This window comes from Streptomyces inhibens (assembly GCF_003389455.1).
GTDB lineage: Bacteria > Actinomycetota > Actinomycetes > Streptomycetales > Streptomycetaceae > Streptomyces > Streptomyces inhibens.
Window position 1 is genome coordinate 1 of sequence record NZ_QUAC01000005.1, and the last position, 46,900, is coordinate 46,900.

Genomic DNA, 46,900 nt, shown 5'->3' on the forward strand with positions numbered 1-46,900 from the left:
CCCGCCCCGGCCCCTCCCCCCACGGCACGGTCCAGTTCCACGACGTCGGCTTCCGCTACCCCACTGCGGACGCCACGGACGGCTCGGCCCATACGCCCAAACCGGCCCTGGCCCGGATGTCCTTCACCGCCCGCCCCGGTGAGCTGCTGATCGTCACCGGGCCCAGCGGCGCGGGCAAGTCCACCGTCTCCAAACTGCTGCTGCGCTTCTACGACCCGGATTCCGGGACCGTGACGCTGGACGGTGTACCGCTGCACCAACTCCCGCTGAACCGGCTGCGCGAGCGGGTGACCCTCCTGCCGCAGGAGACCCTCATCCTGCACGACACCATCCGCGAGAACATCGCCTGCGGACGCCCCGGCGCGAGCGACCACGAGATCGTCGAGGCCGCGCGGGCCGCCGACGCGGACACGTTCATCAACGCGCTGCCCGACGGGTACGAGACCGAGATCGACCCCAACTCGGCGCGTCTGTCGGGCGGCCAGCTCCAGCGCCTGGCGATCGCCCGGGCCATGCTGCGCGATGCGCCGGTCCTCGTCCTGGACGAGCCGACCACCGGGCTGGACGCGCTCGCCGCGCGCCGTATCGTCAAGCCGCTGCGCAGGCTGATGCGCGGCCGCACCACCATCATGATCACGCACGATCTCAATCTCGCGCCCGACGCCGACCGCATCCTCGTCCTGGACGGCGGCCGGATCGTGGAGACCGGGCGGCACGAGGAGCTGCTGACCCGCGTGGGCGGGGCGTACTCCCGGCTGCACCGTTCGCAGAACAACGCGGTCATGGACACCGGCGAGCTACGGCTGCCGCTGTCCGACGACGGACGCCCGCTCTTCCGCGACGAGGTGTGGCTGCCCGGGGGCGACCCCCGATGGTGAACGTGGAGTCGCCGGGCGGACGGCCGGATCCGGTGCAGGAGCCGGTGCAGGAGCCGATGCCGCCACCGGACCTTCCCCGCATCCTCCTCGTCGACGACGACCCCGCCGTGCTGCGGTCGTTCGAGATGCTGCTGAGCAGACGCGGTTTCACGATCCTGTGTGCGGCGGACGGTACGGAGGCGCTCGACGCGGTGCAGCGGCTGAACCCGGCCGCGATCGTGCTGGACATCGAGATGCGCGGTCTCGACGGGCTGACCATCTGCCGCCGGATCCGGGCCGCCGGCGACCGGGTGCCAATCCTGACGCTGTCCGTACGCCGCTCCATCGGGGACCGGATGTGCAGGTGTGGACCGGGGACGAACTGCCGTCCGCCAACGTGCTGGAGGCGCACCTCGTGCAGCTGCGCAGGAAGTCGGAGGCGGGCGGCGGGCCGCGGCTGATCCGTACGGTGCGGGGCGTCGGCCATGTGCTGGGCGCGCGGGCGTGAGGCGTGGTCGGGAAGTGAGGCCGCGGCCGGGAGGACGCGGGTGTGAGGTGCCATGAGATGTCAATCCGGGCGAACATCAGCAGTCGGATAACTGACCGGAAATCGTCCTTCGAAGTCGGTGGGCAGCGCGGTCTCGCGGTGAGAGGACCTCCCCCGCGGCGTCCCCCGTTCCTGCGAGACCAGCGCGCACCAGGATTAACGCGAAGTTGCTCGCGTTAATCTTTCTCGGACAATACTTGGCGTGAACCCGCACTGCAATACGGAGCCGTCGTGACGACAGCGCACCATGCCCCGGGAGGGTCCCGGCCCGGTGGGCGGACCGCCCGTACCCGCGAGGCCGTATTGACCGCCGTCTTCAAGGAGTTGGGGCGCGGCGGCTTCGCCGCGCTCACCATGGAGAAGGTCGCTCAGCGCTCGGGAATTCATGTGGCGACGCTCTACCGGCGCTGGCGCTGCATCGAGGGGCTGGTCTGCGAGCTGCTGACCGATCTGAGCTCCGATGTGCCGCTGCCGGACACCGGCACGCTGCCCGGGGATCTGCGTGCGCTGGCCCGCTCGATAAGCGCGTTCTACGGGGATGCGCGGATGCGCCGGCTGATCGAGGCGGTGGTCTCCGCCGCGGCCCGCGACCCGCAGGCGGCCACGGTGCTGCGGTCCTTCTTCGGCGAACGGATGGTGCTGGCCGGCCGGATGGTGCAGCGGGCCGTCGTACGCGGCGAGCTGTCCGCGGACACCGACCCGGAGCAGGTGGTGTCGGCCCTCGGCGCGCCCTTCTACTACCGGATCCTGATCGCCCGTCGCCCCGTCGACCAGGACCTCGCCGAGTCCACCGCCATCGCCGTCTGGGCGGCGGCCCGCGCGGGCGCGTACGCGAGCAAGGGCAACAGCAGCAACAACTCCGGCAACAGCAAGACAAACTGACGCAGCAACAACAAAGGCGCCCAGCAAAAGCCCCAGCAAAAGCCCAGCAACATCGCCAACCAAGACCGACGGCGCTGACTAGCCTCAACACCCATGCGGATTCTCATTCTTGGCGGTACGTCATTCGTGGGCCGCGCCATCGTGGAGGACGCTCTGCGCACCGGCGCCGAGGTGACCTTGTTCGGCCGGGGGAAGACCGGGGCCGGCCTGTTCCCCGGGCTGACCCGGCTGATCGGCGACCGGGACACCGGCGACTACGCGGCGCTGCGCGACGGCAGTTGGGACGCGGTCGTGGACGTCAGCGGCTACGTTCCGCGCCATGTCGGACAGGCGATGGACGCGCTGGGCGACCGGGTCGAGCGGTACCTGTTCATCTCCAGCCACGCGGTGTACGCGCGCACGGGGGTGGCGCCCGGCTCAACGGAGGACACCCCGCGCCGTCCGCCCGTACGGGACACCGAGGAGCTCTACGACGAGACCTACGGCCGGCTCAAGGTGGCCTGTGAGGACGATGTGCTGGCCCGGTACGGCGCGCGGGCGACGATCGTGCGGCCGGGGAAGGTGGCCGGGCCGTACGACCCCTCGGACACGTTCACGTACTGGGCCCGCCGGGCCGCGCGCGGCGGACGGGTGGCGCTGCCCGCCGACCCGGGGCAGCCGGTGCAGATCATCGACTCGCGCGACCTGGCCCGTCTGGTGGTGCAACTGCTCGCCGACGACCGCCCGGGAGCGTTCCACGCGGTGGGGCCGGCCGAGCCGGTCACGCTCGGCGGGCTGATCGAAACCTGTGCGCGGGTGGCGGGCAGCCAGGTCGAGATCGTACGGGTGTCCGCCGAGGGAGCGCCGCCGATGTTCCCGCTGGTCCGGCCGGACTGGCCGACGCAGCAGCGCAACCCGGCGCGGGCCCGGGCGGCGGGCCTGCCCGCGACCCCGCTGGAGGTGACCGCCGCCGACGTCCTGGCCTGGGACCGCGAGCGCGGTGAGCCGCCGCTGGAGTGCGGCTACTCCCCTGAGGAGGAGCGGGCGTTGCTCGTGCGGGAGGACGGCGCGGCCGTCGACGGCTGACGGGCCCGGCCGGCCCCGGAGGAGTCCGCCGGCACCTACCCCGGAGGAGTCCGCCGGCACCTACCCCGAGGAGCTCGCCGGCACCCACCCCGGAGGAGCTCACCGGCATTCACCGGCGAACCCCTCCGAGCGTCATGCGCCTACTTGCCGAGCAGCCCCGCCATCCACGCCTCGATCTCGTCCGACCGTCGCGGCAGCCCGTCCGACAGGTTCCGGTTGCCGTCCTCCGTCACGAGGATGTCGTCCTCGATCCGGACGCCGATACCGCGGTACTCCTCGGGCACCGTCAGATCGTCCGCCTGGAAGTACAGGCCGGGCTCGACGGTGAGCACCACGCCGGGCTCCAGCGTGCCGTTGACGTACGCCTCGGTGCGGGCCGCGGCGCAGTCGTGGACGTCGAGGCCGAGCATGTGGCCGGTGCCGTGCAGGGTCCAGCGGCGCTGGAGCCCCAGCTCCAGCACCCGCTCGACCGGGCCGTCGAGCAGGCCCCACTCGACCAGCTTCTCGGCGAGCACCCGCTGCGACGCGTCGTGGAAGTCACGGAAGGCCGCACCGGGCTTCACCGCCGCGATGCCCGCCTCCTGGGACTCGTACACCGCGTCGTAGATCTTGCGCTGGAAGTCGGTGTAGCGGCCGTTGATCGGCAGGGTGCGGGTGACGTCCGCGGTGTAGAGGGTGGTGGTCTCCACGCCGGCGTCCAGCAGCAGCAGGTCGCCGGAGCGGACCTCGCCGTTGTTGCGGACCCAGTGCAGGGTGGTGGCGTGCGGGCCGGCGGCGCAGATCGAGCCGTAGCCGACGTCATTGCCCTCGACGCGGGCGCGCAGGAAGAACGTTCCTTCGATGTAGCGCTCGCTGGTCGCCTCGGCCTTGTCCAGGACCTTCACGACGTCCTCGAAGCCGCGCACCGTGGAGTCGACGGCCTTCTGCAGCTCGCCGATCTCGAACGCGTCCTTGACCACGCGGGCCTCGGACAGATAGACCCGCAGCTCTTCGTCGCGCTCGGCGGTGACCTTGTCGGTCAGCGCGGCCTCGATGTCGGCGTCGTGCCCGCGGACGACCCGGACCGGGCCGGTGGCCTCCTTGAGCGCGGCGGCCAGCTCGCGGACGTCCTTGCAGGGGACGCCGAGCAGCGCCTCGGACTCGCTGAGGCTGTGGCGCCGGCCGACCCACAGCTCGCCCATGCCGTTCAGCCAGAACTCGCCGTTCTCGCGGTTGGAGCGGGGCAGCCGGTAGATCGTCGCCTCGTGTGAGTCGCCCTTCGGCTCCAGGACGAGGACGCTGTCGTCGGTCTGGTCGCCGGTGAGGTAGACGTACTCCGTCGAGGCGCGGAAGTCGTACTCGGTGTCGTTCGAGCGGGTCTTGAGATTGCCCGCCGGGATCACCAGGCGCTCACCGGGGAAGCGCGCGGACAGTGCGGCGCGGCGCCGGGCGGCGTTCGGGGCCTGCTCGATCGGCTGCAGGTCGCGCAGCTCGGTGTCGGCCCAGCCGCTCTTCATGTTCTCCGCGAGCTCATCAGAGACGCCCGGGTAAAGGCCGTTCTTGCGCTGCTTGATCGGCTGCTCGTCCTCGTCCGGGGTCTCCGGCGTGAGCTCGTCGGTCACAATGCCTCCTTTTAAGACTGAACCGCGACTGAACCGCTTTCCATCGTATGTGCGGATCGAAAGCGGTCCAGGGGCAGGAAGGTGTGACCTCTCAGGCACTCCGGCCATAGGACGCAATATGGCCACCGGAGCTTGGGTGCGCGGCGCGCCGTAAGGCTTGAACTACGCACTGTCCCCCGAAGCGAGCGCCGTTCCCCGAAGCGAGCACTGCTCCCCGAAGCGAGCACTGCTCCCCGAAGCGAGCGCTGCTCCTCGAAATGCGCGCTGTTCCCGAAATACGCGCTACCCGCGCTACCCCTCGAAGTACGCCGCGAGCAGCACCACGTCCTCCTCCGACGACGGATCGTCCAGCCCCTGCGGCAGCATCGTGCGCACGATGTGGTCCACGACCGCCTCCGGATCATGGCGGGCGGCCCTGGGTACGCCGGCCGCGGCGGAGTGCAGCCGGGCGAAGGCGCGGTCCATGGGCTCGCCGGTGCGGTGCAGCAGCCCGTCGCTGTAGAGCAGCAGGGTCTCGCCGCCGGCCGGTTCGATCTCCACGCTCGGCGCTTCCCAGCAGGCGAGCATGCCCAGCGGCGCGGACAGCGAGGTCTCCACGAACTCGGTCCGCAGCTCCCCGAGGATCAGCGGCGGGCAGTGGCCGGCCCCGGCGAGCACCAGCTTGCGCGGCATGGCGGCGCTCCCCCAGCTACTGCTGGAGGCACCCCCACCCATGCCCTCCAGGGACGGGGGCGCGCCGGGCGCGCCGGGCGGCGGCTCGGTGAAGGCGAACAGCGCGGTGGCGCTGCGGGCGGGCTCGGTCAGCCGCATCAGCAGTTCGAGGTCCGAGAGGACCGCGACCGGATCCTCGCCCTCCATGACCGCGTATGCGCGCAGGGACGCCCGCAGCCGCCCCATGGCGGCCACCGCGCTCGGCCCGGAGCCGGTCACCGAACCGACGGCCAGGCCCAGCGCGCCGTCCGGCAGCGGCAGTGCGTCGTACCAGTCGCCGCCGCCGCGCGGGCCGGTGCTGTGCCGCACCGCGAGGCGTACGCCGGGGACCCGTGGCAGCCGGCGGGGCAACAGCTCCTCGCGGAGGATGCGGCCGGCTTGTTGGCTGCGGTGGAGTTCCAGGAGGCGGGCGAGGTGTTCGGCGGCGTGCGCCCGGTAGAGGCCGACGAGGTGGCGCTGGCGTTCGGTGGGTTCGGCCGGTTCGTCGTAGAGCCAGACCGCGGCGCCGGTTCTGCCGATGGGTTCGGCGGTGAGCGGAACGGCGTAACTGGCGGCGTATCCGAGGCGGGCGGCGACCTCGCGCAGGCGGGGGTCGAGGCTCTTCTCACCGGGGATGTCGGGCTCGGTGATCTCGGTACGCGCGTCGATCCGGGGGTCGCATCGGGGGTCGCTTCGGCGGCCGGGGACAAGGCCCTCGCCAGGGGCGCCGCGACGGGTCTCGTCGAGCGGGCCGGTGCGGGTGTCGTCGCCGGTGACGCCCGGCTCCGGGAGGCCGTCCAGTATCCGCGCGTACGACAGGGCGCGGCGCGGGATGGTCTCGATGTGGCCGATTTCGGCGTGGCCGAGACCGAGGCCGACGGTGGTCTCCGGGCCGAGTCCGTCGGCCGGTGCGAGGACGACCAGACCGCGGCGCGCGCCGACCAGTGAGGCGCCGGCGCGCAGCAGCTCGTGCAGGGCGTCCTGCAATGTGCGGGTGCGCGCGAGCTGTTCGGTCAGGTCGTGCAGGGTGCTGAGGTCGGAGATCCAGCCGGCCAGCCGGTCCTGGACCGCGGCGAGTTGGTCGACGACGGAGACCTCGGGGGAGGGGCCGGGCACGGTGCCGGCCGCGGGGTCCATGGCGTCCTGAGGGGCGCCGGACGAGGGGTCGGAGGGGGTGTCGGTGGTGGCGTCCGCGGGGGTCTTTGCCACGCGCGGGTCGGCATTGTGTGTGGGGGCGGGAAGAGCTGGTTCGATTCCAGCCACTTTCGGTACATGGGGGGCGGTCATGGCCGACGGCTATCGTCGCGCCGGGCATTGCCCCAGGTCAGGCCGCTTTTTGGTAGGGAGTGCGGCATTTTGTTGAGTGATGTTGTGCGGTGCGTTTGGCCGCGCAAATTCCTCAATAGCATCGCAAACCCCCATGTCATGCTGCTCCGCTATCAATGCCTCCACATGTACACGCACCAGCGATGTGATGTCCAGCACTGTCCCTATGGGGTTTGTGGTGTCAACAAGGTCTGTAGATTGGCCTGAAAATAGCCCCCTGAGCGTCAATTTGCGGTCGACTGGCGGCGATCAGCAGCGCGTCATCACCACATGGCGGGTACGTACTCGGAAAGGCGCGGGGCCAGTTGGGGCCGCACCGGAACTCTCCGGCGGGCACCGGCGTCTAATACGGCGACGACCGCGACGCACTCCCAAATGGCGGGGACTGCACTACGGAAGCGCAAGCGCCATGCGCGCGCCACCCCCCGCCACGTTCCACGCTCGGCGTACGACGTGATGCGCTGCCTTGTACATGCGGTGACCAAAGATCCACGTGGCGTGATCGATGAGTGATCGACCCAGGTCGCACGACCGGGCCGCAAGAACGCCACACGACGGCATGAAGCGGTGCGGCGCGAAACGATTGTGTACCGGCAAGTAGTGCCATGTAGTGCGATGGACATAGCCCTCGGCGTTAACGGAAAGGAACGAGCGCTCATGCGCGAGATCCTCGGAAGGCGACGCAAGCTCCTGTTCCGGCGCGGCGGAAGGTCGGCGCTGCTCGGTGCGGCGCTCCACTGCGCCACCGAGTGGCAGTGGCCAGTACTTCCCGGTGTGGGACTCAGGTCCGCCGGCCGGCAGCCGGCCGGCGCCCGGCTCGGCCTGGCCGAACGGCCCGCCCGCCGGTGCAGCTGCCCCGACCCCGACTGTGTGGTGCCCGGCGCGCACCCCTTCGACCCCGGCCTGCTGGCGGCCACGACCGATGCCCGGATGGTGCGTTGGTGGTGGACCAACCGCCCGGACGCCCCCATCGTGCTGGCCACCGGCGGCCGCGCGCCCTGCGCGGTGAGCCTGCCCGCCGTCGCCGGCGCCCGCGCCCTGGCGGCCCTGGACCACTTCGGCGTACGCCTCGGCCCCGTGGTGGCCACGCCCACCCGCTGGTCGCTGCTCGTATCGCCGTACGACCTCCCGGAGTTGGGCGAGCTGCTGCACTCCCAGGACTGGGTGCCCAGCTCGCTGCGGTTCCACGGGGAGGGCGGCTATGTGGTGCTCCCGCCGTCCCAGATCGGCGCCGGCAAGGTGCGCTGGGAGCGGCCTCCGGCAGCCCCCAAGCTCTCAACTTCTACCCCAACTTTGTTCGAGCGGGGGGACCCCCATGCGCAGGGGGGACCCCCACCTTCGGCCGCGCCGTGGCTGCCGAAGGTGGCCACGATCGTCGACGCGCTCGTCATGGCGAGCACCGGCACCCCGGACGGCGGCAGCCGGCTCGCGTATTGACGCGCGGACCGGCTCCTGCGGGGGGTCGCCCCAACGACCCGCGGGCGGTTCACCCGTACGGGTGCGACCGGCCGGGCCAGTACGGGAAACGGGTGTCCGGGCGCCGACGGGCACCCTTGTCGGCCGATAGGTTCGTCTCACCGTCAAGCCGTCGTCGCGTCGTCGTCGGCATCTCAATCGCAGGTGGGGCCCATGCAGCGTGCGCAGAAATTCCGCATGATCGGGCTCGCCGGTGCGGCGGTGCTCGCCGTCGCCGTGCCGCTGGGCGCCGCGATCGCCGGCCCGGCGGATACCCTCCCCGCCGTCGGCGGGGGTGCCCGCGCTTCGGGTGCGGGGTCCGGGAGGGCGGTCACGGCCGAAAAGAGCTCCAAGCTCACCAACGGCGTCGGCCCGCAAAGGCACGCCAATTCGGGCAAGAGCCCCAATGGCTCCAACAGCCCTAACAGCCCCAGCCGCCCCGCAAGCACCACCAAGCGCCAGAAACTCACCAGCCCCCTCGGTGAACTCGATCTGCCGTTCCTCTCCGGGCGCACCTCCCGCTGCGGGCCCGAACTCGCCTCTCCGCAGGGGATCGAGGCCCAGACCTGTGTGCTCGCCGAGGGTGGCCGGACGTGGGCGCGTACGTACTACCGCAACCTCACCGGCGGCCCGCTGCGGGCCGTACTGGCGCTGCTGCGGCCGGACGGCAGGACCGTCCAGGTGCACTGTGAGGTGCCGGCGGCCGACGAGCCGGGCGTGTGCGAGACACCGGCCGCCGCGACCGTGCGCACGAGCCGGCAGGCGTACGGGGCGGTGGCGGAGATCTCCGATGCGCGGGGGGAGCGGCTGCTGCTGCGCTCCGGCAGCAACTCGGCGCCGGAAGGCAGTGGTTCGGACCACTGACGGCGCGGGCCGCCCACGAGGATCGCGCGGGACGGCGTCCGTGCGGATTCCGGGGCGAGCGCCCGGCTCCGGACATGGAAGCGCCCGGTCGCTGGCGACGGGGGATGCACCAGCGACCGGGCTTTTAGAACCGTAACAAGAGATCGGCAGTTCGCAAATTCGATCGTGGATTTCCGGACGCCTATTTACCGGCAGGTACGGCGAGTTGTGACGGGCGTCACGCCTGGGACCTCCGGGGGTGTACGGTCCGCACGGCCGAGGCCGTCACTGTCAGCTCAGGGTGACCTGACGGTTGGTGAGCCCGCCGCGCGCCCGGCGCTCCTCGGTGGTCAGCGGGGCGTCCGTCGCGAGGGCCTTCGTCAGCCGCTCGGCGAACGCCGCGGCCGGCTCGGCGACCGCTTCGGCGTCCATCGACGAGGGCAGGTCCCAGACCGGCACGACCAGCCCGTGGGCGCGGAACGAGCCGACCAGGCGGGTGCCTTCGCCGAGCGAGGAGGTGCCCGCGGCGTGCAGCCGGGCGAGCGCGTCCAGCAGCTGCTCCTCGGGGTACGAGGTGACCCAGCGCAGATGGTTCTTCTCCGGGGCCTGGCACCAGTAGGCGCCCTCCAGGCCGGGGATCCGGGCGGTCGGGATGGCCGCCGCGTTGGCCCGCTCCAGGGAGGCGGCGACCTCTCCGGTGGCGTTCTCGGCGTTCTCCACCCAGAACTCGAAGCCGGTGTGGACGGTCGGCTCAAAAGGTGCCTCCAGGTCGAGCAGATCCTGGAGCCGGGGGCCGTCGGCGGCGGGCCGTCCGGCGGCGACCGGGGTGCCGGGCTCCGCGACCAGCGCGCGCTGCAGGGTGTCGGCGAGGTCGCGGCTGATGTCGCCGGAGGCGGTGTCGTTCTGCAGACCGAGCAGCACCGTGCCGTTGTCGCGGCGCAGCGCGGGCCAGGCCATCGGCAGCACGGTCGCCAGCTTCACGGCCGGGACGCCCTCGGGCAGCCCGCCCTTCAGCGTCAACTCGGCGGTGGCGGCGGGTACCAGCTCCCTCAGCGCCACCCAGTCGCACTCACCGGGCAGGCCCTCGAAGGGGCGCTGCACGAGTTCGGTGGCGGCGTGCGCCGCGCGCCGGCCGTGACACGCTTTGTACCGGCGGCCGGAGCCGCACGGGCAGGGCTCGCGAGCGCCGACGACCGGCACCTCGCCGTCCTTGATCTGCGGTGCTGCGGCCTGGGGCTGGGGGCGGCGCTTCTTGGCCATGAGGACGGTGTCTCCTGGTCGATCCTGGGCGTACGGACGCGTTTCGGCGCGAGCCTAGAGGATTGCGTACCAGGGCGCGCCCGGCCGGCCATGAGGCCGTGTCGGGCGCGTGGCGGGGCCACGTCCGGCCCGCTGCGGCACGGCCAGGCGGCGCGTGCCGCAGCGTCAGGTCGTCGTCGCTGCGCCGGATCCCGTCACGTCGGATCGTCGCCGCTACGTCGGGACCGCTACGTCAGATCGTCGAGATCCACGAAGGCGGGGCCCAGCGTCGGACCCGGCCGGCCGTTGGCCCGTCCCGCGCCCGTCGCGAGCGAGGGCGGCAGATCCGGCGTCAGATCCACGCGCGTAGCGAATGCGCCTTGGAGCGAGAGGGCCGCCCAGACCGTCACTTCACCGGTGGCGGTGTCGCGTACGCCCCAGTCCTTGGCGAGCGACCGGATGATCGCCAGCCCGCGACCGCCGTGCGCCGTGACCGAGGGAGTGGCCGGAAGTGGCCGGGTCGGGCCTCCGCCGTCCGTGACCGCGACGGTCAGCCGGCCCTGTGCGTCGATACGCCAGGAGGCCCGGACGGATGCCGACGGGGTGCCCCGTGACGCATCCTTCGCGGCGTCCTTCGATGCCGCTCTTACGGAACCCGGTGATCCGTTTTCGTATATCGGACGCGCATGTCGACACGAATTGCTCAATAGCTCCGAAAGGATAAGGACCGCATCATCGATGACTGTGTCCTGAACTCCACTTGCCAACAGCTCTTCACGCATGCGCCGCCTGGCCATGCCCACACCCGCTGGACCATGGGGTACGGCCATGATCGACGACGTCGGCACCTCTTGTGCCACCACCAACGCCACCCCCGAGACCTCCTTTGCCCCACGCCACGGGATGAATGCCCCAATGGACTGGACCGGAAACCGGCCAAGCGACACGCAGTGACGCACTGGACACAATCGAATACCCGTCGAATGCGCCGGTGCACACCCTGTGATGAGCTCTAGCCAAGGCCGAGTTGGCTTCGTACCTGCTTGGGGCGATTTGTAATCACCGCGTCCACGCCCAATTCCTGGCACAGTTCGACATCGGCGGGCTCATTGACCGTCCATACGTGGACCTGGTGGCCCGCGCGATGCGCCTTGGCGACGTACTCGGGGTGCGAGCGGAGGATCCGCATCCCGGGGCCCGCGATCCCGATGCCGGGCGGCAGCCGGCCGTCGCGGTGCCGCAGGCTGAGGAACTGCATCAGATAGACGCCGGGGATGTCGGGCGCCGCGGCGTGTACGCGATGCAGCGAGCGCGCCGAGAAGCTCATGACCCGGACCGGAGATGTCCAATCGGCACGCATGGCCGGTTTTGTATACCCGAACCGGCCCAGCAACTCGACCAGCCGCTCCTCCACCTGTCCGGCCCAGCGCGTCGGATGTTTGGTCTCGATGGCCAGCTCGACCCGGCGGTCCGCGTCGGCGACCAGCTCCAGCAGCCGCTCCAGCGTGAGTACGGAGGTCCGCTCGGGGTCCTCGTGCTGCCGGTCCGGCGCCTCGTTCGCGAAGCCCTCTTCCTTCCAGGACCCGAAATCGAGCGTGGCGAGATCGGCCAGCTCAAGGGCGGAGACCGCGCCGCGCCCGTTGGACGTGCGATTCACCCGCCGGTCGTGGACGCAGACCAGATGGCCGTCCGCGGTCAGCCGGACATCGCACTCCAGGGCGTCCGCGCCGTCCTCGATCGCCTTGCGGTAGGCGGCCAGGGTGTGCTCCGGCGCGTCGTCGGAGGCACCTCGATGGGCTACGACGGAAATTGCGGGACGACCCGGGCGGGCGTCCTGGGCGCGGCGTGCATAGGTCACCGCGTTATCGTGCCATCCACCGTCGCCGGGTCACCCACCCGTCCCCCGGGGCGGGTAACAGGGGATGCGTCGGTTTTGTCCGACATAAAGGATGAGGGCACAGTCACAGCCTCGGCTTACGGCGCTCTGACGCGTGGTGGGAAAGGCTGGGACACAGGCTCTTCCGTATCGCCCGGCCCGTATGGCGCGGACCGGACACACGGACCGGGGCTCGCGGCCGGTGCGGATCCGCTGGGTAGGACCCGTGGACCGGACCCGCGAACCCGGACCGGCGGACCGGGACTCGCCCGTATCGCCCGGATCCTTAATCCTGGAGTACCGGGTGCCCGATCCCCCGCACACCGAGAACCGCAAGACCTGCAAGACCCGCAAGACCTGCAAAAACTGCAAGACCCGGAAGACACGGCCCGCCCCCGGCATCGGACACACCGGGGGCATGCGGGTGACCTGCCCGCCCGGGCCGTGGGCGCCGACCATCGTGAAGCTGAGGAGAGAGCTGTGAGCACCGAGAACGAGGGAGCCGCCGTCCCGTCGGAGGCCAAGCCGCCGACCGGACAGTGGCCGGACAGCGCCCCCGCGTCCGCCTCCGGCGCACAGACTCCCGACGCCCCGCCGGCGCCGGCCGCTCCCCCGCCGCCGGAATTCGCGCCGACCGCAGCGCCGGGCCCCGCCGGCGCGACCGAACAGACCACCCGGATCCCCGCCTACCCGGAGGCCGGACACGGTTCGTCCGCCGGCGGCTGGGGCCAGCCCCCGTACGGTGGCGGCGACCCCTGGGGCGCGTCCGCCGTCCCCGCGCCCAAGCGGCGCAACGGCGGCCTGATCGCGGCCGTCCTGGTGGCCGCGCTGGTCGCCGGCGGTGTCGGCGGCGGCATCGGCTTCTGGGCCGCGGGCCAGAGCGACAGCGCCTCGACGACGGTCTCCGCTACCGGCGACGCCGGCGCGCTGAACCGCAAGCCCACCTCGGTCTCCGGGATAGCGCAGAAGGCGCTGCCCAGCGTCGTGACGATCGAGGCGCAGGGTGCCGGCGGCGACGGCGGCACGGGCACCGGCTTCATCTACGACAAGCAGGGCCACATCCTCACCAACAACCACGTCGTGGCCAGCGCCGCCGACGGCGGCAAGCTCACCGCGACGTTCTCCAACGGCAAGAAGTACGACGCCGAGGTCGTCGGCCACGCCCAGGGCTACGACGTCGCCGTCATCAAGCTCAAGAACGCCTCCGGCGCCTCGCTCAACCCGCTCCCGCTCGGCAAGTCCTCCAACGTGCAGGTCGGCGACGCCACGATCGCGATCGGCGCGCCCTTCGGCCTGTCCGGCACGGTCACCACCGGCATCATCAGCGCCAAGGACCGCCCGGTGGCCTCCAGCGACGGCGGCGGCACCAGTGCCTCGTACATGAGCGCCCTCCAGACGGACGCCTCGATAAACCCCGGCAACTCCGGCGGCCCACTGATGGACGCCGGCGGCAATGTCATCGGCATCAATTCCGCCATCCAGTCGGCCGGCAACGGCGGCCTGGGCGGCGAGTCCGGCCAGTCCGGCAGCATCGGCCTGGGCTTCGCGATCCCCATCGACCAGGCCAAGCGGGTGGCCGAGGACCTGATCAAGACCGGTAAGCCGGTCTACCCCCAGATCGGCGTCCAGGTCGGCATGCGGGACACCGGCGACGGCGCGACCATCGCCCAGACCGGCAACAACGGCTCCGAAGCGGTCACCGCGAACGGCCCGGCCGACAAGGCGGGCCTCAAGCCCGGCGACACCATCACCAAGCTCGACGACACGGTCATCGACAGCGGCCCCACCCTCATCAGCGAGATCTGGCAGCACAAGCCCGGCGACCAGGTCACCCTCACCTACAAGCGCGGCGGCAAGGAGCACACCACCCAGGTCACCCTGGGCCAGCGCACAGGCGACAAGTGACGCGCTAGTCTGATCCCCGCGACACCTACGCCACAGGCGCGCGGTGCCGCGGGGAGGCTTGCCCGAGCGGCCTAAGGGAACAGTCTTGAAAACTGTCGTGGCGGCAACGTCACCGTGGGTTCAAATCCCACAGCCTCCGCAGTTGCGGATAAAGCGCAGGTGAGAGGGGTACCCGGAGGTCCGGGTGCCCCTCTTGTCGTTGGTTCGGGCGGTCGTCGACCACGGCCGTCGAACAGTCGCGCGGCCACCCTTCGGCCAGGGGCGAGGATCTGGGGCCACCCGTAGTTGTTCCTCGTCGGGTCAAAAAGGGTTTCTTGCCGGGATGCTTGGTTAAGGGGCTGGTCAGAGGGGGTGTGCGGGGCTTGTGAGGCAACCCTTCGGCGTGCGGTCCGTCTCATGGGTGCGGTCATCGCCTGACCGTTCCGGGCCTCGTCGGCGCATACTGGGCTCACGATGACGAAGCCATCCGCGCCCCGGCGCCACCTGTCCACAAGCCCCTTCAAAGCCCCGATTGTTCCGCCGGCCAAGCAATTCGGGCTGGGAGACCGAGTCTCACACGACCAGTACGGCCTGGGCAGAATCGTTGATGTCGAGGACGGGATCGCGCTGCTCGTCGACTTCGGCTCCCGCCAGGTCCGAATCGTCAGCCCGTACTCGCGAATGAACAAGCTCTGACCTCGTGCACCGGCCCGCTGAAGGGTGCCCTGCGTGCGTGGGGCACCCCTTCTGCGTGCCCGGACTCCCTTTTTGGTGTACGGCATGGGGAATTGCTGATGCATATCATTAATGTTCGCGATTCTGAAATGCGGGGATCGTGAAATGGCGTTAAAATATGCGTAGCGAATTTGGGGGGATCTCGCGGGTGTCGCCCTTTATCTGGAAAAGTGCGAGGCGTGGAAAACGCTTCTAGCGTGGGTGTCATGAGCACTCAACAGACCATGCGCGACAAGTTCTACACCGTGGTGGCGGGCGACACGCTTACCGCCATCGCCGCTCGCTTCCATACCACCATGAAGCAGCTTCAGATCTGGAATAATATTCCGGACCCGAACACCATCAAAGTAGGGCAGCGGCTCGTCGTCGGGAAGACGCCCGTCGGGGAGCCTGAGCCCGCAGCTCCGAGCCTGGTGCCGTTCCCCGGTGCGGACTGGTTCAAGACCCTGCCGCCGCCGGACAGTCCCATCATCCAGAACATGGGCTTCCGTCTCGTCGACGAAGACTGCGGTGCCCCCTACGGGTTCAGCGGCCCCGGGTCGAGGTGGAACGAGAAGCACCGGAAGGCCTACGCGCTCTGGCAGGAGAGTCTGGGATTCTCGGGACCCGAGGCCGACGGCTGGCCGGGCCGGAGGTCCTGGGACGCTCTGCGTGTTCCGACCCCGACGCCCGAGCAATGGGGCTCCGACTGAAGCCGGTAAATCGTAAATCGTAAATCGTAGAACTCCCCGCCATGCAATGTTCAATTGCGCGGCGGGGATGCTCTTTGTCCGGGGCGTATCGTGGAATTCATTCTCGTCAATCATCGGCACTGTGCAGAAAGTGGGTAGTGGTCACCGTGGGTTCGCGGAGCGCGGGGATATCGGGTGGGGGCCGGCGGACGTCCGTGGTGATTCGGCGGGCCGAGGGGCGGGATGCCGCGCGGCTCACTCGGCTGGTGCGCGGCTCGGCGGCGTACGAGGGGCGGTATGCCGCGATGGTCGACGGGTATCGGGTGGGCCCGGACTACATCGAGGCGCATCGGGTGTTTGTCGCCGTGGGCGACGTACGTGGTGACAGTGGCGAGGGCGGGCGGGTGCTCGGGTTCTATTCGCTCGTTGTCGAGCCGCCCGAGCTTGATCTGATGTTTGTGGCGGATCAGGCGCAGGGGTACGGGATCGGGCGCCGGCTGGTCGACCACATGCGGGACGAGGCGCGGCGCGCCGGAATCGACAGTGTGCGGGTGGTTTCGCATCCGCCCGCCGAGGGGTTCTACCGCAGCATGGGCGCCCGGCCCAGCGGCACGGTGCCGGCGAATCCGCCGGCGGTGATGTGGGACCGGCCGGAGCTCAGGTTCGTGGTGGGGAGCGGCGGAGAGAGGTAGCAGGGTCAGAGCCGGAGTCAGGATTGTGACTTGCTGGGGTTTTGTGGCAGTTGGGCGTTATTCAGAGCTAATTGGATGGCGGAGTAGGTCACTTATCGCGACTGTGTGGATATGACGCGATCGTTTGAGGAACTGGTGGCCGAGGCCGATGCCGTATCGGTCGAGGGGTGGGATTTCTCGTGGCTTGAGGGGCGGGCCACGGAGGAGCGGCCCTCGTGGGGCTATCAGCGCGCGATGGGTGAGCGGTTGGCGCGGGCGTCGGCGGCGTTGGACATCCAGACGGGTGGCGGAGAGGTGCTCGCCGGGGCGGCGAAGCTGCCGCCGGTGATGGTGGCCACGGAATCCTGGCCACCGAATGTCGCCAAGGCCACCGCACTGCTGCATCCGCTGGGCGCGGTCGTGGTGGCCGATGAGGACGATCCGCCGCTGCCGTTCGCCGATGCGGCATTCGATGTGGTGACCAGCCGCCATCCGGTGACCGTGTGGTGGGACGAGATCGCCCGTGTGCTGCGGCCGGGTGGCACGTACTTCTCCCAACAGGTCGGCCCGGCCAGCGTGTTCGAACTGGTCGAGTTCTTTCTGGGGCCGCAGCCGGAGCACGTACGGCGTGCCCGCCATCCCGAGGACGCGCGCAGGGCGGCGGAGGCGGCCGGCCTTGAGGTGGTCGATCTGCGTGCGGAGTCGCTGCGGACCGAGTTCTTCGATATCGGGGCGGTGGTCTACTTCCTGCGGAAGGTCGTGTGGATGGTGCCCGGGTTCACCGTGGGGAAATACCGGGAGAAGTTGCGGGAGTTGGACGCCTTGATCCGCGCCGAGGGGGCGTTTGTGGCGCATACGACGCGGATGTTGATCGAGGCGCGTAAGCCGGCGGTGTGAAGGTGTGAGGGGCCTGGTGAGTCTGCGCGCGTACGGCTTAGGGAGTGGCCCCTACGTCGTCGGTTCCCAGGCCGCCGGCCCTCACGTCGTCGGCCCCCAAGCCGCCGGCCCCCACATCCTCCAGAGCCGAGCGTTGCCGGTCGCTGAGGTCGGTCCGCAGGCCCAGCGCCGTGCGGATCTCGGGCCATTTGTCGTGGGTGCTCGGTGTCGAGCGCAGCCAGCCGAGTCCGTAGTCGACCGGTGAGGTGCCCGGCGATTCCTCCGGGGCGGCTCGCTCGACCAGTGGCTGGAGCACAAAGCCCGAGTTCCGCTCCCTGCCGTTGCGGTCGAGCCAGTCGAAGGCGTGCCGGACGGTGCGGTCGGCGGTGGCGGCGGGCAGGTCCGTACGTGTGAGGAGGGCGCGGAGCACGTAGGAGGCGTTTCTCGATGTGCCGTGGGTGGCCAGCCAGGTCAGGGCCCGATCGGTGGCCGGTGTCACCGTTTCGGTGGTGAGGTGGGGCTGTTCCAGCAGGGCGCGCAGTACGTGGGCGGCCGAGGGCTCGGTGCCGCACCGGCCGAGCCAGCCGAGGGCGCGCCGGGCGGCGCGGTCGACGGTGGCGGCGGGCAGGTCCGTACGTGTGAGGAGGGCGCGGAGCAGGAAGGAGGCGTTTCTCGATGTGCCGTGGGTGGCCAGCCAGGTCAGGGCCCGATCGGTGGCCGGTGTCACCGTTTCGGTGGTGAGGTGGGGCTGTTCCAGCAGGGCGCGCAGTACGTGGGCGGCCGAGGGCTCGGTGCCGCACCGGCCGAGCCAGCCGAGGGCGCGCCGGGCGGCGCGGTCGACGGTGGCGGCGGGCAGGTCCGTACGTGTGAGGAGGGCGCGGAGCAGGAAGGAGGCGTTTCTCGATGTGCCGTGGGTGGCCAGCCAGGTCAGGGCCCGGTCGGTGGCCGGTGTCACCGTTTCGGTGGTGAGGTGGGGCTGTTCGAGGAGCGCGCGCAGTACGTAGGCGGCCGAGGGCTCGGTGCCGTGCAGGTCGAGCCAGGAGACGGCGTGCCGCACAGCCCGGCGGACGAGGTCGGGGGTGAGGTCCGGGCGGGGCAGCAGCGAACTGAGCACGAACTGCGCCTGCTCCGTGTGGCCATGAGCGGCCAGCCACCGCATGGCCAGGCCGGCCGCGGTGTCGGCGCTGCCCGGGGCGAGGTCCTGGCGGCGGAGGAGCTGGGCGAGCACATGGCTGGCGTCCCGCCCCTCGCCGTACGTCGTCAGCCAGGCGCAGCCATGGTCGACGGCCCGGGCGGACTGCTGCGGGAGCAGGGCCCGCGCCGCGAGCAGCGTCTTGAGCAGGTACTGCGCCTCCTGCCCCTGATCGGCATCGAGCCAGCGCAGCGCCTGCTCCGCTGCCGCGGTGCTGAGCGCGGGCGCGAGGCCGGGGCGCCGGTGGAGCGTGTGCAGCAGGTGGCTTGCCTGGGGGGTGGTGCCGTGGGCGTCGAGCCAGCCGAGCGCGGGCCGGGCCGCGGCGGCGAAGGTGTCGGCGGACAGATCCTCGCGCTTGAGGAGGGCGTTGAGGACGTGCCAGGCGGCTTCGTTGGTGTGGTGGGTTTCGGCCCAGGGGAGGGCCAGGTCCACGGCTTTGGCGGCGACCGGCGGCGGCACGTCGGGGCGTTGGAGGAGTGCTTGGAGGAGGTGGCTTGCCTGGGGGGTGGTGCCGTAGGCGTCGAGCCAGTTGAGGGCGGACCGGGCGGTGGTGGCGACCTTGTCGGTGGGCAGGCCCTCGCGCTTGAGGAGGGCGTTGAGGACGTGCCAGGCGGCTTCGTTGGTGTGGTGGGTTTCGGCCCAGGGGAGGGCCAGGTCCACGGCCGTGGCGGTCACCATCGGTGAGACGTCCGGGCGTTGGAGGAGTGCTTGGAGGAGGTGGCTTGCCTGGGGGGTGGTGCCGTGGGCCCGCAGCCATGTCAGGGCGTGGCGGGCGACGCCGGCGGCCTTGTCGGCGGGCAGGCCCTCATGCTTGAGGAGGGCGTTGAGGACGTGCCAGGCGGCTTCGTTGGTGTGGTGGGTCTCGGCCCAGGGGAGCGCCAGATCCACCGCGGTGGCGGTCACCGACGGGGAGACGTCGGGACGTTCGAGGAGCGCCTGCAAGGAGTGGCTGGCCTCAAGCGTCGTGCCGTGGGCCCGCAGCCATGTCAGGGCGTGGCGGGCGACGCCGGCGACGGTGCCGGGGGTGAGGTCCTCCCGCCTGAACAGCGGCTTGTAGAGGCGGGTGGCAGGTTCCGTGTCGCCGTGGAGTTCGAACCAGTCCATGGCGAGGGTGACGCCCTCCGCGAGGACGAGGTACGGGCTCCCCAGCACTCGCCCGAGGAGGTAGGCCGCGTTGTGGCGCGCCCCGTGGACGCCGAGCCAGGCGGTCGTCCGGGCGACCGCTGACTGCTCCTCCTCGGCCCGCAGGTCCGTCCTGTCGAGCAGGGCGCTCAGCACGAAGTCGGCCTCGGTGTCCTCGCGGTACGCCGCGGACCAGGTCAGCGCGTTGGCGACGGCCACCCGCACCTGGCCCGGATCCAGCTCCGAGCGCAGCAGCGCGGACAGCACGTAACTGGCGTCATGGAGCTCCCGGTGCGTCGTGCACCAGTCCAGCGCCAGCTCGACGGCCTCTGCGATATGCGCGGCCGTGACATCGGGTGTGGTCAGCAGGGACTTCAGGAGGTGGGACGCCTCGGGGACGGCGCTGCACCTGCGGAGCCAGTGGAGCGAGACGGAGGAGATCGCGTGCTTCTGCTCGGGTGTCAGATCGGGGCGCCGGAACAGGTCACGCAGCGCGAAACAGGTCTCGTGGTGCGCCACATGGACCTCGCACCACGCCAGGGTCGAGGCCACGACGTCGGGGACGCGCTCCGAGCCAAGGTCCGGGTCGTTGAGCAGGTTGCGCAGGACGTCACTGACCGCGACCACATCACGATGGGTGGTGCACCAGGTCAGGGCGTGTTCCCGGGCGGCGGCGGCCCGCTCCGGATCGCTGCTGCCGGCGCCGAGCAGGGCACAGACGAGTGGCGCCGCGCAGCTGCTGCGCGGGTAGGTGCCGAGCCACCGCCATGAGCGGTCGGTGACCTGCGCCGCCCGCTGCGGGGAGAGGTCGTCGCGCGCCAGCAGGGGGAAGAGCACAAAGTGCGCTTCCGGGTGGCCGATATGCGTCCCCAGCCAGGTCACCGCCTCACCGGATGCCTTCTGGAGCTGGTCGGGGTCGAGATCACGGCGGGACAGCAGGGCCGCCAGGACGAAACTGGCCTCCCATGCGGTGCGATGCCGGTGGAGCCAGCGCGCCGCGGACTCGATGGCGACCCGGGACTGCTCGGGCCGGAGGTCCTGGCGCAGGAAGGCGTTCAACAGGAACTGGGCCTCCTTGCGGAAGGAGTACTGCTGCACCCATCGCACGGCGTGGTCCACGGCCTTGGCGGCGTGTTCCGCGGGCAGTTCGCGCTGGAGCAGCAGCCCGCGGATGACGTAGTCGTCCCCCAGCTGCATCGGGTGTGCCGAGAGCCAGCCGAAGGCGGCCTCGACCACCGGGGCGGGCGCGGCATCGAACGCGTTGAGCGCCCGGGACAGGAAGCGCCGGCATGCGGGCGACTTCTCCTCGTTGCGGATCCAGGGGTCCACGATGCGGTCCCACGCCTGTAGCGTCGCCGACTGCCAAGGCGAACTCGTCACCAGGGTGAGCAGCGTGTGCCCGGCGTCCTCCCCGCCGGCCGCGAGCAGCCCGCCGATCATCTCGGCGTGCTCGGCGATCCAGCCGTCGAAGAAGCGCCCGAGCTGGGTCGCCGGACGGCCCTCGGGCAGCTCGTCGGCCAGCCGGCGCAGATGCCCCGCGAAACGGCCGAATGTGGTGCCGTCGAGGATCATGGACGCCAGGAGGGCGCGGGTGGAGCGGCGATCCACCCGGTCGGCCTGGGCGGGGAGAATGACGTGCTGGAGCAGTTCGTCGGTGACGATGTCGTGGACGACCCTGACCTGGCCGCCCAGCTCGTCCAGCCAGCCACGCTCGATGAGCATGTCGACGACGTCCACACCTTCGAAGTCGGTCTCCCCGCCGAGCAGCGCGTCCACGGCATGTGCCACCGCGTCGACCGGCTGGGGGCAGGCCGCCGCGGCGACCGCGGAGGCGAGCAGCCAGGAGTCGACCGGAGCCGCCGACATCGGTGAGGCGTGCTTCTCCTTCGGCGGGCGGCGGAGCCCGTCGCCCTTCAGGCGCGTGTGCAGCCATTGCAGCAGGTCTCCGCGCCGGAGCTGGGCGAACTCGGGGATGTTCTCCCCGGCCCCCAGCCGCCGTTCGATCTCCCGGGCGATGAGCAGGGCGATGACGGGGCGCTGGCCACACACCTCGGACAGCGCCTCGGCGCCCCAGCGCTCCAGGGCCCGGGGCGCGACCTCGCGCAGGATGTGGCTGGAGACCGCCGACTGGTGTGCGGCGTCCGCCCGCAGGCGTACCTCGTCGAAGAGCTGTTCCGGGCCCCGCTCGTACAACTCGCCCAGCGGGCCCGGGCGGACGGAGGCGATCAGGGCGATCGTGACGCCCCGACGCTTGGCCTCCGGAAGCAGTGTGTCGACGAACTCCTGAAGGTCGAGCTCGACCAGCGCGTCCAGGTAGTCCAGGACGAGCAGCGCCGTGCCGCCGCGCTGCCCCAGGAGGCCCTGGACCAGGTCGGTCACGGTGACGCTCTTGTGCTGGTTGGTGTGGAAGACCCGCCAGCCGGCCTGCTGCGCGAGCGCGGCGACCTCGAAGCAGGTCCGCGTCTTTCCGGTGCCGGCGGCACCGACGAGCATCACCCCGCGGTGCGTATCCGGCGCGGAGAGACGGGCGAACAGCCGCCGTGGATCGGCCTCGTGATCGGGCCCGGGGCTGACGAACGGCAGCTGTTCCTCCGTCAGGAAGTTGCGCTGCCCGACCAGGCCACGGAGCTTCGCCTCGTGGGTGATGAGCTTCTGCAGGGCAGGGGGCGGCTCCTCTTCCTGCGGGTGCACCGGCACCGGTTCGGTGTCGTAGTCGAGCCGCGCGAAGAGCTCCAGCAGGCCGGGATCGTCGATGCCGGCCACGGGCACCGCGGAGAGGCTGGCCTCGCCGCTGGGCAGCCAGTGGCTGTCGCAGACCCCCACCACCACGCCGTCGGCCAGGACGGCGGCTCCGGAGTAGCCCTTCCAGGGGGACAGCTTGCCCACCGCCCGTGGTGGTGGGCTGGTCAGCGCCAGTTCGAGCTTGCCGTCGCCGGCGTAGGAGCCGAGTTGGACGAAGCCGTCGATCTGGATCGTGTGCGCCTTGCGCTCCTCGACGGCGTAGTTCGGGAACCCCACCGCACGGAACGCGACGCGTCCGGCCTGGTGCGGCAGCTCCCCGAAACGGATGGGGGAATACGCCACGGGCAGCGGATCGATGGCCAGGAGAGCAAGGTCGCGGCTGTTGTCGAGGACGTGCGACCGGACAGCCGATTGGTGCGACCTGTTGCGGATGAGGTACTCGTACGTTCTGCCTTCACTGATGTCCTCGTCGAAGGGGTGCCGCACGGTGAGGACCAGTCCGTCGGCGAGGAGGTATCCGGTCGCCCGGAAGACCTTCGCGCCGGTTTCCGGTACGTGTCCGATGACCTGCACCACACGACTCAGGTCGTCATAGCCGCCCTGCTGCACCCACAGCCCCCGTTCCCTGACCTGCCGTTTGTCACTGTGTGACCCGCGGGTGGCCCGCACCCGCGGGTCATCGCGGGATCAGTCGGCCAGCTCAAGGTGGTTGGACGTGACGACCCGCCCGCCGTCGGCGGTCTCCGCCTTCAGATGCAGGGAGACGGTGTGGGTGGTCGACGCACCGCCCGTCGCCTTGCCCCCCGCCGTCAGCACCCAGAACTTGATCCCCCCGTTGACCTCTGCGGAGGCGGTCACCTCGACCTGCATCTCCAGGTCGACGGAGTCCACATGGAAGCGCACCGGCTGGCCCTCGCCGTCGTTCACCGCCGCCACCAATTCCTGGCGCAGTGCGCGGATGGTGTCCGAGAGCCCGATTCCCGTCATGACCCCTCCATCTGTGTCCCACCAGTTGTGCAGAGCTCGGGATCATACCGGCCGAGCAGGGCCGCCAACTGGGCTTTCGGCGCAGTGGTCTTGGCGTATTCCGCGTACGTCCGCCCGGAGGCATCGGCCGCTTTCTCTTGCCGGTTCTATGCCGGTTCTATTGCCGACCGGCCGCCGATGCGATCGTCGCGCGGGCCTCCTGTTCGGACAGTCCGGAGTGGCAGGCGGCCTCGGTCAGTCTCGGGGCGAGTTCTTGGCCCAGGCCGGATTCATAGGCGCGGCAAGCTGCCCAGAAGAGACGGGCGTTGCGCTGGCCGGTCGGGGAGGTGCGGACGAAGCGTATGAGGGCCGCGGCGGGCTGGGGCGGGACGGCGGATGCGGACGCGCGGTGGGCGGACGGGGGCGGGGCGGTGAGGAGGCTGAGCAGCTCGGGCGGTACGGGGGCGGGGCGGCGCGGGGCGCCGGGCGCGAGGACGTACCGGCCGTGTCTGGTGAGCGAGCCGGGGCCGACCAGATAGCCGCCCACGCCGCGGATGTCGATGCCGGGGGCGAGCCGGCCGACGGAATTGGGGACGGGCGGGGACGGCGGGCCGGTGAGCCAGAGGTGGCGGCCGCCGCTGGGGGTGAGGACGGTGACCGTCGGCGGGATCGGGAAGTCGTGCTGTTCGGCGAGGAACCGGAGGGCGGTGAGGCCGTCGGCGCCGTTCTTGGTGTCGAGGTCGATGCCGATGAGGTGGTGCGGGGGCAGTCCGCAGGCGATGCCGTAGCCGGTGGCCCATGGGGTGGCGGCGAACAGGCGGCGGACGCTGAGCGGATCGGTGCTCGCGTCGTGTACGCCGTGTCCGATACGGCCGCAGGCGCCGCGGCAGGGCGGGACCTCGGGGTGGCCGCGGTGCGGGGAGCGGATGGCGGGGAGCTTGCTGCGGGTCAGCGGGATGACGGGGTAGCCGTGCTCGGCGGCGAGCAGGGCGTGGGAGAGCGCGGCGGCGTGGGCGTCGGCGGGCGCGTCGGTGGGCGGATCGGGGCGCGGGTGGGGCGGATCGGGCCGGGGGCCGGCCGGTGGCTCGTTCTGGTGGTCCGGCCGTGGCTCGCTCCCGTGATCGGTCGGTGTTCCGGCATGGCGTCGGTGCATGGCCATGGATCCATTTTCGTACGAATGTTCGATGAAGGGAAGGGGGGCGTGCGAAGATCGGCCAGTGCGCCGGGGCACTCCGGTCAGCGCGGCGCGGCCCGTAATCCTTGTGAGGGAGGGCCGGCGACGGGGCCTGACGTCGGCGAAGGGGCCTGGCCAGGGCCGATGTGATGCGGCAGGGGTTTACCCGGGGTTCCTCATGCTTGCGAGGGAATCGCCCCTTCGTGGCGGGTCCGCCGGGGATCCGGTGGGCAATCCTGAGTTCGCGACGTCGAGGCAAGCATCGCGGTGGCCGGCCAACTACCCGATGAACAAGGGGAGTTGAAGGGGAGTTCCAGCAATCCGGATCCGGAACGAGGGAGATCGGGCAAGCAGGTCCGACAGGCCGGGTCCAGTAGGCCGGATCCAGTAGGTCGGATCCAGCGAGTCGGATCCAGTAGGTCAGATCCAGAAGTTGTGCTCAGTGGAAGGAACAGACATGGCAAGCACCCGCACGGCCCGCGCCATTGCCGTAGCTGCCGCGTTGCCCTTTGCGGCCGCGCTCTTCAGCGGTGTGGCGCAGGCCGACAACGGCGGCTTTGCGACCAACGGGTCGAACTCGGCGGCGACGAGTCAGGTGGGGACCGGCGTCGGCCACGACAACTTCGGCAACTCGACCACGGGCCAGCAGGTCGCCAACGGTGCCGGCGCCTCCAATCAGAACAACACCGCGAGCGTGAACGGCTCCGGCTACACGGTCATCGACCAGGACAACACCACCGTCAACTTCACCAACCTCTGGTGAGCAGACCGGCCGGCCGTCATGGGGAGTGGCGGCCGGTCGAGGGGTGATGTGTCGGGGTCGGCACGGAGAGAATGGGGCTTCTCCGGGGTTCACTGCGCCGACCTTGACAGCGAGCGGGTTTCTGACGGACAGTCAGAAACCCGCTCGCTCGTTCGTACGCCCGGAACCCCCTGCGCGCCCGGCGTACGGCCACCAGAAGGGGAGGCCGCCGACGTGCACCTCGCCCCCACCGCGCGCCAGGAACAGCTGCGCACCGAACTCCGTTCGTACTTCCGCACGGTGATGCCGGACGGGCCGGTAGAGAGCGCCGACGGGCAGCGTGCCCTGCTGCGCCGGATCGGCGCCGACGGCATGCTGGGCCTGGGCTGGCCGACCGCGTACGGAGGGCAGGGCCGCGGCCCCGACGAGCAGTTCGTCTTCTTCGACGAGGCCTACCGCGCGGGCGCGCCGGTCTCGATGGTCACCCTCAACACCGTCGGCCCGACCCTGATGAAGTACGGCACCCGGCAGCAGAAGGACTTCTTCCTGCCACGGATCCTCAGTGGCGAGATCGTCTTCGCGATCGGCTATACGGAACCGGACGCCGGCACCGACCTCGCCGCGCTCCGCACCCGCGCCGTGAAACCCGACGGCGACGACGGCCACTGGCTGATCAACGGCACCAAGAGCTTCACCAGCAACGCCCACCAGGCCGACTGGATCTGGCTCGCCTGCCGCACCGACCCCGACGCCCCGAAGCACAAGGGCATCTCGATCATCCTCGTGCCCACCGACGCGCCCGGCTTCTCCTGGACGCCGATCGAGACGGTCGGCGGGCTGACGACCACCGCGACGTACTACGACGGCATACGCGTCCCGGCCGGACATCTCGTCGGCGAGGAGAACGCCGGCTGGCAGCTGATCACCAATCAGCTCAACCATGAGCGGGTCGCGCTGGCCGCCATCGGCATGCAGGCCGAGGACGCCTTCGACGCCGCGCTGGCGCATGCCCGTACGCCGGACGCGGAGACCGGCGAGCGGCCCGCCGACCACGCCTGGGTGCGGTCCCGGCTCGCCGAGGCGCACGCCCGGCTGGCCGCCACCCGCCTGCTGAACTGGCGGCTGGTCGGCGATGTGGGCGCCGGAACGCTCGGGCCCGGCGACGCGAGCGGCGTCAAGTTCGCGGGGACGGAGAGCACCGTCGAGGTCTACCGGATGTGCCAGGAGGTGGTCGGCGACGCCGCCCTGGTGCGAGCCGGTTCGCCGGGCGTCTTCGGGGACGGCGAACTGGAGCGGATGAACCGTGCGGCGCAGATCAACACCTTCGGGGGCGGCGTGAGCGAGGTCCAGCGGGAGATCGTCGCGACGATGCGACTGGGGATGCGGAGGGGACGGCGGTGAGTGAGGTGCGCGAGCTGCCCTACGACCGGCTCAAGGCCTACGAGGGGCAGCCGGTCGCGACCGCCGGCGCCGGCAAGGACCTGGTCAACGAGCCGATGATCAGGCACTGGTGCGAGGCGATGGGCGACGCGAACCCGGCCTACCGGGGGCCGGACGCCATCGCCCCGCCCACCATGCTCCAGGCCTGGACGATGGGCGGTCTCTCCGGCCACACCGACCGCTCGGGGGCGTACGACGAGCTGTTCGGGCTGCTGGACGGCGCCGGATACACCTCCGTCGTCGCCACCGACTGCGAGCAGGAGTATCCGCGGCCGCTGCGGCCCGGTGACCGGATCACCTTCGACGCGGTGATCGAGTCGGTGTCGGAGCGCAAGACGACCAAGCTGGGGACCGGGCACTTCATCACGACGCGGATGGAGGTCCGCGCGGACGGCGAACCGGCCGGGACGCATCGCTTCCGGATCCTCAAGTACGCACCGGCAGCCCGGATGACGAAGGCGCCCGAGCGGACCGCAGCGGCCGGGGAGACCGAAGCGGCCGAGGAGACCGAAGCGGCCGAGCGGTCCAAGGCGCCCGGGCAGCCCGAGGCGCGCCGGCCCCGCCCCGTCATCAACCGCGACAACGCCGGCTTCTGGGCGGGCGTGGAGACACACCGGCTGCTGATCCAGGTCTGCGGCGGCTGCGGCACCCCGCGCTTCCCCTGGCTCCCCGGCTGCCGTGGCTGCGGCTCGCCCGAGTGGCACACCGTCGAGGCGACCGGCGCCGGCACCGTCTACTCGTACGTGGTGATGCACCACCCCCCGTTCCCCGCCTTCGACCCTCCCTACGCGGTGGCGCTGATCGAGCTGGCGGAAGGGGTGCGGATGGTCAGCAATGTCATCGGGGTGCCGTACGACAAGGTGCGGATCGGGATGCCCGTGCAGCTGGAATTCCTGCGGGTGGACGGGGAGTGGGAGCTGCCCGTTTTCCGGGCCGGGGGAGGGGTGGCGGGCTGAGATGGACTTCACGCCTACGGAGGAGCAGCGGGCCGCCGCCGGCCTGGCGGCCGAGATCTTCACCGATCTGTCCACGCCCGAGCGGCTGGCCGCGCTCGGCACCTCCACCGACACCGAACTGTGGAAGGCCCTGTGCGCGGCCGGGCTGCCGGGCGCGGTCGAGGAGACCGGGCTGCTCGGCCTCGTCCTGATGCTGGAGGAGCAGGGGCGTACGACGGCACAGGTGCCGTTCGCGGTGAGCTGTGTCTACGGCCTGCTGGCGATCGGCGCGCACGGCAGCGCGGAGCAGCGGGCGCGGCTGCTGCCGGTGCTGCGGGACGGCGCGGCGGTCGCCACCGGGGCCTTTCCGGCACGGCCCGGCGGCGTACGGGCCGAGCGGCGGGCCGCCGGCGAGGGGCGGCTGACCGGCACGGTCCGTGTCGTGCCCTGGCTGGGCGATGCCACGCACGTCCTGGTGCCGGACGCGCACGAGACGCTCTGGCTCGTACGCACCGACGGCGCGGGCGTTGGACGGGACCCGGTCCGGACCACCGCCCCGTGGTCGGCGGGCCGGCTCACCCTGGACGGCGCGCCGGCCGAACGGCTGGGCGGGACGCCCGTCGAACGGCTGTCCGGCCACGCGGCCTACGCCGACACCCTCGCCACCGCCCGCACCGCTTTCGCCGCCCTCCAGGCCGGGGTCTGCGCCGGCTCCCTGGCCCGCGCGGTGGCCCACACCACCACCCGCGAGCAGTTCGGCCGCCCGCTCTCCACCAACCAGGGGGTACTGCTGCGCGCCGCCGACGCGTACATGGACACCGAGGCCATCCGGCTCACCACCTACGAGGCGGCCTGGCGGCGGGACGCGGGCCTGGACGCCCGCTCGCATGCGCTGACCGCCGCCTGGTGGGCGTCCGAGGCGGGCACCCGCGTGGTGCACACCGGACAGCATCTGCACGGCGGTATCGGCGCCGACATCGATCACCCCGTCCACCGGCACTTCCTCTGGGGACGGCAGCTCGACGCGTACCTCGGCTCCGGCGCCCAAGTCCTCGAAGAACTGGGCCAGTTGCTCACGACGAACAAGCAGGAGAACCGGGACCGCCAGGAGAACCGGGACCGCCAGGAGAACCGGGACCGCCAGGAGAACCGGGACCGCCACGAGAACCGGGACCTCGGGAAGAACTCGCACCCCCGGAAGAACCGCGAGGAGACACCATGAAAGCCGGCGACGAGCTGCCGCCGCTCACCATCCCCGTCACCCGCACCCTGATCGTCGCCGGAGCGCTCGCCTCCCGCGACTACCAGGACGTCCACCACGACGCCGAGGCCGCCAGGGAAAAGGGCTCCCCGGACATCTTCATGAACATCCTCACCACCAACGGTCTGGTCGGCCGCTACCTCACCGACCACTTCGGGCCGCGCTGCACCCTGCGCAAGGTCGCCATCCGCCTGGGCGCCCCCAACTACCCGGGAGACACCATGGTGTTGAGCGGCACCGTCACCGAGGTGACGGACGACGGTACGGCGGTGGTGCGGATCGTCGGCGCGAACGGCATCGGCCACCACGTCACCGGCACGGTGACCGTAAGCCTCCCGGAGGGTGCGGTATGAGCCTGCGTACGGCGGACTCCCTCGGCGGCCGCGCCGCCATCGTTGGCATCGGCGCGACCGAGTTCTCCAAGGACTCCGGCCGCAGCGAGCTGAAGCTCGCCGTCGAGGCCGTACACACCGCCCTCGACGACGCCGGGCTGACCCCCGCCGACGTCGACGGCCTGGTCACCTTCACCATGGACACCAACCCCGAGATCACCGTCGCGCAGGCGGCCGGCATCGGCGAACTGTCCTTCTTCTCGCGCATCCACTACGGCGGCGGCGCGGCCTGCGCCACCATCCAGCAGGCGGCCCTGGCCGTCGCCACCGGCATCGCCGAAGTCGTCGTCTGCTACCGGGCGTTCAACGAACGTTCGGGCCGCCGCTTCGGCTCCGGCGTCCAGCAGCGCGAACCGTCCGCCGAAGGTACGGCCCTCGGCTGGAACCTCCCGTTCGGCCTGCTCACCCCCGCCTCCTGGGTCGCCATGGCCGCCCAGCGCTACCTCCACACCTACGGGCTGACCCCGGAAGCCTTCGGCCAGGTCGCCGTCACCGACCGCCGGCACGCCGCCCGCAACCCGGCCGCGTACTTCTACAACAAGCCCATCACCCTCGCTGAGCACGCCGCCTCCCGCTGGATCGTGGAGCCGCTACGGCTGCTGGACTGCTGCCAGGAGACGGACGGCGGCCAGGCGATCGTGGTGACCTCGCCCGAGCGGGCCCGCGATCTGCCCCACCCGCCCGCGCTGATCACCGCCGCCGCGCAGGGCGCCGGCCGCGCCCAGGAGCAGATGACCAGCTTCTACCGCGACGACCTGACCGGCCTCCCCGAGATGAACGTGGTCGCCCGCCAGCTCTGGCGCACCTCCGCCCTCACCCCCGCCGACATCGACGTCGCGATCCTCTACGACCACTTCACCCCGTTCGTGCTGATGCAGCTGGAGGAGTTCGGCTTCTGCGCCCCCGGCGAGGCCGCCGACCTCGTCGCCGCCGGCACGCTGCCCCTGAACACCCACGGCGGCCAGCTCGGCGAGGCGTACCTCCACGGTATGAACGGCATCGCCGAGGCCGTACGCCAGATCCGCGGCACGAGCGTGAACCAGGCCGACAGCCCCGCCCATATCCTGGTCACGGCGGGCACCGGGGTCCCGACCTCGGGGCTGATTCTCGGCGCCACGCGCTGAGCCCCCGGCGGCGGCCGTGACGCGCCGAAGGCCCCTACGGGTCCCTACTTGATCCCTACGGGTCGCGATGGCTCCCTACGGGAGTCCACCCCACCCATCCCCCCTGAGGAGGTGGGGTCACCCCCACCCGTACAACTTGAGGGGGATAGCCCTTCGGCACCTTGGGCCGATCCCCCGACCCCACCCCCGCTTCTAGCGTGGGGCACATGACCACGCCAGTGTGCACAAGCGCTTCGAACGCCGCTGTGTTCCCGACGTTCTCGTCCTATGTACGGGCCCGGGGGCCGGTCCTGCTGCGCGCTGCGCGGTCGCTGTCCTCCAACCCGAACGACGCCGAGGACCTCCTCCAGACGGCGCTGACCAAGACCTTTGTGGCCTGGGAACGCATCGAGGACCATCGCGCCCTGGACGGCTATGTCCGCCGCGCGCTGATCAACACCCGCACCTCCCAGTGGCGCAAGCGCAAGGTCGAGGAATTTGCCGTCGACGAGCTGCCCGAACCGGACCCGCTGCCGGCACCCGACCCGGCCGAGCTGGAGGGCCTGCGCGACGCGATGTGGCGCGCGGTGATGCGACTGCCTCCCCGCCAGCGGGCCATGGTCGTCCTCAGGTATTACGAGGACCTCAGCGAGGCCCAGACCGCCGCGGTCATGGAGGTCTCCGTAGGCACGGTCAAGAGCGCCGTCTCCCGCGCCCTGTCCAAACTCCGGGAAGACCCCGAACTGGCGATGATCGCCTGACCGAAGGCCGCGCCCCTGAGGGGACGCGGCCTCTCCGTTCTCCGGCCGCTCTCGGGCCGTTCTCCGACCGTGAGGCAGTTGCCCAGGCATACGAGGGGTACGTGGCCGCCGGCCGCCCCGGGGTCCACAGGCACAGGCTGCGGTTTACCCCTGACGGCCGCAGGACGCGCCATCAGGTGACTCTCACCTGAGCGCTGGGCTCTGGCCCGTGTCGTGTGAGGAGTCTTCGTCGTCGGCGTCCGTCGCCCCGGCCGTGCCCGTCGCGTCGGCCGGAGCGGGCGCCTGGGCGCCGTCCTCGGCCGCCCCAAGCTCCTCGCGGCGCTTGCGCGCCAGTTCAGCGGCGAGCTTGTCGGACCGCAGCCGCATTTCCGCTTCCGCCTTGAGGTCGAACTGCCGCATCGTTACTCCCCCAGAGCCTCCCGGCGTCCGCCGGCCCCGGTGGGGGAGATCGGACGCGCTGTCCTTCTGCCGCTCTTGACAGCGTTCCCGCCACATCCGCGCTCACCCGGCCGGCGCCCCGACGGAAACCACGGGCAGTTGCACGCACGGGCCACTACGCGCCGTTGCGCACTCCCCGGCGCATGGTCAGCGCGCGGAGGCGGCGTACGAGAGGAAGTCGGCCCAGGCTGCCGGCTGGACGTGGAGCTGGGGGCCGAGGGGGTTCTTGGAGTCGCGGATGTGGATGGTGGAGGGGGTGGCGGCGACCTCGATGCAGTCGTCAGCTTCGTTGCTGTCGCTGTAGCTGCTCTTGATCCACACCAGTGTCATGTCTCTCCCCGCAGTTTCTCGATGAAGGCCAGTGACTCCCGTGGCGTGAGAGCCTGCGCCCGGATAATTCCATACCGCAGCTCAAGGATCCGGATCTCCTTCGGATCAGAGACTGCTCGGCTGCCGAACTGGCCCTGGGAATGGCCCACTACGGAGCCGTCCCCAAACTTCAGCAGTTGGATCCGGCCGCCCATCCCGGCATGGTCCTCGCGGTCTGTCGGCATGACCTGGATCTCGACATTCCGCAACTGGCCCACTTCCAACAGGTGTTCGAGCTGTCGGCGCAGGACCATTCTGCCTCCGATGGGGCGGCGTAGGGTGACCTCTTCCTGGACAAACATGAGAGCTGGAGCGGGCGATCGGTCGAAGATCGTCTGTCGAGCCATACGTGCGGCTACGAGCCGTTCCGCTTTGTCTTGCGAGTAGGCAGGCCGCCGCATCTCGAACAGTGCCCGTGTGTACTCCCCCGTCTGCAACAGCCCGTGCAGGTTGTGACTGCCGTACGCGCCGAGTTCGACCGCCTCGGCCTCCCACCTGGTCAGGTCCCGGACCTTCTTCGGGTACCGGGCCTGCTCTACGTCCTCCTTCATCGCGGCGATCTTTCCACCCGCGCCCAAGACCTCGTCGGCCTTGTCGAGGAACTCTGGGCGTGGAATGCGCGCGCCTCGCTCGATCTTGTAGATCAGGTTCTCCCCGTACCCCATCTGCGCCCCGAACTCGGCCGGGCGCAGCCCGGCAGCCTCTCGCCATACCTTGAGCTGGCGCCCGACCGCCTCGACGCCGGCCTGTGACTCGTCATCCGGATCGAGGCCCCAAGCCGCCTCATCTGCGTCGTCAACGTTCATCCGCTTCCACCTTCTGGACAACGGTGCTGTCCCGTGAGTATGCGAAGGACGTCACCGTGCGTACCTGGGTCATTACTGTTCAGCGTAAGCACGCGCGACCACGCTGAGTGACATGAATCAGCAAATTGCCGAGCATCAGCTCCAGTTCCGCATCCAGCTGTCCGCCACTCGCCGAGGGGCCCGGCTCGCGCGGCTTCTCGCGACCGAGCAACTCCGCTCCTGGGGGCTGCCGTTCGAGAGTCCGGCTCAGGTCATTTCCGAGCTGGCCGCGAATGCCACCTCGCACGGCCGCGTACGGGGGCGGGACTTCCGGCTCGTCCTCACCTCTGACGCGGACACGCTCCGTATCGAGGTGACGGATGCGCGCGGTGACCGGATCCCGGTCCTACAGGAGCCGGGGGCGCGGGAGTCCGGCTACGGACTGATCCTGGTCGCCTCGCTTGCCGACCGCTGGGGGACGCGGCGGGGACCCTTCCCCTGCAAGACGGTGTGGGCGGAATTCGACCTGCCGATGTGGAACTGAAGGCCGTCAACCGGAGGCCGGAGAACCGGGCTTCGGTGGTCTGCGCGTCGGTGGCCCCGGCGCTAAAAGACCAAATAACCCCAGGTGCAAAGAACCAACCCACCCAACCCAACCGGCGCCGAACACTCGCCTCACTCACTCGGGTGATCCACGGCCGGAAGGCTCGCCTCCGCGCTCCTCGCCGATGCACTCTCGGTAACAACAACCCCAAAACCACCGCAAACATGCGACGGCCCCCGGCCGGGACTGGCATCCCGATCGAGGGCCTGACCAACTAGGAAGAGAACGCTTCCTGATGGCTTCGAAGCAGCTTAACGCTCCTGCGCCCGCCCCGTACGTCGTTCGCCGGTCCTCTGCCGGTGGTCCTGCCGGCGTGCACAAGGTCACCGAACATCAGCAGCCGGGCTACACGATCATCGGCAACCACCTCGCCCAGCACCGAGCGCTGTCGGGCCTCGCGATCGGGTTCGCGGTCCACATCCAGTCGCTGCCCGAGGGCGCGCCCGTCGACATCCGTACGCTCGCCAAGAGGTTCCCCGAGGGACGCGACCGGATCGCCTCCGCCTTAAGGGAGTTGGAGGCGTACGGCTACCTCCAACGGGTCCGGAAGCGCACCGATGACGGGCGGCTCGTCACGATCACGATCTCGTACAACGACCCGGAGGCCACCCGCGCCCGCCGCGCCCGCGAGTCCGCCGAGCAGGCCGAGGAGATCGAGAAGTCCGAGGAGATCGAGAAGTCCGAGCAGGCCGAGGAGACCGAGAAGTCCGAGCAGGCCGAGCAGGCCGAGCAGGCCGAGGAGACCGAGGAGACCGAGCAGACCGAGAAGTCCGAGCAGACCGAGCAGACCGAGCACCGTACGGCAGCCGATCCGCTTCCGGCCCTCGCGCCCCTGCCGACCCTCCCGGCCCCTGCGGATCCCGCCCCAACGGCCCCCGCCAAGCCCGCATCAGCTTCTGCGGAAGCCCCAGAAGCCCCAGCTGCCCCGGAAGCGCCCACAGCCCCAGCAGCCCCCGCCGCACGCCCCCCGCTGCCCCACCCCCACACCCGCGAACACCACACCAAGGCCTCCTCCCTCCTCGCCAACCTGCGCCGCGAGGACCCTCGCCTGTTGCTCTCCGTACGGGACATCGACCGCCTGGCCCCGGCCGTCGCCGCGTGGCTGGAACGCGGCGCGCCCCCGGACTCCGTACGCACCGCCCTGGCCACCCGCCTGCCGCCCACCCTCCGCCACCCGGCGGCCCTGCTCGCCCACCGCCTCACCGCGCTGCTGCCACCACCCCTCCCGGCCGAAGCCCCGCCCGCCGCGCGCACGGTCCCGCGCCCTCACCCGCTCCAGACCTGCGACGGCTGCGACCGCGCCTTCCGCGCCCCGGAACCAGGCCGCTGCCGCGACTGCCGCGCCCCGGCCACCACCCAACAGAAGGCCGCATAGCATGAAGCTGAGAACTCCGACTGGTCGCCGGCAGCGATGCCGACAGAGACGAGGAGCGTGCGCCATGACCATCGCCCCGGATGACGCCCGGCGTGACGCCCTGCTGTACCGGACCATGCGGGAGTTCGTTCAGTCCATGGACGACACCCTTCCAGGCAAGTTCGAGATCACGAAGGAAGGGATTGTTCACGACATGATGGCGCCCGTCGGACCCCACGAGCTGACCACGCTGCGTGTCCGGAAACGCCTTGAGAAGGTGATGCCGGAAGACCTGGTGGCCCACACGGGTACTCCCGACGTGGAGGACCAGTCCGAGGGCATCATGCGTCACCCCGACGTGATGGTGATCGCCGAGGCGGACATGGAGGTCGAGGGGTCTTTCGATCCGCGTACGCTCGTCGCCGCCATCGAAATCGTGTCCCGGTCCAATCCGGACAACGACTGGGTGAGCAAGATGCGTGACTACCCCCTCCTGGGCATTCCCGTGTACGCGATCTTCGATCCCCGTACGGGCTCGGGCGCGGTGCTCACCGACATCCACCCGACCCCGGCCGGCCCCCGCTATGCGACCCGGAAGGAATTCGTCTACGGCGAAGACGTCACGATCGGCGAGTGGACGATCACGACCGAGAATCTGCCGCGTTACACCAAGTCCCCTGATGCCGCCGAGGATTGACGGGTTCCGGCGGCTGCGTAGTGGCTAGAATCACCCCTGGTATGCGGTGGCGTGTCCGGGCAATGCCTCAGTTGCGGCCGTTGCGTCAGTTGTGTCGGTGAGACACCGGGGGGCGTAGTTGAACAACCCGATCCCTATACCCATGGATCTGGCGCTGCCACCGGTGCGCAGGAACAAAAGACTGCGACGGCTGTGGCGCTCCAGAAAGGCGCTGGCCGGTCTGACGCAGTGGATCATCGACGCGGGCCTTCCGTTCGCCGCAGTCATCATCCTGCTGTACGTCTTCGCCGTCCGCTCTGCGAGCCCGAGTGCGGTGTACAGGACGTTCACCCTGATCGATGCGCCGCAGCACACTCTGCTGTGGCTGGCTTCGGTCATCGGCTGGCTGGCCGTGCCGGCGGTCATCGGTGGTGTGGCCGGTCATGTGATCGCCACCCGTATCCAGAGCGTGAAGGCCATCTCGTCCAGCACGTTGTTCCAGCGGCGCGGCTGGGGGGACAGGCTCAGGCCGCCCTCCCGGATCGACTACCTCGGGGCGTACTTCCACGGGATGCTGGCCGAGCAGGACTTTGTGGACGCCTTTGTGCGGATCGCCCATCGCAATGACTGGGTCAAGGCACAGGATCACTGGGAAGTCATCATCAGAGACATGATGAGCACTCAGGAATTCTCCAAGCTCGACCGGCATGAGTGCTTGCGCCAGGCACAGGACTCGACGCGCATCCATATGCGCCCGGCGGCCCTGGTCGGTCTCTGTGTGGTCTGCGTTGCCCGGAAGCCGTGAGGCGGCTAAAGCCGCGAAGAGCGTGAGGGAGAGCGCCTGATGCAAGCCGAGAGCGCAGTGGAGATTGTCCGGGCCTCACTCGCCCTGGCGTTCCCCACCGCCACCGACGAGGGCCTGACCAGGGCTGCGGAGTGTGTGCTGCGCTGGGGGTCCGAAGGGGTGGGGGTCCAGTTGGAGCCGGACCTGGCGGAGCGGATGCTGTCCGATCTGATGAGGATCGCGCGTCAGAACGGGGAGGAGTTCGAGGGAGCTCGGGCGCCGCGCTCCGAACTCACCACCGTTCGGCCGGCGGCGAGCCGCGCCTGGAGCCGTACGGCCGAGACCGAGGACCGCCTGCCGTACATTCCCCGACCGCCCGAGCGTCCTGGGCGCGGCCGGTTCCGGCGGGGGTTCGGGCGCGGGTAGCAGCGGGCGGCGCCGCCGTCGGCCGTCCTACCTCCCCCCGCTCACCAGCAGCCGTCCCACCGCCTGTTCCAGTTCGGCGATGCGGTCGGCGAGGGCCTTTTGGTCGGAGCCCTTGGATTCGCGGAGGAGGAGTTCGACCTCGGCCAGTTGGCCGGCGACCTCTGCCAGACGGGAGGCGTCGCCGGCCTCGGGGAGGGGCGCATGCGGGGATGTTGGGGGTTCGGCGGGCTTGTGGTCGTCCGTGGGCTCCGGGTGTACGGGGGGTTGTCCGGGCGGCGTCTCCTCGGGGGTGTGAGACCTCTGGGTTGGCTGGGAGCCAGGGGTTGGGTGGGAGCCCTGGGTGGCCTGGGGTTCGTGGGGGGCCGGTGTCTCGCCGCCGGGGCGGTTCTCCGCTGTCAGGAGGCGCTTCAACTGGTCGGCCTGGGCGGCCAGTTGGCGGTTCTTGCGGTGGAGGTCGAGGAAGACGTTGACCTTGGTGCGCAGGAGCCAGGGGTCGAAGGGCTTGATGAGGAAGTCGGCGGCGCCGACCGTGTAGCCGCGGTAGGCGTAATTGGGGTCCACGGATGCGCCGGTGAGGAGAATGATCGGGACGTCTTTCGTCTGGTCCAGGCCCTTGATGTTGGCGGCGGTCTCGAAGCCGTTCATACCGGGCATCAGGACGTCGATGAGGACCACGGCGAATTCCTCGCGGAGCATCGCTTTGAGGGCCTCTTCGCCGGAACGCGCGCGGACGACTTTCTGGGTGAGGGAGCCCAGGACCGCCTCCAGCGCGACAAGGTTCTCCTCCATGTCGTCGACGATGAGGATGCTGGACGAGGTGTCGGGTGTCGTCGTCATGATTGCTGCCCCGCCGTTCCCGGGTCTTCCTGGCCTGTGCCCTCGGCGTCATGCGCGGAGGTAATAGGGGTGTCGGAGTCGGGGCGCGGATACGGGGCGCCGCATTGCGGGTCCAGCAGATGGCAGATGACGGACAGCAGGCGGTCCACATTCACCGGTTTGGGGATGTAGTCGTTGGCACCGCTCTCGATCGCCTTTTCCCGGTCGCCCGGCATCGCCTTCGCGGTGAGCGCGATGACCGGCAGCTCGGCGAATCGAGGCGCTTGTCGGATCGCCTTGATCATCTCGTAACCATCCATTTCGGGCATCATGATGTCCATCAACACCAGTGATACGTCCGGTGTCCGGTCGAGGACTTCCAGTCCTTCACGGCCGTTTTCGGCGTATTTCACGCTGATGCCGACCCGGCCGAGTACATGCGTGAGCGCGAAAACATTGCGGATGTCGTCGTCGACGATGAGGATCCGGCGATTGGCCAGCACCTCGCCGGGGCGTCCGCTGAGCCAGTCCTTGAGGCGGGTGGTCTCGGGCCAGGCGACATCGCCGCCGTCGGCTGCGCGGGTCCCCGTACGGGGGATCAGCTCCTGCTCCTCATCGGCGGGGAAGACATCGCCGGGCGAGGTATCCCGTTCCGCGTCCGGCGGTGCCTCTTGCGGGGCTTCGGCGGGCCTGGCCGTGAGCTGCTGGGCCAGCACGGGGCGGGCCGAGCCGGCCTGCGCGGTGCTCTCCGCGGGGCGGATCGCGGCGGTGGGGCTGGGCGCGGGGAGCGCACCGGAGTAGCGCGCGGGCACGTACAGGGTGAAGGTCGAGCCGACCTGCGGCTCGCTCTCGGCGGTGATCCGTCCGCCGAGCAGCCCGGCCATGTCGCGGCTGATGGAGAGGCCGAGGCCGGTGCCGCCGTATTTGCGGTTGGTGGTGCCGTCGGACTGCTGGAACGCCTCGAAGATTCCGTCGAGTTTCTCCGGCGGAATGCCGATGCCGGTGTCCTTCACGGAGAGCGCGATGACGTCATCGGCGGTGCGCAGGGATTCCTCTTCGAAGTCCGTGCCCGGTACGCGCTGGACGATGAGTTCCACACCGCCGGAGGTCGTGAACTTCACGGCGTTGGAAAGGAGGTTGCGCAGGATCTGCTGGAGGCGTTGTTCGTCGGAGAAGAGTTCCTTGGGCACATCGTCGTCGACCGTGACGTCGAACGTCAGGCCGCGGTCGACGGTGAGCGGCTTGAAGGTGGCCCGGACGTAGTCGAGGAGTTTGATCAGCGGCAGGGTCTTGGGGTGGACGTCCATCCGCCCGGCCTCGATCTTCGACAGATCCAGGATGTCGTTGATGAGCTGGAGAAGGTCGGAGCCGGCGCGGTGGATGGTGACGGCGAATTCCACCTCCTGCGGGGAGAGCCGGTGGTCGGGGTTGTCGGCGAGAAGCCGGGAGAGCACCAGCAGGGAGTTCAGCGGGGTGCGCAGCTCGTGCGACATATTCGCCAGGAACTCCGATTTGTATTGCGAGGAGGTGGCGAGCAGGGCAGCCTTCTCCTCCAGCTCGGCATTGGTGAGCTGGAGCTCGTCGGAGCGCTGGCGGAGCTCGGCGGTGAGGCGCTGGGACTCCGAAAGCAGGGACTCCGTACGGGCGTTGGCGATGATGGTGTTGATGGAGACGCCGATGGTGTTCACGAACTGGTCGATAAAGGCGAGGTGGACTTCGCTGAACCGGCTGAAGGAGGCGAGTTCGATAACGCCCAGCACCTGGTCCTCGAAGAGGACCGGGAGAATGACGATGCTGGCCGGGGCCGCGGCGCCAAGGCCGGAGCTGATGGTGATGTAGTCGGGCGGTACGGCTTCGACGACGATGCGCTTCTTCTCCATGGCGGCCTGGGTGATCAGGCCCCAGCCGGGGGTGCCCAGGCGCAGCCGCGGCAGCGAGCGGCGGCCTTCGGGCTGGCCGGTGCCGTAACCGGCGATGAGTTCGAGGCCCTCGCCCGGTTCGGCGCCCGCCTCGGCCAGGAAGAACGCGCCGAACTGCGCATTCACCAGCGGGGTCAGCTCGCGCAGGATCAGATCGGCGACCTCGACCAGGTCGCGGTGGCCCTGCATCAGGCTGGCGATACGGGCCAGGTTCGACTCCAGCCAGTCCTTGGCGCGGGTGGTCTCGCGGAGATTGGCGACCATCAGGTTGATGTTGTTCTTCAGGGCCGCGACCTCGCCCTGGGCCTCCACGGAGATGGAGCCGGACATATCGCCCTGGGTGACGGCGCTGGCGACCTCGGCGATCGCGCGCACCTGCGTCGTCAGATTCAGCGCCAGCTCGTTGACGCTGGTGGTCAGCTGCTTCCAGGTGCCGTAGACGCCCTCGACCCGGGCCTGGCCGCCGAGCTGTCCCTCGCTGCCGACCTCGCGGGCCACGCGGGTCACCTCGGAGGAGAACGAGGACAGCGTGTCGACCATCGTGTTGATCGTGGTCTTCAGTTCGAGGATCTCGCCGCGGGCATCGACGTCGATCTTCTTCGAGAGGTCGCCGCGCGCGACGGCGGTGGCGACCTGGGCGATGTTGCGGACCTGGGACGTCAGGTTGTCGGCCATGAAGTTGACGTTGTCGGTGAGGTCCTTCCAGACGCCGGACACGCCGTGGACCTGCGCGCGGCCGCCCAGCCGGCCTTCGGTGCCGACCTCGCGGGCCACTCGGGTGACCTCGTCCGCGAACGCCCGCAGCTGCTGGACCATCGTGTTGACGGTGTCCTTCAGCTCCAGGATCTCGCCGCGGGCATCCACATCGATCTTCTTGGACAGGTCGCCGTTGGCCACCGCCGTGGTCACCTGGGCGATGTTGCGGACCTGGGACGTCAGGTTGAGCGCCATGAAGTTGACGTTGTCGGTGAGGTCCTTCCAGACCCCGGAGACGCCCCTGACCTGCGCCTGACCGCCCAGGTTGCCTTCGGTGCCGACCTCGCGGGCCACGCGGGTGACCTCGTCGGCGAAGGCGGAGAGCTGGTCGACCATGGTGTTGATGGTCGACTTGAGTTCGAGGATCTCGCCCTTGGCCTCGACGGTGATCGTCTTGCCGAGGTCGCCCTCCGCGACGGCGGTGGCGACCAGAGCGATGTTGCGGACCTGGGACGTCAGGTTGTCGGCCATGAAGTTGACGCTCTCGGTGAGGTCCTTCCAGACCCCGGATACGTCCCTGACCTGCGCACGGCCGCCCAGCTGGCCCTCGGTGCCGACCTCGCGGGCCACGCGGGTGACCTCGTCGGCGAAGGCGGAGAGCTGGTCGACCATGGTGTTGATCGTCGACTTCAGTTCGAGGATCTCGCCCCGCGCGTCCACGGTGATCTTCTGGCTCAGGTCGCCGTTGGCCACCGCCGTGGTCACCTGCGCGATGTTACGGACCTGCCAGGTCAGGTTGGACGCCATGAAGTTGACGTTGTCGGTGAGGTCCTTCCAGACCCCGGACACGCCCCTGACCTGCGCCCGGCCGCCCAGCTGGCCTTCGGTGCCGACCTCGCGGGCCACGCGGGTGACCTCGTCGGCGAAGGCCCGCAGCTGGTCCAGCATCTTGTTGACGGTGAGCTTCAGCTCCAGCAGCTCGCCGGTCGCCTCGACCGTCACCTGCTGGGNCAGCTCCAGCAGCTCGCCGGTCGCCTCGACCGTCACCTGCTGGGTCAGATCGCCGCGGGCCACCGCCGTGGTGACCACCGCGATGTCCCGCACCTGTGCGGTCAGCCGCGAGGCCATGGTGTTGACCGCCTCGGTCACATGCAGCCAGTCGCCGGAGAGGCCCTGGACCTTGGCCCGGCCGCCCAGCCGGCCTTCGGTGCCGACCTCGCGGGCCACCCGGGTGACCTCGCCGGTGAACAGCGAGAGCTGGTCGACCATGCGGTTCACCCCGCTGCCCAGGCGGCGCAGATCGCCGCGGAGCTGGCGGGTGCCGTCGTGCAGATCGACATGCTGGGTCAGATCGCCGTCCGCCACCGCGTCCAGTACCCGGGTGGCCTTGGCGAGCGGCACCACCAGCGCTTCGAGCACGGTGTTGGCCGCCTCGACGTTCGTCGTCCAGGTCCCCGGGCCGGGGCTCGCGGAGATCCGCTCGTCCAGCCGTCCCTGCCGGATGATCTCGCTCCGTACGCGCTGAAGCTCGGAGGCGAGATGGCTGTTACGGGCGACGATCTGGTTGAGGACGCCGGCCATGTCGGCCAGCACACCGTCCGACGAGGCGCCGTACTGCGAGGTCTCCACGTGGGTGCTGAAGTCCCCGTCGCGCAGTGCGTGCAGCGCCGCGAGCAGCGGTCGTAGCTCGGTGGTGCGTACCCACTGGCCGTCGCCGTCGGGGAGGGGCGCGGAGGGGCCCGGGGTGGCCTCCAGGGGCTCCGGGGACTCCGCGGTCTGTGGGGTCTGTGGGGTCTCTGAGGGAGGGGAAACAGACTCGGGCCGGGTCGGGTCGAGAGCCATGGCGCACCAACCCCCCAGTGATCGATGTGGAGAGATCCAGTCGAGCGGAGTGATCCATTTGGGCAGATATGACATAGTATAAAGCGCTCGTAATGACTTTCTCCCCGGGAATCAGGGGGCACAGTGACACCGCTGTCCTCCCCATACGCGACGGAATCCGTGTCCCGGAAAGGCCTGCCGGCAAATCAGCTCGCGGCCGCCGGAGCGCGCAAATTCGTGCGCGCACTGCTCACCGAACGGGCGGGCTCACCGCCCGCCACCGCGGGCCCCGGGGCGGCGGCGATCAGCTCGGAGCTCATCCACACCGCGGTGCTGCTCACCAGCGAGCTGGTCACCAATGCCGTGATGTACGCCGGTACCGAGATCGATGTGACCTGCCGGCTGGAGCACGGCCGCCCGCCCGCCGAGGTCGACGGGGAGCGCGGCCCGGCCAGGATCGGCGTGGTGGTGGAGGTCTCCGACCGCCACCCCGCCCGGCGCGTACGCGGCGGGGTGGACGCCCGCGCCGGAGAGCCGGGGTACGGCCTCCAGCTGGTCAGCGCGCTGTCGGAGTCCTGGGGCGTGACCTACCGCCAGGCGGTGAAGACCGTCTGGTTCCGCCTGGAGGGCACCGAGGGCGAGCTCGGATCTGTGGGCGCGGGGCCCGGGCCCGAGCCGCCCGTACGTCTGACCCACCCCGTGCGCGGCCAACCACGCCGGCACGCCGCCGAGTGGGCCGACCGTGGCGGCCCGTCCTTTCTCGCCGAGACCAGCGAACTCCTGGCCGGGCAGCTCGACCAGGACATGGTCACCGCGCTCGCCGCCCAGCTGCTGGTGCCCCGGCTCGCCGACTGGTGCGCCATCTGGCTGACCACCGAGGGCGGCGGTATGCAGCTGTCCCGCGTCTGGCATGTCGACGAGCGGCGGATCAATCCGCTCCGCGCCGACCTCGAACGCGATCCGCCGTCCGACGTCATCGGCACCTCCGGCACCCCCTGGCCCTGGCCGGAATGCGCCGGTTCGGATGCCACCGGCGGCTCGGCACTGGCCTTCCCGCTCGTCGCCCGGGACACCGCCCAGGGCGTGCTGCTGCTCGGCCGGGCGGGGCAGCTGCAGATGACCGACACCGTGGTGCGGATGGTCGAGGACGTGGCGCGCAGGGTCGCCCAGGCCGTCTACACCGCCCGCCAGTACACCCGGCAGACCACGATCAGCCTGGCGCTCCAGCGCCGGCAGCTGCCCGCCTCGCTGGCCAGCATTCCCGGCGTCGACACGGCGATCGTCTATGAGCCGCACGGCGAGGGCCAGACCGTCGGCGGCGACTTCTACGACGTCTTCCCGATGGGCGACCGCCGCTGGTGCTTCCTGCTCGGCGACGTACAGGGCAAGGACCCGGAGGCGATGTCCGTCACCGGTCTGGCCCGCCACCTTGTCCGGCTGCTGGCCCGCGAGGGCCATGGCGTCGAGTCGGTGCTCGGCAGGCTGAATCTGGCCATGGCGGAGGAGAGCGCGGAGGCGGTGGAGCTGGGCGGCGAACAGGCCAGCTCCCGCTTTCTGAGCCTGCTCTACGGCGAGCTGGAGGTCGACCCGGGCATCGCCGGCGCCCGCTGTACGGTCGCCAGCGCCGGCCACCCGCCACCGCTGCACATGTTCACCGACGGTGCCGTGGAGCCGGCCTCCGAGCCGCAGATGCTGCTCGGTATCGACGAGGGCACCGAATTCCGCGCCAGCTCCTTCGCCCTCGCACCGGGCGAGACGCTGCTGTGCGTGACCGACGGCGTCACCGAACGCCGTTGCGGCAACTGGCAGTTGGACGACAACGACGGACTGATCGAGGTGCTGCGGGACGGAATGGGCCTGGGCGCCAAGGCCCTGGCCGAGCACATCCGCCGCGCGGCACACGACTTCGGCACCGGCCCGGTCGAGGACGATCTGTCGGTACTGGTCCTCCAGGCGGTGGCGCCGACGGTGGAGCCGCCGACGGTGGAGCCGCGGACGTGACGGCCGGCCGGCCGCCCGCGATCAGGCCCCGCCGCCCGCCCTGGTGACCAGCAGCCGCCCGCCGCCGGCGACCACTCCGCCGCCGTTGCCACCGACGGGGTCGAACTGCCCGCCGAACAGCGGGCGGCCGAGCGACGAGCCGCCGTCGGAAGGCCGCCAGGCCGGTGCGGCCTGGGGTGCGGCTTTGGGGGCGGCCTGGGCGACGCCGCAGGCGAGCACGCCGGCACCGCCCAGGGCGGCAAGGACGAGGCAGCGGCCGAGGTGGGGGCGCATATGACGCTCCTGTCAGGAGGGGTAACCACGTAACCAGGTGATCGTCAGCGTGCTGTTCCGGCTTGATGCCCTACGGGCAACCTGGCCGGAAGGCCATCCCTGTGGGTGAACGAGCCCGGCCGCGAGGTCATGAGCGGGCAAGAACACACCGCCGGGGTCGTGACATACCAAGCGGTATGCGCCGACAATCGCAGCACCACTACCCGTCCGTAACTAAGCGGAGGCACTCGGTGCTCAGCACGATGCAGGACGTACCGCTCACCGTCTCGCGAATCCTGACCCACGGATCGACGATCCATGGTGAGGCGCAGGTCATCACCTGGACCGACGGCGACCCGCACCGGCGCACCTTCGCCGAGATCGGCCACCGGGCCGCGCAGCTGGCCCACGCGCTGCGCGACGAGCTGTCCGTGGCCGACGACGAACGCGTCGGCACGCTCATGTGGAACAACGCGGAACACATGGAGGCGTATCTCGCGATCCCTTCCATGGGAGCGGTGCTGCACACGCTCAATCTGCGGCTGCCCGCCGAACAGCTGGTGTGGATCATCAACCACGCCGAGGACCGGGTCGTGCTCGTCAACGGCACCGTGCTGCCGCTGCTCGCCCCGCTGCTGCCGCAGCTGCCGAACCTCCGGCACATCGTCGTCGTCGGCCCCGGCGACCTGTCGGTCCTCGACGGCGCGCAGGCGCGGGTGCACGACTACGAAGAGCTGATCGCCGGGCGCCCGGAGACGTACGACTGGCCGGAGACCGACGAGCGGGAGGCCGCGGCGCTCTGCTACACCTCCGGGACCACCGGCGACCCCAAGGGCGTGCTCTACAGCCACCGTTCGCTCTATCTGCACTCGATGCAGGTCAACACCGCCGAGGCGTTCGCGCTCACCTCACGCGACATCACGCTGCCGGTCGTGCCGATGTTCCATGTCAACGCCTGGGGCCTGCCGCACGCCGCGTTCATGGCGGGCGCCTCGCTGCTGATGCCGGACCGCTTTCTGCAGCCCGCCCCGCTCGCCGAGATGATCGAGACCGTACGGCCCACCATCGGCGCCGCCGTGCCCACCATCTGGCAGGGACTGCTCGCCGAACTGGACGCCACGCGGCGAGATGTCGCCTGTCTGCGTACGGTCGTCATCGGCGGATCGGCCTGCCCGCCCGCCCTGATGCGCGGCTTCCAGGAGCGGCACGGGATCCGCGTCGTGCACGCCTGGGGCATGACCGAGACCTCTCCGCTCGGCAGCGTCTCCCATCCGCCGGCCGGCGTCGGCGGCGAGGAGGAGTGGGCCTACCGCGCCACCCAGGGCCGCTTCCCCGCCTCCGTCGAGGCGCGGCTGATCGGCCCCGGCGGCGAGCAGCTGCCCTGTGACGGCGAGGCCGCGGGCGAGCTGGAGATCCGCGGACCGTGGATCGCGGGCGCCTACTACGGCGGCGCACAGGGCGAACCGCTGTGCCCCGAGGACAAGTTCAGCCCCGACGGCTGGCTGCGCACCGGCGACGTCGGCACCATCACCCCCAACGGCTATCTCACCCTGACCGACCGCGCCAAGGACGTCATCAAGTCCGGCGGCGAATGGATCTCCTCCGTCGAGCTGGAGAACCATCTGATGGCGCACCCGCATGTCGCGGAGGCCGCGGTCGTCGCCGTACCGGACGACAAGTGGGGCGAGCGGCCGCTGGCGACCGTCGTGCTCACCCAGGGCGCGACCATCGGCTACGAGGAGCTGAAGGCGTTCCTCGGCGAGCGGATCGCGCGCTGGCAGCTGCCGGAGCGGTGGGCGGTGATCCCCGTGGTGCCGAAGACCAGCGTGGGCAAGTTCGACAAGAAGGTGCTGCGCAGGCAGTACGCGGACGGGGAGCTGGATGTGACGCTGCTGGCGTGAGGCGGCCGGTGGTGGGGGCCGGAGCACCGGTCCCCACCACGCGTCAGTTCGTACCGATCTTGGCGAGCAGATCGACGATCCGGGCCTGCACCTCGGCGCTCGTGGAGCGCTCCGCGAGGAAGAGCACCGTCTCGCCGGCGGCCAGCCGCGGCAGCTGCGCCGGGTCCATGTCGGCGGAGGTGTAGACGACCAGCGGTGTGTGGTCGAGCAGCCCGTTGGCGCGCAGCCAGTCGACGATGCCGGCCCGCCGGCGGCGCACCTGCATCAGGTCCATCACGACCAGATTCGGCCGCATTTGGGTCGCGAGGGTGACCGCGTCGGTGTCCGCGCCGGCCCGTGCGACCTGCATCCCGCGCCGCTCCAGCGACGTGGTCAGGGCGCCCGCGATGGCGTCGTTCTGCTCGATCAACAGCACCCGCGGCGGGTGCTGTTCGCTGTCGCACGGGGCCAGCGCCTTGAGGAGGACGGCCGGGTCCGCGCCGTACGCGGCCTCCCGGGTGGCCTGCCCCAGACCGGCGGTGACCAGCACCGGGACCTCGGCGGCGCCCGCCGCCTGGCGCAGCGACTGCAGCGCGGTACGGGTGATCGGCCCGGTCAGCGGGTCGACGAAGAGCGCCGCGGGGTACGCGGCGATCTGCGCGTCCACCTCCTCGCGGGAGTTGACGATCACCGGGCGGTAGCCGCGGTCGCTCAGCGCCTGCTGGGTGGCGACGTCCGGCGCCGGCCAGACCAGCAGCCGGCGCGGATTGTCCAGCGGCTCCGGCGGCAACTCGTCGTCCATCGGCAGCGGCTGACGGTTCATCACCTCTATGGCGCCGTTCGGGCCGTCCAGCGGCTCCGGACCCTCGCTGCCCTCGTCGGGCGCGGAGATCGCAAAGGCCCGGCCCTCGCCGGCGTCCATCAGATGCGGCTGGGGCTGCGGCTGGGCCTGCGGCTTGGGCGGGGCGGCGGCCTGGCCCGGGGCCTGCGGCTTGGGCTGCGGCTGCTGGGCGCCCGGGTGCGGGCGCGCC

General features: G+C 70.5%; 40 protein-coding genes, 1 tRNA gene and 2 pseudogenes. 27 read left to right on the plus strand and 16 right to left on the minus strand.

Features of this window, described 5'->3' with window-relative positions:
* The 4 genes and pseudogenes from DY245_RS00385 to DY245_RS00400 form a co-directional block, all read left to right on the plus strand.
* Positions 1-878 (plus strand): ABC transporter ATP-binding protein (locus tag DY245_RS00385; protein WP_147318316.1); only part of this gene is annotated, 878 nt, incomplete at its 5' end.
* Between the two features lie 56 nt (positions 879-934).
* A pseudogene (locus DY245_RS00390) lies at positions 935-1,365 on the plus strand (response regulator).
* Positions 1,366-1,635: 270 nt separating this feature from the next.
* Complete coding sequence (locus DY245_RS00395; protein ID WP_128502336.1) at positions 1,636-2,286, plus strand: TetR/AcrR family transcriptional regulator; 651 nt, start codon at positions 1,636-1,638, stop codon at positions 2,284-2,286.
* A gap of 93 nt (positions 2,287-2,379) precedes the next feature.
* Positions 2,380-3,351: an NAD-dependent epimerase/dehydratase family protein gene (locus DY245_RS00400; RefSeq protein ID WP_128502337.1), complete on the plus strand. Its 972-nt coding sequence runs from the start codon at positions 2,380-2,382 to the stop codon at positions 3,349-3,351.
* A 140-nt stretch (positions 3,352-3,491) separates the two neighbouring features.
* On the opposite strand, the gene DY245_RS00405 is transcribed toward DY245_RS00400, so the two are convergent.
* A complete protein-coding gene (locus DY245_RS00405) occupies positions 3,492-4,952 on the minus strand; it encodes an aminopeptidase P family protein (RefSeq protein WP_128502338.1) in 1,461 nt (486 codons plus the stop codon).
* A 291-nt stretch (positions 4,953-5,243) separates the two neighbouring features.
* The gene (locus DY245_RS00410; protein WP_425329328.1) at positions 5,244-6,905 is read right to left on the minus strand and encodes a PP2C family protein-serine/threonine phosphatase; all 1,662 of its coding nucleotides are present in this window, start codon (positions 6,903-6,905) and stop codon (positions 5,244-5,246) included.
* 720 nt (positions 6,906-7,625) lie between these two features.
* Between DY245_RS00410 and DY245_RS00415 the strand changes: the two genes are divergently transcribed.
* A complete protein-coding gene (locus DY245_RS00415) occupies positions 7,626-8,405 on the plus strand; it encodes a bifunctional DNA primase/polymerase (RefSeq protein ID WP_128502339.1) in 780 nt (259 codons plus the stop codon).
* 192 nt (positions 8,406-8,597) lie between these two features.
* Positions 8,598-9,287, plus strand: coding sequence for a hypothetical protein (locus DY245_RS00420; RefSeq protein ID WP_128502340.1), 690 nt, complete (start codon positions 8,598-8,600; stop codon positions 9,285-9,287).
* A 270-nt stretch (positions 9,288-9,557) separates the two neighbouring features.
* Here the strand turns inward: DY245_RS00420 and DY245_RS00425 are convergent, their stop codons facing one another.
* The 3 genes from DY245_RS00425 to DY245_RS00435 all read right to left on the minus strand — a co-directional run bounded on the left by DY245_RS00425 (position 9,558) and on the right by DY245_RS00435 (position 12,363).
* Complete coding sequence (locus DY245_RS00425; protein WP_128502341.1) at positions 9,558-10,526, minus strand: DUF5926 family protein; 969 nt, start codon at positions 10,524-10,526, stop codon at positions 9,558-9,560.
* 227 nt (positions 10,527-10,753) lie between these two features.
* Positions 10,754-11,377 (minus strand): ATP-binding protein, encoded by a 624-nt coding sequence (locus DY245_RS00430; RefSeq protein ID WP_128502342.1) that lies wholly within the window; start codon positions 11,375-11,377, stop codon positions 10,754-10,756.
* Between the two features lie 140 nt (positions 11,378-11,517).
* The gene (locus DY245_RS00435; RefSeq protein ID WP_128502343.1) at positions 11,518-12,363 is read right to left on the minus strand and encodes a glycerophosphodiester phosphodiesterase; all 846 of its coding nucleotides are present in this window, start codon (positions 12,361-12,363) and stop codon (positions 11,518-11,520) included.
* 322 nt (positions 12,364-12,685) lie between these two features.
* Between DY245_RS00435 and DY245_RS00440 the strand changes: the two genes are divergently transcribed.
* From DY245_RS00440 to DY245_RS00470, 7 genes are all read left to right on the plus strand, one after another.
* Complete coding sequence (locus tag DY245_RS00440) at positions 12,686-12,865, plus strand: hypothetical protein (protein ID WP_128502344.1); 180 nt, start codon at positions 12,686-12,688, stop codon at positions 12,863-12,865.
* A complete protein-coding gene (locus DY245_RS00445) occupies positions 12,862-14,286 on the plus strand; it encodes a S1C family serine protease (protein ID WP_128502345.1) in 1,425 nt (474 codons plus the stop codon). Before DY245_RS00440 ends, DY245_RS00445 begins: the two co-directional genes overlap by 4 nt.
* A gap of 52 nt (positions 14,287-14,338) precedes the next feature.
* Positions 14,339-14,425: transfer RNA gene (locus DY245_RS00450), tRNA-Ser, on the plus strand.
* 314 nt (positions 14,426-14,739) lie between these two features.
* A complete protein-coding gene (locus tag DY245_RS00455; RefSeq protein ID WP_128502346.1) occupies positions 14,740-14,961 on the plus strand; it encodes a hypothetical protein in 222 nt (73 codons plus the stop codon).
* 245 nt (positions 14,962-15,206) lie between these two features.
* Positions 15,207-15,692, plus strand: coding sequence for a peptidoglycan-binding protein (locus DY245_RS00460; protein WP_128502347.1), 486 nt, complete (start codon positions 15,207-15,209; stop codon positions 15,690-15,692).
* A 137-nt stretch (positions 15,693-15,829) separates the two neighbouring features.
* The gene (locus DY245_RS00465; protein WP_425329329.1) at positions 15,830-16,363 is read left to right on the plus strand and encodes a GNAT family N-acetyltransferase; all 534 of its coding nucleotides are present in this window, start codon (positions 15,830-15,832) and stop codon (positions 16,361-16,363) included.
* 111 nt (positions 16,364-16,474) lie between these two features.
* Positions 16,475-17,239, plus strand: coding sequence for a class I SAM-dependent methyltransferase (locus DY245_RS00470; RefSeq protein ID WP_128502349.1), 765 nt, complete (start codon positions 16,475-16,477; stop codon positions 17,237-17,239).
* 37 nt (positions 17,240-17,276) lie between these two features.
* On the opposite strand, the gene DY245_RS47425 is transcribed toward DY245_RS00470, so the two are convergent.
* The 3 genes from DY245_RS47425 to DY245_RS00485 all read right to left on the minus strand — a co-directional run bounded on the left by DY245_RS47425 (position 17,277) and on the right by DY245_RS00485 (position 24,399).
* Entirely contained in the window at positions 17,277-22,943 is a 5,667-nt protein-coding gene (locus DY245_RS47425) for a serine protease (protein WP_128502350.1), read from the minus strand.
* An 18-nt stretch (positions 22,944-22,961) separates the two neighbouring features.
* Positions 22,962-23,261, minus strand: coding sequence for a trypco2 family protein (locus tag DY245_RS00480; RefSeq protein ID WP_128502351.1), 300 nt, complete (start codon positions 23,259-23,261; stop codon positions 22,962-22,964).
* Positions 23,262-23,418: 157 nt separating this feature from the next.
* Positions 23,419-24,399 (minus strand): bifunctional DNA primase/polymerase, encoded by a 981-nt coding sequence (locus DY245_RS00485; protein ID WP_128502352.1) that lies wholly within the window; start codon positions 24,397-24,399, stop codon positions 23,419-23,421.
* 472 nt (positions 24,400-24,871) lie between these two features.
* On the opposite strand from DY245_RS00485, the gene DY245_RS00490 reads away from it, so the two are divergent.
* The 7 genes from DY245_RS00490 (at position 24,872) to DY245_RS00520 (ending at position 31,048) form a co-directional block, all read left to right on the plus strand.
* On the plus strand, positions 24,872-25,177 hold the full coding sequence (locus DY245_RS00490; protein ID WP_128502353.1) for a hypothetical protein: 306 nt from the start codon (positions 24,872-24,874) through the stop codon (positions 25,175-25,177).
* A gap of 213 nt (positions 25,178-25,390) precedes the next feature.
* A complete protein-coding gene (locus DY245_RS00495) occupies positions 25,391-26,557 on the plus strand; it encodes an acyl-CoA dehydrogenase family protein (RefSeq protein ID WP_128502354.1) in 1,167 nt (388 codons plus the stop codon).
* Positions 26,558-26,562: 5 nt separating this feature from the next.
* Positions 26,563-27,552, plus strand: coding sequence for a bifunctional MaoC family dehydratase N-terminal/OB-fold nucleic acid binding domain-containing protein (locus DY245_RS00500; RefSeq protein WP_128502372.1), 990 nt, complete (start codon positions 26,563-26,565; stop codon positions 27,550-27,552).
* Between the two features lies 1 nt (position 27,553).
* A complete protein-coding gene (locus tag DY245_RS00505) occupies positions 27,554-28,753 on the plus strand; it encodes an acyl-CoA dehydrogenase family protein (protein ID WP_128502355.1) in 1,200 nt (399 codons plus the stop codon).
* Positions 28,750-29,145, plus strand: a complete 396-nt coding sequence (locus DY245_RS00510) for a MaoC family dehydratase (protein WP_128502356.1) — start codon at positions 28,750-28,752, stop codon at positions 29,143-29,145. Before DY245_RS00505 ends, DY245_RS00510 begins: the two co-directional genes overlap by 4 nt.
* Positions 29,142-30,308, plus strand: coding sequence for a lipid-transfer protein (locus tag DY245_RS00515; protein WP_128502357.1), 1,167 nt, complete (start codon positions 29,142-29,144; stop codon positions 30,306-30,308). Before DY245_RS00510 ends, DY245_RS00515 begins: the two co-directional genes overlap by 4 nt.
* Positions 30,309-30,514: 206 nt before the next feature.
* Positions 30,515-31,048 (plus strand): SigE family RNA polymerase sigma factor, encoded by a 534-nt coding sequence (locus DY245_RS00520; RefSeq protein ID WP_128502358.1) that lies wholly within the window; start codon positions 30,515-30,517, stop codon positions 31,046-31,048.
* Positions 31,049-31,231: 183 nt separating this feature from the next.
* Here DY245_RS00520 and DY245_RS00525 read toward each other — a convergent pair whose 3' ends face one another.
* The 3 genes from DY245_RS00525 to DY245_RS00535 all read right to left on the minus strand — a co-directional run bounded on the left by DY245_RS00525 (position 31,232) and on the right by DY245_RS00535 (position 32,661).
* Positions 31,232-31,447 (minus strand): hypothetical protein, encoded by a 216-nt coding sequence (locus DY245_RS00525; RefSeq protein ID WP_128502359.1) that lies wholly within the window; start codon positions 31,445-31,447, stop codon positions 31,232-31,234.
* Positions 31,448-31,633: 186 nt separating this feature from the next.
* Entirely contained in the window at positions 31,634-31,816 is a 183-nt protein-coding gene (locus DY245_RS00530) for a DUF397 domain-containing protein (RefSeq protein WP_128502360.1), read from the minus strand.
* A complete protein-coding gene (locus tag DY245_RS00535) occupies positions 31,813-32,661 on the minus strand; it encodes a helix-turn-helix domain-containing protein (RefSeq protein ID WP_128502361.1) in 849 nt (282 codons plus the stop codon). Before DY245_RS00535 ends, DY245_RS00530 begins: the two co-directional genes overlap by 4 nt.
* Before the next feature lie 112 nt (positions 32,662-32,773).
* Between DY245_RS00535 and DY245_RS00540 the strand changes: the two genes are divergently transcribed.
* From DY245_RS00540 to DY245_RS00565, 5 genes are all read left to right on the plus strand, one after another.
* Entirely contained in the window at positions 32,774-33,184 is a 411-nt protein-coding gene (locus DY245_RS00540) for an ATP-binding protein (protein ID WP_128502362.1), read from the plus strand.
* A 373-nt stretch (positions 33,185-33,557) separates the two neighbouring features.
* Positions 33,558-34,619 (plus strand): helix-turn-helix domain-containing protein, encoded by a 1,062-nt coding sequence (locus DY245_RS44035; protein WP_244942740.1) that lies wholly within the window; start codon positions 33,558-33,560, stop codon positions 34,617-34,619.
* A 64-nt stretch (positions 34,620-34,683) separates the two neighbouring features.
* Complete coding sequence (locus tag DY245_RS00555) at positions 34,684-35,295, plus strand: Uma2 family endonuclease (protein WP_128502365.1); 612 nt, start codon at positions 34,684-34,686, stop codon at positions 35,293-35,295.
* Between the two features lie 142 nt (positions 35,296-35,437).
* On the plus strand, positions 35,438-36,079 hold the full coding sequence (locus tag DY245_RS00560) for a DUF6313 family protein (RefSeq protein WP_220377831.1): 642 nt from the start codon (positions 35,438-35,440) through the stop codon (positions 36,077-36,079).
* A 39-nt stretch (positions 36,080-36,118) separates the two neighbouring features.
* On the plus strand, positions 36,119-36,484 hold the full coding sequence (locus tag DY245_RS00565; protein ID WP_128502366.1) for a hypothetical protein: 366 nt from the start codon (positions 36,119-36,121) through the stop codon (positions 36,482-36,484).
* Between the two features lie 27 nt (positions 36,485-36,511).
* Here the strand turns inward: DY245_RS00565 and DY245_RS00570 are convergent, their stop codons facing one another.
* The 3 genes and pseudogenes from DY245_RS00570 to DY245_RS45620 all read right to left on the minus strand — a co-directional run.
* Entirely contained in the window at positions 36,512-37,321 is an 810-nt protein-coding gene (locus tag DY245_RS00570) for a response regulator (protein ID WP_128502367.1), read from the minus strand.
* The coding region (locus tag DY245_RS00575; protein ID WP_244942741.1) for a HAMP domain-containing protein at positions 37,318-40,925 on the minus strand (3,608 nt) is incomplete at its 5' end. The genes DY245_RS00575 and DY245_RS00570, both read right to left, overlap by 4 nt.
* Position 40,926: 1 nt before the next feature.
* A pseudogene (locus tag DY245_RS45620) lies at positions 40,927-41,757 on the minus strand (HAMP domain-containing protein); the annotation flags it as partial.
* A 159-nt stretch (positions 41,758-41,916) separates the two neighbouring features.
* Between DY245_RS45620 and DY245_RS00580 the strand changes: the two are divergent.
* Positions 41,917-43,737, plus strand: a complete 1,821-nt coding sequence (locus DY245_RS00580) for a SpoIIE family protein phosphatase (protein ID WP_244942742.1) — start codon at positions 41,917-41,919, stop codon at positions 43,735-43,737.
* Positions 43,738-43,758: 21 nt separating this feature from the next.
* On the opposite strand, the gene DY245_RS00585 is transcribed toward DY245_RS00580, so the two are convergent.
* Positions 43,759-44,010 carry a hypothetical protein gene (locus DY245_RS00585; protein WP_128502369.1) on the minus strand — a complete coding sequence of 84 codons (252 nt, stop codon included), beginning with the start codon at positions 44,008-44,010 and terminating at the stop codon, positions 43,759-43,761.
* Positions 44,011-44,240: 230 nt separating this feature from the next.
* Between DY245_RS00585 and DY245_RS00590 the strand changes: the two genes are divergently transcribed.
* Positions 44,241-45,890, plus strand: a complete 1,650-nt coding sequence (locus DY245_RS00590; RefSeq protein ID WP_128502370.1) for a long-chain fatty acid--CoA ligase — start codon at positions 44,241-44,243, stop codon at positions 45,888-45,890.
* 43 nt (positions 45,891-45,933) lie between these two features.
* Here DY245_RS00590 and DY245_RS00595 read toward each other — a convergent pair.
* On the minus strand, positions 45,934-46,900 hold a 967-nt coding region (locus DY245_RS00595), incomplete at its 5' end, for a response regulator (protein WP_147318317.1).

What these genes read in the sequence shown, in the direction of transcription:
- DY245_RS00400 (WP_128502337.1), top strand. Translation starts at nt 2,380, where the DNA reads ATGCGGATTCTCATTCTTGGCGGTACGTCATTCGTGGGCCGCGCCATC.
- DY245_RS00415 (WP_128502339.1), top strand. Translation starts at nt 7,626, where the DNA reads ATGCGCGAGATCCTCGGAAGGCGACGCAAGCTCCTGTTCCGGCGCGGC.
- DY245_RS00420 (WP_128502340.1), top strand. Translation starts at nt 8,598, where the DNA reads ATGCAGCGTGCGCAGAAATTCCGCATGATCGGGCTCGCCGGTGCGGCG.
- DY245_RS00425 (WP_128502341.1), bottom strand. Translation starts at nt 10,526, where the DNA reads ATGGCCAAGAAGCGCCGCCCCCAGCCCCAGGCCGCAGCACCGCAGATC.
- DY245_RS00455 (WP_128502346.1), top strand. Translation starts at nt 14,740, where the DNA reads ATGACGAAGCCATCCGCGCCCCGGCGCCACCTGTCCACAAGCCCCTTC.
- DY245_RS00460 (WP_128502347.1), top strand. Translation starts at nt 15,207, where the DNA reads ATGAGCACTCAACAGACCATGCGCGACAAGTTCTACACCGTGGTGGCG.
- DY245_RS00470 (WP_128502349.1), top strand. Translation starts at nt 16,475, where the DNA reads ATGACGCGATCGTTTGAGGAACTGGTGGCCGAGGCCGATGCCGTATCG.
- DY245_RS00480 (WP_128502351.1), bottom strand. Translation starts at nt 23,261, where the DNA reads ATGACGGGAATCGGGCTCTCGGACACCATCCGCGCACTGCGCCAGGAA.
- DY245_RS00485 (WP_128502352.1), bottom strand. Translation starts at nt 24,399, where the DNA reads ATGGCCATGCACCGACGCCATGCCGGAACACCGACCGATCACGGGAGC.
- DY245_RS00490 (WP_128502353.1), top strand. Translation starts at nt 24,872, where the DNA reads ATGGCAAGCACCCGCACGGCCCGCGCCATTGCCGTAGCTGCCGCGTTG.
- DY245_RS00505 (WP_128502355.1), top strand. Translation starts at nt 27,554, where the DNA reads ATGGACTTCACGCCTACGGAGGAGCAGCGGGCCGCCGCCGGCCTGGCG.
- DY245_RS00510 (WP_128502356.1), top strand. Translation starts at nt 28,750, where the DNA reads ATGAAAGCCGGCGACGAGCTGCCGCCGCTCACCATCCCCGTCACCCGC.
- DY245_RS00515 (WP_128502357.1), top strand. Translation starts at nt 29,142, where the DNA reads ATGAGCCTGCGTACGGCGGACTCCCTCGGCGGCCGCGCCGCCATCGTT.
- DY245_RS00520 (WP_128502358.1), top strand. Translation starts at nt 30,515, where the DNA reads ATGACCACGCCAGTGTGCACAAGCGCTTCGAACGCCGCTGTGTTCCCG.
- DY245_RS00525 (WP_128502359.1), bottom strand. Translation starts at nt 31,447, where the DNA reads ATGCGGCAGTTCGACCTCAAGGCGGAAGCGGAAATGCGGCTGCGGTCC.
- DY245_RS00530 (WP_128502360.1), bottom strand. Translation starts at nt 31,816, where the DNA reads ATGACACTGGTGTGGATCAAGAGCAGCTACAGCGACAGCAACGAAGCT.
- DY245_RS00535 (WP_128502361.1), bottom strand. Translation starts at nt 32,661, where the DNA reads ATGAACGTTGACGACGCAGATGAGGCGGCTTGGGGCCTCGATCCGGAT.
- DY245_RS00540 (WP_128502362.1), top strand. Translation starts at nt 32,774, where the DNA reads ATGAATCAGCAAATTGCCGAGCATCAGCTCCAGTTCCGCATCCAGCTG.
- DY245_RS00555 (WP_128502365.1), top strand. Translation starts at nt 34,684, where the DNA reads ATGACCATCGCCCCGGATGACGCCCGGCGTGACGCCCTGCTGTACCGG.
- DY245_RS00560 (WP_220377831.1), top strand. Translation starts at nt 35,438, where the DNA reads ATGGATCTGGCGCTGCCACCGGTGCGCAGGAACAAAAGACTGCGACGG.
- DY245_RS00565 (WP_128502366.1), top strand. Translation starts at nt 36,119, where the DNA reads ATGCAAGCCGAGAGCGCAGTGGAGATTGTCCGGGCCTCACTCGCCCTG.
- DY245_RS00570 (WP_128502367.1), bottom strand. Translation starts at nt 37,321, where the DNA reads ATGACGACGACACCCGACACCTCGTCCAGCATCCTCATCGTCGACGAC.
- DY245_RS00585 (WP_128502369.1), bottom strand. Translation starts at nt 44,010, where the DNA reads ATGCGCCCCCACCTCGGCCGCTGCCTCGTCCTTGCCGCCCTGGGCGGT.